This is a genomic window from Mesorhizobium sp. M0664 (assembly GCF_040320565.1).
Classification (GTDB): Bacteria; Pseudomonadota; Alphaproteobacteria; order Rhizobiales; family Rhizobiaceae; genus Mesorhizobium.
Genome location: NZ_JAMYPW010000010.1, coordinates 1 through 53494, shown reverse-complemented (window position 1 = coordinate 53494; position 53494 = coordinate 1). Strand labels below are relative to the sequence as shown.

At 60.4% G+C, this 53494-nt stretch carries 64 protein-coding genes and 7 pseudogenes; 40 read left to right on the top strand and 31 right to left on the bottom strand.

Features of this window, described 5'->3' with window-relative positions:
* Positions 1–288: 288 nt before the first annotated feature.
* The 4 genes from NKI39_RS13125 to NKI39_RS13110 all read left to right on the top strand — a co-directional run bounded on the left by NKI39_RS13125 (position 289) and on the right by NKI39_RS13110 (position 3923).
* Positions 289–720, top strand: a complete 432-nt coding sequence (locus NKI39_RS13125; protein ID WP_352473158.1) for a potassium channel family protein — start codon at positions 289–291, stop codon at positions 718–720.
* 162 nt (positions 721–882) lie between these two features.
* Positions 883–1851: a GAF domain-containing protein gene (locus tag NKI39_RS13120; protein WP_352832204.1), complete on the top strand. Its 969-nt coding sequence runs from the start codon at positions 883–885 to the stop codon at positions 1849–1851.
* Positions 1852–1989: 138 nt separating this feature from the next.
* Positions 1990–3507 (top strand): aldehyde dehydrogenase, encoded by a 1518-nt coding sequence (gene adh / locus NKI39_RS13115; protein ID WP_352832201.1) that lies wholly within the window; start codon positions 1990–1992, stop codon positions 3505–3507.
* Between the two features lie 71 nt (positions 3508–3578).
* Positions 3579–3923 carry a DUF779 domain-containing protein gene (locus NKI39_RS13110; RefSeq protein WP_352473153.1) on the top strand — a complete coding sequence of 115 codons (345 nt, stop codon included), beginning with the start codon at positions 3579–3581 and terminating at the stop codon, positions 3921–3923.
* A 26-nt stretch (positions 3924–3949) separates the two neighbouring features.
* Here the strand turns inward: NKI39_RS13110 and hemN are convergent, their stop codons facing one another.
* The gene (gene hemN / locus NKI39_RS13105; protein ID WP_352832199.1) at positions 3950–5299 is read right to left on the bottom strand and encodes an oxygen-independent coproporphyrinogen III oxidase; all 1350 of its coding nucleotides are present in this window, start codon (positions 5297–5299) and stop codon (positions 3950–3952) included.
* A 161-nt stretch (positions 5300–5460) separates the two neighbouring features.
* Here hemN and NKI39_RS13100 point away from each other — a divergent pair, with 161 nt between their 5' ends.
* Positions 5461–6189, top strand: a complete 729-nt coding sequence (locus tag NKI39_RS13100) for a Crp/Fnr family transcriptional regulator (RefSeq protein ID WP_352473150.1) — start codon at positions 5461–5463, stop codon at positions 6187–6189.
* A 2-nt stretch (positions 6190–6191) separates the two neighbouring features.
* On the opposite strand, the gene NKI39_RS13095 is transcribed toward NKI39_RS13100, so the two are convergent.
* Complete coding sequence (locus tag NKI39_RS13095; protein WP_352473148.1) at positions 6192–6602, bottom strand: hemerythrin domain-containing protein; 411 nt, start codon at positions 6600–6602, stop codon at positions 6192–6194.
* A 251-nt stretch (positions 6603–6853) separates the two neighbouring features.
* Between NKI39_RS13095 and ccoN the strand changes: the two genes are divergently transcribed.
* From ccoN to NKI39_RS13040, 11 genes are all read left to right on the top strand, one after another.
* Positions 6854–8464 (top strand): cytochrome-c oxidase, cbb3-type subunit I, encoded by a 1611-nt coding sequence (gene ccoN / locus NKI39_RS13090; RefSeq protein WP_352473147.1) that lies wholly within the window; start codon positions 6854–6856, stop codon positions 8462–8464.
* An 11-nt stretch (positions 8465–8475) separates the two neighbouring features.
* On the top strand, positions 8476–9207 hold the full coding sequence (gene ccoO, locus NKI39_RS13085; protein WP_352473146.1) for a cytochrome-c oxidase, cbb3-type subunit II: 732 nt from the start codon (positions 8476–8478) through the stop codon (positions 9205–9207).
* A gap of 14 nt (positions 9208–9221) precedes the next feature.
* Complete coding sequence (locus tag NKI39_RS13080) at positions 9222–9371, top strand: CcoQ/FixQ family Cbb3-type cytochrome c oxidase assembly chaperone (RefSeq protein WP_023759205.1); 150 nt, start codon at positions 9222–9224, stop codon at positions 9369–9371.
* Positions 9372–9373: 2 nt separating this feature from the next.
* Entirely contained in the window at positions 9374–10237 is an 864-nt protein-coding gene (gene ccoP, locus NKI39_RS13075) for a cytochrome-c oxidase, cbb3-type subunit III (RefSeq protein ID WP_352473144.1), read from the top strand.
* A 217-nt stretch (positions 10238–10454) separates the two neighbouring features.
* The gene (ccoG, locus tag NKI39_RS13070) at positions 10455–12014 is read left to right on the top strand and encodes a cytochrome c oxidase accessory protein CcoG (protein ID WP_352832196.1); all 1560 of its coding nucleotides are present in this window, start codon (positions 10455–10457) and stop codon (positions 12012–12014) included.
* Positions 12011–12508: a FixH family protein gene (locus NKI39_RS13065; RefSeq protein ID WP_352473142.1), complete on the top strand. Its 498-nt coding sequence runs from the start codon at positions 12011–12013 to the stop codon at positions 12506–12508. Before ccoG ends, NKI39_RS13065 begins: the two co-directional genes overlap by 4 nt.
* Positions 12505–14793, top strand: a complete 2289-nt coding sequence (locus tag NKI39_RS13060) for a cation-translocating P-type ATPase (RefSeq protein ID WP_352473141.1) — start codon at positions 12505–12507, stop codon at positions 14791–14793. Before NKI39_RS13065 ends, NKI39_RS13060 begins: the two co-directional genes overlap by 4 nt.
* Positions 14790–14945: a cbb3-type cytochrome oxidase assembly protein CcoS gene (ccoS, locus tag NKI39_RS13055; protein WP_352473140.1), complete on the top strand. Its 156-nt coding sequence runs from the start codon at positions 14790–14792 to the stop codon at positions 14943–14945. The genes NKI39_RS13060 and ccoS overlap by 4 nt, the downstream gene beginning before the upstream one ends.
* Before the next feature lie 206 nt (positions 14946–15151).
* Positions 15152–16258, top strand: a complete 1107-nt coding sequence (gene nirK, locus NKI39_RS13050) for a copper-containing nitrite reductase (RefSeq protein WP_352832193.1) — start codon at positions 15152–15154, stop codon at positions 16256–16258.
* A gap of 51 nt (positions 16259–16309) precedes the next feature.
* Positions 16310–16816: a hypothetical protein gene (locus NKI39_RS13045; protein ID WP_352832191.1), complete on the top strand. Its 507-nt coding sequence runs from the start codon at positions 16310–16312 to the stop codon at positions 16814–16816.
* Positions 16714–17301 carry an SUMF1/EgtB/PvdO family nonheme iron enzyme gene (locus NKI39_RS13040; protein WP_352832300.1) on the top strand — a complete coding sequence of 196 codons (588 nt, stop codon included), beginning with the start codon at positions 16714–16716 and terminating at the stop codon, positions 17299–17301. Before NKI39_RS13045 ends, NKI39_RS13040 begins: the two co-directional genes overlap by 103 nt.
* On the opposite strand, the gene NKI39_RS13035 is transcribed toward NKI39_RS13040, so the two are convergent.
* The 3 genes from NKI39_RS13035 to NKI39_RS13025 form a co-directional block, all read right to left on the bottom strand.
* The gene (locus tag NKI39_RS13035) at positions 17244–17807 is read right to left on the bottom strand and encodes a cytochrome b (protein ID WP_352473137.1); all 564 of its coding nucleotides are present in this window, start codon (positions 17805–17807) and stop codon (positions 17244–17246) included. The genes NKI39_RS13040 and NKI39_RS13035 overlap by 58 nt on opposite strands.
* A gap of 117 nt (positions 17808–17924) precedes the next feature.
* On the bottom strand, positions 17925–19106 hold the full coding sequence (locus NKI39_RS13030; RefSeq protein ID WP_352473135.1) for an NnrS family protein: 1182 nt from the start codon (positions 19104–19106) through the stop codon (positions 17925–17927).
* Positions 19107–19202: 96 nt separating this feature from the next.
* A complete protein-coding gene (locus NKI39_RS13025) occupies positions 19203–19640 on the bottom strand; it encodes a pseudoazurin (RefSeq protein WP_352473134.1) in 438 nt (145 codons plus the stop codon).
* 152 nt (positions 19641–19792) lie between these two features.
* Here NKI39_RS13025 and NKI39_RS13020 point away from each other — a divergent pair, with 152 nt between their 5' ends.
* On the top strand, positions 19793–20494 hold the full coding sequence (locus NKI39_RS13020) for a Crp/Fnr family transcriptional regulator (RefSeq protein ID WP_352503667.1): 702 nt from the start codon (positions 19793–19795) through the stop codon (positions 20492–20494).
* Positions 20495–20497: 3 nt separating this feature from the next.
* Here NKI39_RS13020 and NKI39_RS13015 read toward each other — a convergent pair whose 3' ends face one another.
* From NKI39_RS13015 to NKI39_RS12995, 5 genes are all read right to left on the bottom strand, one after another.
* Positions 20498–21031, bottom strand: coding sequence for a DUF1858 domain-containing protein (locus NKI39_RS13015; RefSeq protein WP_352473132.1), 534 nt, complete (start codon positions 21029–21031; stop codon positions 20498–20500).
* Between the two features lie 183 nt (positions 21032–21214).
* A complete protein-coding gene (locus NKI39_RS13010) occupies positions 21215–21484 on the bottom strand; it encodes a DUF6455 family protein (protein WP_352473131.1) in 270 nt (89 codons plus the stop codon).
* Between the two features lie 73 nt (positions 21485–21557).
* Positions 21558–22067: a group III truncated hemoglobin gene (locus tag NKI39_RS13005; protein WP_352503665.1), complete on the bottom strand. Its 510-nt coding sequence runs from the start codon at positions 22065–22067 to the stop codon at positions 21558–21560.
* A gap of 46 nt (positions 22068–22113) precedes the next feature.
* Positions 22114–22374, bottom strand: a complete 261-nt coding sequence (locus tag NKI39_RS13000) for a hypothetical protein (RefSeq protein ID WP_352473199.1) — start codon at positions 22372–22374, stop codon at positions 22114–22116.
* A gap of 101 nt (positions 22375–22475) precedes the next feature.
* Positions 22476–23279: a putative universal stress family protein gene (locus NKI39_RS12995; protein WP_352832188.1), complete on the bottom strand. Its 804-nt coding sequence runs from the start codon at positions 23277–23279 to the stop codon at positions 22476–22478.
* Positions 23280–23455: 176 nt separating this feature from the next.
* On the opposite strand from NKI39_RS12995, the gene NKI39_RS12990 reads away from it, so the two are divergent.
* Both NKI39_RS12990 and fixJ read left to right on the top strand, forming a co-directional pair.
* Complete coding sequence (locus NKI39_RS12990) at positions 23456–25012, top strand: PAS domain S-box protein (protein ID WP_352473126.1); 1557 nt, start codon at positions 23456–23458, stop codon at positions 25010–25012.
* Positions 24999–25613, top strand: coding sequence for a response regulator FixJ (fixJ, locus tag NKI39_RS12985; protein WP_352832185.1), 615 nt, complete (start codon positions 24999–25001; stop codon positions 25611–25613). Before NKI39_RS12990 ends, fixJ begins: the two co-directional genes overlap by 14 nt.
* A gap of 1 nt (position 25614) precedes the next feature.
* Here the strand turns inward: fixJ and NKI39_RS12980 are convergent, their stop codons facing one another.
* A complete protein-coding gene (locus NKI39_RS12980) occupies positions 25615–25929 on the bottom strand; it encodes a hypothetical protein (protein WP_352832182.1) in 315 nt (104 codons plus the stop codon).
* Positions 25930–26016: 87 nt separating this feature from the next.
* Here NKI39_RS12980 and NKI39_RS12975 point away from each other — a divergent pair, with 87 nt between their 5' ends.
* Together NKI39_RS12975 and NKI39_RS12970 are read left to right on the top strand one after the other, a co-directional pair.
* Complete coding sequence (locus tag NKI39_RS12975) at positions 26017–26463, top strand: pyridoxamine 5'-phosphate oxidase family protein (protein WP_352473121.1); 447 nt, start codon at positions 26017–26019, stop codon at positions 26461–26463.
* A gap of 144 nt (positions 26464–26607) precedes the next feature.
* On the top strand, positions 26608–27255 hold the full coding sequence (locus NKI39_RS12970) for a helix-turn-helix domain-containing protein (protein WP_352473120.1): 648 nt from the start codon (positions 26608–26610) through the stop codon (positions 27253–27255).
* Positions 27256–27589: 334 nt separating this feature from the next.
* On the opposite strand, the pseudogene NKI39_RS12965 reads toward NKI39_RS12970, so the two are convergent.
* Positions 27590–27736: pseudogene (locus NKI39_RS12965) on the bottom strand (IS110 family transposase); the annotation flags it as partial.
* Positions 27737–27854: 118 nt separating this feature from the next.
* Between NKI39_RS12965 and NKI39_RS12960 the strand changes: the two are divergent.
* Both NKI39_RS12960 and NKI39_RS12955 read left to right on the top strand, forming a co-directional pair.
* Positions 27855–28460 carry a hypothetical protein gene (locus tag NKI39_RS12960; protein WP_352503664.1) on the top strand — a complete coding sequence of 202 codons (606 nt, stop codon included), beginning with the start codon at positions 27855–27857 and terminating at the stop codon, positions 28458–28460.
* A 103-nt stretch (positions 28461–28563) separates the two neighbouring features.
* A complete protein-coding gene (locus NKI39_RS12955) occupies positions 28564–29520 on the top strand; it encodes an SMP-30/gluconolactonase/LRE family protein (RefSeq protein WP_352473117.1) in 957 nt (318 codons plus the stop codon).
* Between the two features lie 84 nt (positions 29521–29604).
* On the opposite strand, the pseudogene NKI39_RS12950 reads toward NKI39_RS12955, so the two are convergent.
* The 6 genes and pseudogenes from NKI39_RS12950 to NKI39_RS12925 all read right to left on the bottom strand — a co-directional run.
* Positions 29605–29859, bottom strand: a pseudogene (locus NKI39_RS12950) (diguanylate cyclase); the annotation flags it as partial.
* A gap of 198 nt (positions 29860–30057) precedes the next feature.
* Positions 30058–30237 (bottom strand): hypothetical protein, encoded by a 180-nt coding sequence (locus tag NKI39_RS12945; RefSeq protein WP_352473116.1) that lies wholly within the window; start codon positions 30235–30237, stop codon positions 30058–30060.
* A 423-nt stretch (positions 30238–30660) separates the two neighbouring features.
* Positions 30661–30897: a DUF982 domain-containing protein gene (locus NKI39_RS12940; protein WP_352503662.1), complete on the bottom strand. Its 237-nt coding sequence runs from the start codon at positions 30895–30897 to the stop codon at positions 30661–30663.
* A gap of 227 nt (positions 30898–31124) precedes the next feature.
* The gene (locus NKI39_RS12935; RefSeq protein ID WP_352832179.1) at positions 31125–31373 is read right to left on the bottom strand and encodes a DUF982 domain-containing protein; all 249 of its coding nucleotides are present in this window, start codon (positions 31371–31373) and stop codon (positions 31125–31127) included.
* 181 nt (positions 31374–31554) lie between these two features.
* The gene (locus NKI39_RS12930) at positions 31555–31773 is read right to left on the bottom strand and encodes a hypothetical protein (protein ID WP_352473112.1); all 219 of its coding nucleotides are present in this window, start codon (positions 31771–31773) and stop codon (positions 31555–31557) included.
* 120 nt (positions 31774–31893) lie between these two features.
* Positions 31894–32175, bottom strand: coding sequence for an ATP-dependent DNA ligase (locus tag NKI39_RS12925; RefSeq protein ID WP_352473111.1), 282 nt, complete (start codon positions 32173–32175; stop codon positions 31894–31896).
* Between the two features lie 193 nt (positions 32176–32368).
* On the opposite strand from NKI39_RS12925, the gene NKI39_RS12920 reads away from it, so the two are divergent.
* The 3 genes and pseudogenes from NKI39_RS12920 (at position 32369) to NKI39_RS12910 (ending at position 34096) form a co-directional block, all read left to right on the top strand.
* Positions 32369–32680: a hypothetical protein gene (locus NKI39_RS12920; protein ID WP_352473110.1), complete on the top strand. Its 312-nt coding sequence runs from the start codon at positions 32369–32371 to the stop codon at positions 32678–32680.
* 642 nt (positions 32681–33322) lie between these two features.
* A pseudogene (locus tag NKI39_RS12915) lies at positions 33323–33585 on the top strand (hypothetical protein).
* A gap of 256 nt (positions 33586–33841) precedes the next feature.
* The gene (locus NKI39_RS12910; protein ID WP_352473196.1) at positions 33842–34096 is read left to right on the top strand and encodes a DUF982 domain-containing protein; all 255 of its coding nucleotides are present in this window, start codon (positions 33842–33844) and stop codon (positions 34094–34096) included.
* A 349-nt stretch (positions 34097–34445) separates the two neighbouring features.
* On the opposite strand, the gene NKI39_RS12905 is transcribed toward NKI39_RS12910, so the two are convergent.
* The 3 genes and pseudogenes from NKI39_RS12905 to NKI39_RS12895 form a co-directional block, all read right to left on the bottom strand.
* Positions 34446–34901 (bottom strand): Ros/MucR family transcriptional regulator, encoded by a 456-nt coding sequence (locus tag NKI39_RS12905; RefSeq protein ID WP_352832176.1) that lies wholly within the window; start codon positions 34899–34901, stop codon positions 34446–34448.
* A 168-nt stretch (positions 34902–35069) separates the two neighbouring features.
* Positions 35070–35278: pseudogene (locus NKI39_RS12900) on the bottom strand (hypothetical protein); the annotation flags it as partial.
* A 27-nt stretch (positions 35279–35305) separates the two neighbouring features.
* On the bottom strand, positions 35306–35446 hold the full coding sequence (locus NKI39_RS12895; protein WP_352503916.1) for a DUF982 domain-containing protein: 141 nt from the start codon (positions 35444–35446) through the stop codon (positions 35306–35308).
* 292 nt (positions 35447–35738) lie between these two features.
* On the opposite strand from NKI39_RS12895, the gene NKI39_RS12890 reads away from it, so the two are divergent.
* Positions 35739–35975 carry a hypothetical protein gene (locus NKI39_RS12890; protein WP_352832173.1) on the top strand — a complete coding sequence of 79 codons (237 nt, stop codon included), beginning with the start codon at positions 35739–35741 and terminating at the stop codon, positions 35973–35975.
* Between the two features lie 525 nt (positions 35976–36500).
* Here the strand turns inward: NKI39_RS12890 and NKI39_RS12885 are convergent.
* From NKI39_RS12885 to NKI39_RS12860, 6 genes are all read right to left on the bottom strand, one after another.
* Positions 36501–36662: a DUF982 domain-containing protein gene (locus tag NKI39_RS12885; RefSeq protein ID WP_352503707.1), complete on the bottom strand. Its 162-nt coding sequence runs from the start codon at positions 36660–36662 to the stop codon at positions 36501–36503.
* A 7-nt stretch (positions 36663–36669) separates the two neighbouring features.
* A complete protein-coding gene (locus NKI39_RS12880; RefSeq protein ID WP_352772472.1) occupies positions 36670–36993 on the bottom strand; it encodes a hypothetical protein in 324 nt (107 codons plus the stop codon).
* Positions 36968–37225, bottom strand: a complete 258-nt coding sequence (locus tag NKI39_RS12875) for a hypothetical protein (RefSeq protein ID WP_352472933.1) — start codon at positions 37223–37225, stop codon at positions 36968–36970. Before NKI39_RS12875 ends, NKI39_RS12880 begins: the two co-directional genes overlap by 26 nt.
* A 490-nt stretch (positions 37226–37715) precedes the next feature.
* Complete coding sequence (locus NKI39_RS12870; RefSeq protein ID WP_352503706.1) at positions 37716–37958, bottom strand: DUF982 domain-containing protein; 243 nt, start codon at positions 37956–37958, stop codon at positions 37716–37718.
* A 51-nt stretch (positions 37959–38009) separates the two neighbouring features.
* On the bottom strand, positions 38010–38243 hold the full coding sequence (locus NKI39_RS12865; RefSeq protein ID WP_352472935.1) for a hypothetical protein: 234 nt from the start codon (positions 38241–38243) through the stop codon (positions 38010–38012).
* A 69-nt stretch (positions 38244–38312) separates the two neighbouring features.
* A complete protein-coding gene (locus NKI39_RS12860; RefSeq protein ID WP_352472936.1) occupies positions 38313–38573 on the bottom strand; it encodes a hypothetical protein in 261 nt (86 codons plus the stop codon).
* A 202-nt stretch (positions 38574–38775) separates the two neighbouring features.
* Between NKI39_RS12860 and NKI39_RS12855 the strand changes: the two genes are divergently transcribed.
* From NKI39_RS12855 to NKI39_RS12820, 8 genes are all read left to right on the top strand, one after another.
* The gene (locus tag NKI39_RS12855) at positions 38776–38928 is read left to right on the top strand and encodes a DUF6894 family protein (protein ID WP_352472937.1); all 153 of its coding nucleotides are present in this window, start codon (positions 38776–38778) and stop codon (positions 38926–38928) included.
* A gap of 136 nt (positions 38929–39064) precedes the next feature.
* Positions 39065–40279 (top strand): ROK family transcriptional regulator, encoded by a 1215-nt coding sequence (locus tag NKI39_RS12850; RefSeq protein ID WP_352503703.1) that lies wholly within the window; start codon positions 39065–39067, stop codon positions 40277–40279.
* The gene (locus NKI39_RS12845; protein ID WP_352472939.1) at positions 40276–41535 is read left to right on the top strand and encodes a M20 family metallopeptidase; all 1260 of its coding nucleotides are present in this window, start codon (positions 40276–40278) and stop codon (positions 41533–41535) included. The genes NKI39_RS12850 and NKI39_RS12845 overlap by 4 nt, the downstream gene beginning before the upstream one ends.
* A 33-nt stretch (positions 41536–41568) precedes the next feature.
* On the top strand, positions 41569–42630 hold the full coding sequence (locus tag NKI39_RS12840) for a substrate-binding domain-containing protein (protein WP_352472940.1): 1062 nt from the start codon (positions 41569–41571) through the stop codon (positions 42628–42630).
* A 60-nt stretch (positions 42631–42690) separates the two neighbouring features.
* Positions 42691–43752 (top strand): substrate-binding domain-containing protein, encoded by a 1062-nt coding sequence (locus tag NKI39_RS12835; RefSeq protein WP_352832170.1) that lies wholly within the window; start codon positions 42691–42693, stop codon positions 43750–43752.
* Between the two features lie 35 nt (positions 43753–43787).
* On the top strand, positions 43788–44762 hold the full coding sequence (locus NKI39_RS12830) for an ABC transporter permease (protein WP_352832168.1): 975 nt from the start codon (positions 43788–43790) through the stop codon (positions 44760–44762).
* 12 nt (positions 44763–44774) lie between these two features.
* Entirely contained in the window at positions 44775–45974 is a 1200-nt protein-coding gene (locus NKI39_RS12825) for an alanine racemase (protein ID WP_352832165.1), read from the top strand.
* Between the two features lie 9 nt (positions 45975–45983).
* On the top strand, positions 45984–46736 hold the full coding sequence (locus NKI39_RS12820) for an ATP-binding cassette domain-containing protein (protein WP_352832162.1): 753 nt from the start codon (positions 45984–45986) through the stop codon (positions 46734–46736).
* Between the two features lie 104 nt (positions 46737–46840).
* On the opposite strand, the gene NKI39_RS12815 is transcribed toward NKI39_RS12820, so the two are convergent.
* Positions 46841–49231, bottom strand: coding sequence for a thiamine pyrophosphate-binding protein (locus tag NKI39_RS12815; RefSeq protein ID WP_352832160.1), 2391 nt, complete (start codon positions 49229–49231; stop codon positions 46841–46843).
* Between the two features lie 128 nt (positions 49232–49359).
* Here NKI39_RS12815 and NKI39_RS12810 point away from each other — a divergent pair, with 128 nt between their 5' ends.
* Positions 49360–49833 (top strand): Lrp/AsnC family transcriptional regulator, encoded by a 474-nt coding sequence (locus tag NKI39_RS12810; protein WP_352832157.1) that lies wholly within the window; start codon positions 49360–49362, stop codon positions 49831–49833.
* Here NKI39_RS12810 and NKI39_RS12805 read toward each other — a convergent pair.
* Positions 49799–50236: a hypothetical protein gene (locus NKI39_RS12805; RefSeq protein ID WP_352832154.1), complete on the bottom strand. Its 438-nt coding sequence runs from the start codon at positions 50234–50236 to the stop codon at positions 49799–49801. The two genes, NKI39_RS12810 and NKI39_RS12805, sit on opposite strands and share 35 nt — an antisense overlap.
* Before the next feature lie 663 nt (positions 50237–50899).
* Positions 50900–51308 (bottom strand): annotated as a pseudogene (locus NKI39_RS12800) (ATP-binding protein); the annotation flags it as partial.
* Between the two features lie 69 nt (positions 51309–51377).
* Between NKI39_RS12800 and NKI39_RS12795 the strand changes: the two are divergent.
* The 3 genes from NKI39_RS12795 to NKI39_RS12785 are packed head-to-tail and all read left to right on the top strand — an operon-like array spanning position 51378 to position 52448.
* On the top strand, positions 51378–51674 hold the full coding sequence (locus NKI39_RS12795) for a hypothetical protein (protein ID WP_352503696.1): 297 nt from the start codon (positions 51378–51380) through the stop codon (positions 51672–51674).
* Positions 51664–52254 (top strand): type II toxin-antitoxin system VapC family toxin, encoded by a 591-nt coding sequence (locus NKI39_RS12790; RefSeq protein ID WP_352832151.1) that lies wholly within the window; start codon positions 51664–51666, stop codon positions 52252–52254. The genes NKI39_RS12795 and NKI39_RS12790 overlap by 11 nt, the downstream gene beginning before the upstream one ends.
* Entirely contained in the window at positions 52251–52448 is a 198-nt protein-coding gene (locus NKI39_RS12785) for a hypothetical protein (protein WP_352832148.1), read from the top strand. Before NKI39_RS12790 ends, NKI39_RS12785 begins: the two co-directional genes overlap by 4 nt.
* Before the next feature lie 174 nt (positions 52449–52622).
* On the opposite strand, the pseudogene NKI39_RS12780 reads toward NKI39_RS12785, so the two are convergent.
* A pseudogene (locus NKI39_RS12780) lies at positions 52623–52796 on the bottom strand (type II toxin-antitoxin system RelB/DinJ family antitoxin); the annotation flags it as partial.
* 180 nt (positions 52797–52976) lie between these two features.
* Here NKI39_RS12780 and NKI39_RS12770 point away from each other — a divergent pair.
* Positions 52977–53268: pseudogene (locus tag NKI39_RS12770) on the top strand (type II toxin-antitoxin system RelE/ParE family toxin).
* Positions 53269–53494: the final 226 nt, after the last annotated feature.

Sequence of the window (53494 nt, the reverse complement as noted above, 5' to 3'; positions counted from 1 at the left end):
GCGTTCCCAGAAGACCTGATGACCATGTGGAAGATTGGCCGCGACGTCGGCAACAAAATCAGGCTCTTTCCCGTATTGCACCGCATGATCTCGTAGGGGTTTGCCGCGAGCTCGCGATACCCGAGATACCCATGGCGTAGCGATCTGCCTCCACGCCACGCCCGCGAACCCGGCCTGCATGTCGAGCATGGGGATGCGAAACCCGGCCGAAAGGCCAGAGCAACAACCGCGAACTGCAGATTTGATCTGGCGCAAACAGTGTCGTGATTCCGACCGGTAGGGTCACCCATGATTCTAAATCTGCTCATCGGCACGATCGTCATAAGCCTGACGGTGCTGGTTCACACCTTTGGCCTTATCGCCGTCACACATGCGATGGGATATCTTGTCTCCCGCTTTCGCATGCACGGGCGCCGCAGCCGCATCGTGGCGATGATCAGCGTGGTGATGGGCCTCTTTGCCGTCATGACCGCGGAGGTGTGGCTCTGGGCCGGGCTATACCGGTTGCTCGATATCTTCGCCGATTTCGAAACGGCGTTGTACTTTTCCACCATCACCTTCTCGACGGTCGGCTATGGCGACATCGTGCCAGCTCACGCGTGGCGTGTCCTGGCGGCGCTGGAGGGCGTGAACGGGTTCTTGCTCATCGGCTGGTCGACCGCCTACCTGATCGCAGCCGGCACCCGTATCGGACCGTTCAAGGCCGGTGAGCATTTCTGACCAACCGATGCGCAGACTTGCTCCCGATCAATGATTGCGTGGCATTACTGTTGGTAGGCTTTCTCGATGGGTGCTTAGGCAAGAGCGACTTGCCTTCTGCTTCTTTCGGCGAATTGACTACGTGCTAATCGGAGGAAAGAAATCAGTTTCGGGAGGATGAGTATGGGCGAAAATCTATACGGTCATCATGCTGACCGCATTCAAGCGGCGATTGCTTCGGACGCTGCGGCGACGTCGGCGTTGGTTGCGTCCTGGCGTCGGTCTTCCAATTTGCATCGGCTCGATCCAGCTGACCGCAGCCCTCCACATTATCTGACCGAGGCCGAACTGGGGCAGGCCCGGCAACGCATCGAACCTCTCGTCAACGCCGCGCAATCAAGTCTCGATCGTCTCTATCTTGCGGTAGGCGGCGTCGGATGCTGCGTCCTACTCGCCGATCGTGACGGCGTGCCGATCGAACGGCGCGGCGCGCCTGTAGACGACAAGACGTTTCATTCCTGGGGTTTGTGGACTGGCTCGGTCTGGAATGAGGAAAGCCAGGGCACCAACGGAATTGGCACCTGTCTTGTCGAAGGGCGCGCGCTGACAATTCACCGTGACCAACATTTCCATACGCGCAACACGGTACTCAGTTGCACCACCGCCCCGATCCACGATCACGAGGGGAATCTTGTGGCTGCTCTTGACGTGTCTTCCTGCCGGGCTGACCTGATCGAGGCCTTCGCCAATCTCATTTCGATCGCCGTGATCGACGCGGCGCGCCGGATCGAGGCGGAGAACTTCAGGATGGCATTCCCGAAGGCGCGAATTCTGCTGGCGCCGGTGAGCGACAAAGGCTCCGGCGCGCTCATCGCCGTCGATGCCGACGAGCTCGTGGTCGGCGCGACCCGTTCGGCCCGCCTGGCACTTGGCATTACGCAGCAGCGCCTCGACAAACCAATGCCCGCCGCCGATCTGCTCGGCTGGGCCGAGAGTGACTCCAAAATTCTCGCTGAGGCAGAGCGCGCAGCTCTGCAGCGAGCGCTGGCACGGGCAGACGGAAATGTCTCCGCTGCGGCTCAGGCACTTGGGATTAGCCGCGCGACGCTTCACCGCAAACTCAACCGCCTTGATGTTCACCGGACGCACTGACCTTTCGATCTGACTGTCGCAATTCTGCGACACATCGTCTCCGACCACTGTGACCGGTACGGTGACAACCACAGGCGGAAATCGCAAGTCTCTTCCGAAGCGTCGCATCCCGCGACGTCAGCTTTGGGAGGAATACGCATGAACAAGGTTGAATTCTCACGCTCGGTCAAGGCGCCCTTCGACAAGCGCTACGGCAATTTCATCGGCGGCAAATGGGCCGAGCCCCGCGCCGCCCGCTACTTCGAGAACTTCTCGCCGGTGAACGGTCAGCTACTTTGCGAGGTGGCGCGCTCGGATGCCCAGGACATCGAGGTGGCCCTGGACGCGGCACATGCCGCCAAGGACGCCTGGGGGCGCACCAGCGTTGCTGAGCGGTCACTCATCCTCAACCGCATCGCCGACCGCATGGAGGAGAACCTCGATCTCCTCGCATGCGCTGAAACATGGGACAACGGCAAGCCGATCCGTGAAACAACCGCCGCCGACCTGCCCTTGGCCATCGACCATTTCCGCTATTTCGCGGGCGCCGTGCGCGGCCAGGAAGGGAGCCTTTCCCAGATCGACGACGACACCGTCGCCTATCATTTCCATGAGCCGCTCGGGGTGGTCGGCCAGATCATCCCCTGGAACTTTCCGCTGCTGATGGCATGCTGGAAGCTTGCTCCCGCGCTTGCCGCGGGAAACTGCGTCGTGCTGAAGCCTGCCGAGCAGACCCCGGCTGCCATCCTGCTGTGGGCCGACCTTGTTGGCGATCTGCTGCCGCCGGGCGTGCTCAACATCGTCAACGGCTTTGGTCTCGAGGCGGGCAAGCCACTCGCGTCGTCGCCGCGCATTGCCAAGATCGCCTTTACCGGCGAGACCACGACGGGCCGGCTGATTATGCAATATGCCAGCCAGAACCTTATCCCCGTAACACTGGAATTGGGCGGCAAATCGCCAAACATCTTCTTCAAGGATGTTGTCGCCGAGGACGATGATTTCTTCGACAAGGCGATCGAAGGCTTCGTCATGTTTGCGCTAAACCAGGGCGAGGTCTGTACCTGCCCGAGCCGCGCGCTTATCCATGAATCGATCTACGATACGTTCATGGAACGCGCGCTGAAGCGCGTCGAGGCGATCGTGCAGGGCGATCCGCTCGATCCGGCGACGATGATTGGTGCCCAGGCCTCGTCCGAGCAGTTGGAGAAGATCCTGTCGTATATCGACATCGGCCGCCAGGAAGGCGCGGAGGTGCTGACCGGTGGCGAGCGCAACGTCCTGCCCGGCGATCTCGCCGGCGGCTACTACGTGAAGCCGACGGTGTTCAAGGGCCACAACAAGATGCGCATCTTCCAGGAGGAGATCTTCGGGCCGGTGGTTTCTGTCACGACCTTCAAGGATGATGACGAAGCGCTCAGCATTGCCAACGACACGCTTTACGGCCTCGGGGCCGGGGTCTGGACCCGCGATGGCAACCGTGCCTACCGTTTCGGCCGTGCGATCCAGGCCGGCCGAGTCTGGACCAACTGCTATCACGCCTATCCCGCGCATGCGGCCTTCGGCGGCTACAAGCAGTCTGGCATCGGCCGCGAGACACACAAGATGATGCTCGACCACTATCAGCAGACCAAGAACATGCTGGTCAGCTATAGCCCGAAGAAGCTCGGCTTCTTCTGATCACCTCTTTGTCCCACAGGCGCGGCCCCGCGCGGGGCCGCGCCCATAATGGCTGGAAACCGGATTAGACTATGCATGCAAAAGTCACGGCGACGCCGGAAGCCCTTGAACTGATCGCGGAGATTGTTGCCGAGCACGGACCAGTGCTGTTTCATCAATCGGGCGGCTGCTGCGACGGGTCTTCGCCGATGTGCTATCCGCGTGCTGACTTCATCGTCGGCGATCAGGATGTGTTGCTCGGCCACATCGGCGACGCACCCTTCTATATCGGGGCTTCGCAATTCGAGGTGTGGAAGCATACCGATCTCATCATCGACGTAGTGCCTGGCCGCGGCGGCATGTTCTCCCTCGATAACGGACGGGAGAAGCGATTCCTGACACGGTCGAAGATCTGCGCTGTTCAGATCGGGAGGTAGCCTTCCCAACCGACTGCAGCCGATGCTCAGACCGCTACCGAATGCCTGGCCTTGCCGGTTTCGAAATATTTGTCGAGCTTTGCCGCGATGCTCCTGACAAATGGCCGGCTTTCCGCAGGCACGACGAAGCGGTCACCATCAAGTTCAAGCAACCGCGCAGGACCATCAAGAGCCGTGGAACTCGCCTCGAGGAGAAGTCTTTGGCCGGCTTCGCCAAAGCGCTCCACCAGCTCAATCGCCGAGAAGGCGAAGTCACACATCAATCGCTCGATGATCCAGCCGCGAACACGGTCGTCGTCGGAAAGCGCGATACCCCGAACAGCGGCCAGCCCGCCATCAGCAACCATACGTCCATACTCGGCGGTCGAAGGCATATTCTGTGCATAGCCCTGGCGAAACTGGCTGATGGACGACGGACCAAGGCCGATCAAGGTCTCGCAGCGATCCTCGGTATAGCCCTGAAAGTTCCGGTGCAGTGTTCCGGCGCGGGCGGCAAGCGCGAGGGCATCGCCCGGTTTGGCGAAATGGTCGAGGCCGATTGCTTCGTATCCCTGGTCCACGATCGCCCGCGCCGCCAATTGCGATTGAGCAAATCGCTCCTCTGGCCCTGGCAGCCACGCCTCGTCGATCATCGTCTGATGTCTCTTGAACCACGGCACATGGGCGTAGCCAAAAAGCGCGATCCGGTCCGGTTCCAGGGTCAGTGCCTGTGCAACCGTGGAGGCGACGCTCTCCCTGGTCTGATGCGGCAGGCCGTAGAGCAGATCGAGATTGACGGATTCGACGCCGCGCGAACGAACGCCATCAACAACCGTCTTGGTCTGCAAAAAGCTCTGCTCGCGGTTGATCGCTTTCTGCACCTTCGGGTCGAAATCCTGGACGCCGAGGCTCGCACGGGTCATGCCGATTTCGGCGAGTGCATCGAGGCGGGCATCGTCCATATCGTTGGGTTCGATCTCAACGCTGATCTTTGCACCGGGCAGAAACGTGAAGCTGTTGCGCAGGACGGTTCCCAGCGCCACCAGATCCTCCGGTTTGAGCATCGTTGGCGAACCGCCGCCGAAATGGACGGCACGCACGCGGCCCTTGCCTGCGACAAGACTGGAGACGGTGGCGATCTCGGCATCCAGTGAGCGCAGATATGTGGTCACTGGTTCGTAGTGGCGTGTCTGCTTGGTATGGCAAGCGCAGAACCAGCAAAGCTTGTCGCAATACGGGATGTGCAGATAGAGCGAGATCTCATCGCCATCGTTGAGCGCCTGCAGCCAGCCACGACAAATTGCAGCATCAACGCCTGCATGAAAATGCGGCGCTGTTGGGTAGCTTGTATAGCGCGGCACGTTCTCACCAAGTCTGGCAACTAATTCTGACCGCATGTCTCTATCCGCTCCACTTTGCATGGCGCGACATTGCTCACATTGGACGCCGGCGGCCTTGATTTCGGTCAATGCCATCTTGCCGCGGACAAACTGCCGCAAGGCTTTTTCGGGCGGATGCTATATCCTGCTGGCACCTTCGGATTTCTCGGACCATCGTGGTGTCAGTGCGTCAGGATGTACACAGCGCCGGCGTTCCCGTGCTTTGCCAATCATGCGAAGCGCGCCACCATGGTGTATGCGGTGCGCTCGATCCCGATCAACTGGTGGGCCTGGCCAAAACCTCGTCGAAGCATACCGTTGAACCGGGCGCAGAACTGATTGGCGACACCGAGACCGTCGACAGTTATTCGAACGTGCTTTCCGGCGTGGTGAAGCTGACAAAGAGCCTGTCGGACGGACGCCAGCAGATTGTCGGCCTCCAGTTCGCCCCCGATTTTCTGGGGCGGCCCTTCAAGGTGGAAAGCGCAATCAACGCCGAAGCCGCAACGTCCGTTTCCCTGTGTTCGTTTCCAAGGGCGTCCGTCGAAAGGATGATGAGAGAGTCGCCAGAACTCGAGCACCGCCTGCTCAAGCAGACGCTGAACGAACTCGACGAGGCACGCGACTGGATGGTCACGCTGGGCCGCAAGACCGCTGCGGAAAAAGTGGCGAGCTTTCTGCTGATGATTGCCAGAAACATCGATCCCACGCTCGATCCGGCCGCTCAGTCGACAAGTTTCGATCTGCCGTTGACGCGCGCCGATATCGCCGATTTCCTTGGCCTGACGATCGAGACAGTGAGCCGGCAGCTAACCCGACTGCGATCAGATGGAGTGATCCGGATCGAGAACAATCGGGAAGTCACCGTCGACAAGCTGACCCGGCTACAACGACGCTCTGGCGACTAGGATCAATCGACGATCCCGATCATCGGCAGGACGTGCTCGCGTTCAAACGCGATGTGCCGGCGCAAGCTCTCGAACAGGCCGCGCAACATGAAACCGATGGCTTCGGGGTTCTCGACCGTCTCGCCGTGACCGATGGCCAGCAGAGTTTCGGTCACCTCGCCGGCAAAGCATTCATCCTCGACATGTTCGGCCCGCAAGCGCCTGGTTGAGGCAAGGTTCGCATTGCTGCCTCCCGTGGCCTCCTCATAGGCGGGGAAGATGACCGTCTCTTCGTATCGATGAATGTCGCGCAGCAGCGGAATGATCGCGTTGGCCGTGCCGAGGCACTTCAGACGGTCGACCCTGGGCAAGGCATCTGCAATTGTCTCCAAAGCATCGCAGAGCTGCAGCTTTTCCCTGTGCGCGCGCCTCATGACGGCAGCCGGGACCGCTTCTCTGCTGGATCGACCAGCTGGTATGGGATTTTCATCGCCTTCGTCGAACAGCGGCGATCCCTGCCATTTCTTCCGGTTCAACGTCGGCCTCCGGTCGTTTGCAAGGGCCACGCTGCCCAATCCGAAAGGGCTGAGCTTTGACATGGATCAAGGCGGCGACACCGCGACTGCGGAATTGGTGTCAAGCGGATTGGTATCCGCGCATCCCAATCCGAGGTCGGGGACATCTCATGAAGTTCGGCACGCAAATCTTCGCCTTGGGCCTGTTCACATTTGCGGCCCTTGTGGCAGCCGGGTTCGGTGTGGACGAGCCATTCCGGCAGCATATGTGGGTCCTGTTTTTTGTGCTGCTCGGCTTTGTCGCCATCCTCATTCGCAACACGAGTTTCGAAGTAGCTGCTCCGATCGACCCGTCCGCCTACATGGATGGGCCAATCCGCTATGGCGCCATCGCCACCATGTTCTGGGGTGTCGTCGGCATGCTGGTCGGCGTCGTCATTGCGCTGCAACTTGCCTACCCCGATCTCAACATTCAGCCCTGGTTTAACTTCGGCCGTTTACGGCCATTGCATACGTCGGGCGTCGTCTTCGCCTTCGGCGGCAATGCGCTGCTCTGCACGTCATTGTATGTCGTGCAACGAACCTGCCGCGCTCGGCTGTTCGGCGGCGATCTCGGCTGGTTCGTGTTCTGGGGCTACCAGCTCTTCATCGTTATGGCGGCGACCGGCTACCTGCTCGGCATCACCGAGAGCCGCGAATACGCCGAGCCCGAATGGTATGTAGACGTCTGGCTGACCATCGTCTGGGTCGCCTATCTCATCCTGTTCCTCGGCACGATCCTGAAGCGCAAGGAGCCGCACATCTACGTCGCCAACTGGTTTTATCTCTCCTTCATCGTCACCATCGCGATGCTGCATGTGGTCAACAACCTGTCGATGCCGGCCTCATTCCTGGGTTCCAAGAGCTACTCCGCCTTTTCCGGTGTCCAGGACGCCCTGACGCAATGGTGGTACGGCCACAACGCGGTCGGCTTTTTCCTCACCGCCGGCTTCCTCGGCATGATGTATTACTTCGTGCCCAAGCAGGCGAACCGGCCGGTCTATTCTTACCGCCTGTCGATCATCCACTTCTGGGCGATCATCTTCCTCTACATCTGGGCCGGTCCGCATCACCTGCACTACACCGCCCTGCCCGACTGGGCGCAGACGCTCGGCATGGTGTTTTCGATCATGCTGTGGATGCCGTCATGGGGCGGCATGATCAACGGCCTGATGACGCTGTCGGGCGCCTGGGACAAGCTACGCACCGATCCCATTATCCGCATGATGGTGATGGCCATCGCCTTCTACGGCATGTCGACCTTCGAGGGCCCGATGATGTCGATCAAGACGGTCAATTCGCTGTCGCACTATACCGACTGGACCATAGGTCACGTGCACTCCGGTGCGCTCGGCTGGGTCGGGATGATCTCGTTCGGCGCGATCTATTACATGGTGCCGAAGCTTTGGAATCGCCAACGGCTCTATTCGCTGCGGCTGGTCACCTGGCACTTCTGGCTGGCGACGCTCGGCATCGTCGTCTACGCGGCCGTCATGTGGGTGTCTGGCATCATGCAGGGCCTGATGTGGCGCGAATACGACGAGCAGGGCTTCCTGGTCTACTCCTTTGCCGAAACCGTGGCCGCCATGCACCCCTACTATGTCATGCGCGCCATCGGCGGGGCCATGTACCTCTCCGGCGCCCTGATCATGGCCTGGAACATCGCCATGACCATCCTCGGCTACCAGCGCGAGGAGGAGCCGATGCCCGGCGCTGTTCCCGCCCTTCAGCCTGCCGAATAAGGAGCCAGACAATGGGCTTGATGGACAAACACGCGATCATCGAGAAGAACGCTACGCTTCTTCTCGTTGGCTCTCTTCTTGTGGTGACGGTCGGCGGCATCGTCGAGATCGCACCGCTCTTCTATCTCGACAACACGATCGAGAAGGTGGAAGGCATGCGCCCTTACTCGCCACTCGAACTGGTGGGGCGCAACATCTATGTGCGTGAGGGCTGCTACCTCTGCCATAGCCAGATGATCAGGCCATTCCGCGACGAGGTCGAGCGCTATGGTCACTACAGTCTGGCGGCCGAGTCGATGTACGATCATCCTTTCCAATGGGGATCGAAGCGCACCGGACCGGACCTCGCCAGGGTTGGCGACCGCTACTCTAATCTATGGCATGTCGAGCACCTTACGGATCCGCGTTCGGTGGTGCCTGAATCAATCATGCCGAGCTATGCGTTCCTGAAAGACACGCCGATCGATGTGAAGGACTTCTCTACGCATCTGGTCGCCAACAGGCGGGTCGGCGTCCCCTACTCCGACGACATGATCGCGCACGCCAACGCCGATCTGATGACGCAAGCCGATCCCAACGCCGACACATCCGGCCTCGATGCCCGCTACCCCAAAGCCAAGATCGGCGACTTCGACGGCAACCCGCAACAGGTCACCGAAATGGATGCCCTCGTCGCCTATCTCCAGATGCTCGGCACGCTGGTCGATTTCAAGAACTACGACGAAGCCGCCGGCTACCGCTGAGAGGAGTTTTACCCATGGATTACAATTTGATGCGGGAGTTCGCCGACAGCTGGGGTCTGGTCGCCATGGCTCTGTTCTTTGTCGGCGCGATCGCCTTTGCCCTGCGCCCCGGCAGCCGCAAGCTTGCCGACGAAGCTGCCCGGATTCCTCTTGAGGACGAGTGATCATGAGCGACGAGCATATCGATGAGATCTCTGGCGTTTCGACCACTGGTCATGAATGGGATGGTATTCGCGAGCTGAACAACCCGCTCCCGCGCTGGTGGGTCATTACCTTCTACATCACCATTGTCTGGGCGATCGGATACACCATCGCCTATCCGGCATGGCCTCTGCTGCATTCGGCAAGCAAGGGCGTGCTTGGCTATTCGAGCCGCAACGAGGTCGGTCACGAGTTGATGGCGGCCGAGGTGGCCAAGGGCAAATACGTCACGGCAATAGAATCGAAAAACGTCTCTGAGATTGCCGCCGACGATACACTGCGCGAATTCGCGGTCGCTGCCGGCGGCGCCGCGTTCAAGCTCAATTGCGTGCAGTGCCATGGTTCCGGCGCCCAGGGCTCCAAGGGCTTCCCCAACCTCAATGACGACGACTGGCTGTGGGGCGGCAAGGCGGACCAGATCCAGCAGACGATTACGCATGGCATCCGCTTCGCCTCCGATCCGGATACGCGCCTGTCGGAAATGCCAGCCTTCGGCGACATCATCACCGCAGACCAGATCAAACAGGTCAGCGCCTATGTTGCTAGCCTGTCCCAAACCGTCGGCGATCAATCGTTGGTGGTGCCCGGCGCTAAGGTTTTTGCCGAAAACTGCGTGGCCTGTCACGGCGACAATGCAATCGGCAACAAGGAGCTCGGCGCTCCTGATCTGACCGATGCCATCTGGCTCTACGGATCGGGCGAAGCGGCCATCGCCGCCCAGGTCGCCGCGCCGAAACAGGGCGTGATGCCGGCCTGGGGCGCGCGGCTGGGCGAAACCAGGATCAAGGAGCTGGCGGTCTACGTGCATTCGCTAGGCGGTGGAGAATAGGAACGGGGGGCTATTCTCCGGCCCTCACCGTCCAAGCGACGAGGCCCGGCTCTGCCGGGCCTCGATTTGTTTGCGTGTACCCGGCGATTGACCTGCATCAACGCGGCGCAATCCAGTCGACGGCAAAATCCGCTCGACGCTGTATTTCGCGCACCTGTCTGCACCCAGCCAGGTCACGTGCCCGGCGAAATCACAAGCTCCGTGACGGGAGAGACCAGTGCTGGACAATACGCAGGTAGAACGGCTCGAAGCCGAGGCGATCAACTCCGCCAAAGTGCGACAGCCGATGTATGCCGCGCGCAAGAAGATCTTCCCGAAACGGGCCTCCGGGAATTTTCGTCAGTTCAAATGGCTGGTGATGGCGGTCACCCTTGGCATCTATTATCTGACGCCGTGGCTGCGGTGGGACCGTGGCCCGTTTGCCCCTGATCAGGCCGTGCTGCTCGATGTCGCAAATCGGCGTTTCTACTTCTTCTTCATCGAGATATGGCCGCAGGAATTCTACTACGTCGCCGGCCTTCTGGTTATGGCCGGCGTCGGTCTCTTCCTGATCACGTCGACCGTCGGTCGTGCCTGGTGCGGCTATACGTGCCCGCAGACGGTATGGGTCGACCTGTTCCTGGTCGTCGAGCGGGCCATCGAGGGCGACCGCAACGCGCGCATGAAGCTTGACGCCGGGCCGTGGACTGCCCGCAAGCTCGTGCTGCGGGTGTCGAAACACGCCATCTGGCTAGTCATAGGTGCGGCGACCGGCGGCGCCTGGATCTTCTATTTCGCCGATGCGCCGATCCTGCTCCGCGAACTCTTCACCGGCACGGCAGCGCCTGTCGCCTATATCACCGTCGCCGTGCTGACAGCGACGACCTATACGTTCGGCGGGCTGATGCGCGAGCAGGTCTGCACGTATATGTGCCCATGGCCGCGCATCCAGGCAGCCATGCTCGACGAAAACTCGCTCACCGTCACGTACAACGACTGGCGCGGCGAACCGCGCTCACGTCACGCCAAGAAGGCGCAAGCCGCGGGGAAGGCTATCGGCGATTGCGTCGACTGCAATGCCTGCGTCGCCGTCTGTCCGATGGGGATCGACATTCGCGACGGCCAACAGCTTGAATGCATCACCTGCGCGCTCTGCATCGACGCCTGCGACGGCGTCATGGACAAGCTTGGCAAGGAGCGCGGGTTGATCTCCTACGCGACACTCTCCGACTACAACGCCAACATGATGCTAGCGACCGCGGGCGGTTCCATTGCAGTCAATCCGTCGCTGGTCAGAACCGCTGACGGCCTGTTTTTAGACAGTGTGGCTCATTTCCACATCCGCAAGATCTTTCGTCCCCGCACCTACGTGTACATAGCTATGTGGGGGCTGATCGGCCTGGGCCTGCTCTATTCGCTGATGACGCGCGACCGGCTCGAGATCAATGTCTTGCATGACCGCAATCCGCAATTCGTGACGCTGTCCGACGGCTCTATCCGCAATGGCTACACCGTCAAGCTGCTGAACATGATCCCCGAACCAAGAACGATCATCGTCACCATAGGGGGCTTGCCAGGCGCAGAGATGAGCATCGTCGGTGTCGATCTTCCCGCCGATCGTTCTTTCGCGATCCAGGTCGAACCCGACCGGCTTAAGATGTTGAAGGTTTTCGTGCGCCTGCCTGCTGATGAGATCCTTGGCGAAGCGCAGATCTTCACACTCCGGGTCGAGGACAAAGCGAGTTTCGAGTCGAACGAATACATCGCCACCTTCAACGCGCCGGAGATCGCCAGATGAACGCCACCACGCGAAAATCCCGCGAATTCACCGGCAGGCACATGTTGGCCATCATCCTCGCCTTTTTCGGCGTGGTCATTGCGGTCAATCTGACGATGGCGACGCTTGCCAACACAAGCTGGACCGGTCTTGTCGTCGAAAACACCTATGTGGCGAGCCAGCAATTCAACAAGAAGGCTGAGGAAGGGCGCGCGCAGGCAGCGCTTGGCTGGACCGGCAAGCTGACCATCTCATGGGGCGAAGTCCGCTATAGCCTCACCGACGCTGCCGGCAAGTCGGTTCCCTTGCATGGCGTGAAGGTGCTGTTTCGCCATCCCGCTTACGAGAAAGAGGATGAGGCCGTCACGCTCGCCCTCGCCTCGGGTCAGGAGTTTGCAGTGCAGCACATGCCAAGGGATGGTGTCTGGATTGTCGAAATCGACGCCGATGCCGGTCTGGCAAGACCGTATCGCGACGTCCGCAGGATCATGATTTCCCAGAGAGCGCTGCAATGAGCTGTTGTGCACCAGGTGCTGAAGTGGCGCTGGACCTGGTCAGTGCCGCGTCTGTCCTGCCCTCCAGCCAGGAGATCAGGCTGGCGAGCCGATCGCTTGGCGATGATCTTCGCCAGACCGACCTTTCCGTACCGACGGTTCACTGCGGAGCCTGCATCCAGGCGATCGAGACGACGTTGGCAAAACTCGAGCACGTCGAGGCCGCTCGCGTGAACCTGTCGACGAAGCGTGTCTCGGTCCGGTGGCGTGGGGCGGAGGTTCCACCGTTCGTCGCCGTGCTGGAGGGGCTGGGCTACCAGGCCCATCTGTTCGAAGCCGAGATCGACGCAAAGGACAAGACGCTCTCGGAGCTCATCCGCGCCGTCGCTGTTGCCGGCTTTGCGGCGGGCAACATCATGCTGCTGTCGGTTTCGGTCTGGTCCGGTGCCGAGGGCGCGACCCGCGACCTGTTCCACTGGGTCTCGGCACTGATCGCCATCCCCGCACTGGCCTTCGCCGGCGGCATCTTCTTCAAGTCGGCCTGGAATGCCTTGCGCCACGGCCGCATGAACATGGACGTGCCGATCGCGGTCGGCGTGTCGTTGGCCTACGCGATGAGCCTCTATGAGACGACCACCCATGGTGACCACGCCTATTTCGACGCGTCGGTGTCTCTGCTGTTTTTCCTGTTGATCGGCCGCACGCTGGATCACGTGATGCGCGAACGCGCCCGCACCGCGGTGAAAGGCCTGTCACAACTGGCCGCGCGTGGCGCCATGGTGCTGCGCGACGATGGCGCACGCGACTATCTGCCGGTTGGCGAGATCGAACCGGGCATGCTGTTGCTGATCGCGGCCGGCGAAAGGATCCCCGTCGACGGCAAGATCACGCGTGGGACATCGGACGTCGACTGCTCGCTGGTTTCGGGCGAGAGCACGCCCAGAAGCGTGGCGCCAAACGACGCCATCCAGGCCGGCGTGCTCAACCTTACCGGCCCGCTGACCATCGAGGCGACAGCTGCCGCGAAGGATTCGTTCCTGGCGGAAATGGTTCGGCTGATGGAGGCCGCCGAGGGCGGTCGCGCACAGTACCGCCGCATCGCCGACCGCGTTTCAGCGCTCTATGCTCCAGTTGTTCATCTCACCGCCTTCGTGACATTCCTTGGCTGGATGGCGGCAACTGGCGACTGGCACCGGGCCATAACCATCGCCATCGCCGTTTTGATCATCACATGCCCCTGCGCGCTCGGCCTCGCCGTGCCGATCGTCCAGGTGGTCGCCGCGCGGCGCCTGTTCGAAAACGGCATCATGGTCAAGGATGGTTCGGCCATGGAGCGCCTGGCAACAATTGATACAGCGGTGTTCGACAAGACCGGAACGCTCACGCTCGGTCAGCCTCGGCTCGTCAATGCGGCCTCGATCGATCCGGCCATGCTGACGATTGCGGCCGACATGGCCGGGCATTCGCGTCATCCCTTTTCAAAGGCCATAGCCGGTCTTGCCGCTGGCGGCGGGCAGCACAAATTCGATGCCGTCACCGAGCATCCGGGGTTCGGTATCGAAGCAACTGACGTCGGAAGTATCTGGCGGCTGGGCAGACGCGGATGGGCTGGATGGAAGGCCCGCACCGGCGGCGAAGGCAAACATGGCTATGGCGGGACGGTCCTGACGAAAGACGGGATCGTTGTCGCGACCTTCAATTTCGACGATGCGTTGCGTGCCGACGCCAGGGCGGCGATCGAGCAGCTGAACGATGCAGGGATTTCGGTGGAAATGCTGTCAGGCGACACCGCGAGCGCCTGCGGCGAAGTCTCGAAAATGTTGGGCATCGACCACTTCCTTCCGTGCCTGCTGCCATCCGGCAAGGTCGAACGCATCGAGGGCCTGGCGAAAGACGGGCACAAGGTCCTGATGGTTGGCGACGGCCTGAACGACACGCCTGCGCTGAGCGCGGCGCATGTTTCGATCGCGCCGGCCACGGCCGCTGACATTGGCCGCAATGCGGCGGACTTCGTCTTCCTGCGCGAAAGCTTTGTGGCGATTCCCCTCGCGATTGACGTCTCGCGCAAGGCAGGAAGCCTGATTCGTCAGAACATTGCGATCGCAATCGTCTACAATGCCGTCGCCGTGCCGATCGCGATCCTGGGGCACGTCACGCCACTGATCGCCGCGATCGCCATGTCTGCCTCGTCGCTGCTTGTCATCGGAAATGCGCTGCGCCTGCAAGGTTCGATGTCGCACATCCGGGCCAAGGATGTTCAGCGTGACAGGGTGTCCGACATCAGCAAACTGGCGCAATCCTCATGACCACCCTTGCCTACCTCATCCCCGTCGCCCTCTTTCTCGGTGCGCTTGGACTGGGGGGCTTCCTATGGGCGTTGAGAAGTGGTCAGTACGAGGATCTCGACGGAGCTGCCGAGCGGATCCTTATCGATCGGGAAGATAGACTGGACCGCTGATCCAGGGCCGAGGGGCTGACAAGCAGTGCCGGTGCGGCCAACCGCTCCCACGGCCCTTCCCCATCGCGACTATGCCGCGCGCGATTGCTGTTTCCGGGGGTTGTTGCCCCTAGACTGAATTGCACCAATTTGCGCCAGCGCAAGGAACCGCTGCGTCAGGTCAGTTACCTTCTGCTCATCCGCAACGGTTGAGACAGGAGATTGATATGATCACGCGACGCGAAGCCCTCTTTGGAGCAGCGATTGGCGCTGCTGCCGTGGCGGCACTGCCGGCGTCTTCGGCAACGGTGACAAAGGCGGACATTCGAGGGCTTCTGCGCGAAAAGATCAGGCTCGTGGCACCGCCTTTTGTCCATCCGCACGACCAGGTCGCCAAGGGCGAACCGAAGATCGTCGAATACTCCATGACGATCGAGGAGAAGCCGATGGTCATCGACGCGGACGGGACGCAGCTCAATGCAATGACCTACAACGGCTCGATTCCTGGTCCGCTGATGGTCGTGCACCAGGACGACTATGTCGAACTGACGCTCATCAATCCCGACACCAACTCGCTTGCCCACAACATCGACTTTCATGCAGCCACAGGTGCACTGGGTGGCGGCGGCCTCACGTTGATCAATCCAGGCGAACAGGTAACGCTGCGCTTCAAGGCAACGCGGACGGGAACGTTCGTCTATCACTGCGCACCTGGCGGCGCGATGATCCCATGGCATGTCGTCTCCGGCATGAGCGGCGCAATCATGATCCTGCCGCGCGACGGACTCAGGAACGACAAGGCCAAGCCGGTCAAATACGACAAGATCTTCTACATCGGCGAGAGCGACTTCTACATTCCGCGCGACGAGAAGGGCAACTACAAGACCTACGAGTCGCCAGGCGACGGTTACGACGATATCGTCAAGGTCATGCGCGGGCTGATCCCGACGCATGTGCTGTTCAACGGCAAGGTCGGTTCGTTGACCGGCGACAACGCTATGAAGGCGAAGGTCGGCGAAACCGTGCTGATCGTCCATTCGCAGGCCAACCGCGATACGCGGCCGCATCTGATCGGTGGCCACGGCGACTATGTCTGGGAACAGGGCAAATTCGCCAACCCGCCGGCCAAGGATCTGGAAACCTGGTTCATCCGTGGCGGCTCTGCCGGCTCGGCGCTCTATAGGTTCCTGCAGCCCGGCGTCTACGCTTATGTCAATCACAACCTGATCGAGGCCGTGGAACTCGGGGCGACCGCTCACTTTATGGTCGAGGGCGAGTGGAATGACGACCTGATGACGCAGGTCGAGGCGCCCAAACCCATCGCCACCAACTGATGGAACTCCATTTGCCCGGACAGTGTCGCTGTCCGGGCAAGGACAACAGCCATGTCCCCTTACATCCTGAAATTTGTCGCGGTCGCCATGGCGGCCACTTCTGTGCCGGCGGCTCTGTCGATAAAGGCAGCCAGTTGGGACCGGCCGCCTCACGCCGTAGCTGTCACGACGACTTTGCTGTCCGGCTCCATCACCTATCCCATACCCGGCGAGTTCCTGAAGGACGGCCACCCGCAGGCCAATCCCCGCCTCAAACGCCAGCTCGACCAACCGCTCGAAATCATGACCTATCAGGTCAGCGCGGAAGACTATGCAGATTGCGTCGCTGAAGGCAGCTGCCAGCCGGCACAGGAGACGCGCACGATCCCCGCCACCGCTCCCGTGACCGGCGTCAGCTATCTCGTGCCAACGCATACGCCCGATGGTATTCGCAAGCGACCGGCGACCAATGGCGGCTGCCATCCGACGAGGAATGGGCATTTGCCGCGGCGGAGCGGTTCGCCGGCGAATTCGAGGGTGTCGAAAGCGACGCCAACAACCCGTCCAAACGCTGGCTGACCAGCTACAAGGCCGAGGTGGACCTCAATCGCAAGCCGGACCCGCTGCCCAAGAGCCGTGGCTCTTTTGGTGTGAATTCCTTGGGACTCGCCGACTTTTCCGGCAATGTCTGGGAGTGGACGTCGACGTGCTACGTCCGCACCACGCTGCATGCAGATGGCGGCAATGTCGAGAGTTCGTCGACAATTGCGGCGTGCACGTCCTTGAAGGCCTTCACCGGGCCTACATGTCCAACTTCGTCAGCGACGGAAAAAGCGGCGGCTGTGCCGTCGGCAGGCCGCCCGACAATCTGGGGTTTAGGCTCGTCCGAGCCTCGCCAGGTTGGGCGAACAAAGTTCTCGCCCAGCTGGGTGCGATCTGACGGAAAGTCCCGTCAGAGTCTGGCAACGATCTGTCTGCCGGGGACGCCAGAATTCACAGGCCAGACCTATCGGCCGGGCGACAGCATCCGCTTGAGCGTGCCGTCACGAAGCCAGTACTGGTGAAACAGTGTCGCCAAGGCATGGACGGAAATCAGGACCATAAACACTGGCTTGTTGAGCGAATGGATGTCGCCCCATGGGTCGCCAACGTAGAAGGCAAGAAGCCCCACAAAGGGCGTTGCGAGCAAGAGCAGATAGAAAAGGCCGTGCGAGATCTGCGCGGCGATCTGCATCCAGCCAGTGCCGCCTTCCGCAGGCTTGGGAGTACCCGATACCAGGCGCATGACCAGCCGAGCGATCACGAGGACCAGGATCGAAATCCCGACCCAGTAATGGGCGGAGCCCAATGCCTGGTCGGCTGGGGAGACCGCGGTTCCCTCTTCAGCCGCGTCAACCACGGTTGTCATGCTCTCGCCGAAGAACAGCTGGAATAACACCAACGATGCTATGACCCAATGAAGCGCGATTTGATAAGTTGAATAGCCAAGTCTGGTTTCTGACATTTTGATTCCCCTGATTAAAACAGCCGCGCAGTCGCGATGCTGATTAACATGGGAACCTTGGCTCAAGTGGGCTCGAATCCTCCCGCAATTGTGGCCAAAAGCTTACAGAACAGATATGTAATACGCTGCGCGGCCATACGCGATTGCCCGCGTCCCTGCCATCCCAATGCATGGGAGTGACCGTCAGGCGGCGTGGGCCCTTGGCGTCGTCAACGCCACACCGTAGGTCAAAAGAAAGCCGCCGAATGCCAGCGCCCAGGCAGCACCCGCCAGATGAATGATGGCGTCGTTCGGGACGAAAACGCCAAGGATGCGTGACAAGGCTGCGACCAGAATAGCTGTAAAGATAAAAGTTGCTGGTCGTCCAGCCCGCAATTGCCGGCCGGTATGTCCGAGCGTCGCTCGGGCCATTACGGCGAGCGTCATTGACCCGATCGCGCCGGCGCCCAACGTATGGAGCCCAGCTTCAGCCGGCACGATGCCAGGAAAAAAGATCGACGCTGACAACAGGGCAAGACCGAGCGGCACGAAGGCATAAGCCAGGTGAAGGATGAGCACCAGCGGATCGCGCGAGGTGCGCTCGCCAGCCCACCGCGACAGGCGCCAGGTCTGGCTGATTGCGGCTGTCGCAAGCAACAGTCCGGAGACGCTGTTGCTGGGAGCGAACGTCCATGCCGCCAGCGCGCTGACCGAGATGCCTATCGAGGCCATGTCCAACCGGCCGAAAGGCGCGGGGAGCCTGCCGGGATTTTCGCGCACGAGCCAATTGCGGGTGAAGCTGGGAATAATCCTCCCGCCGATGATCGAGATGAGCATTATAGCCGCAGCCATGCCGAGCCTTCGACTGACATCGGAGGCGCCTTGAATATGCGCCTCGATATGGAAGGCGCCATTTGCGCATGCCAGGACGGCAAGCGGCAGCAGAACCTTGAGATTGCGCCAGTTGCGCCCCGCGATGATTTCACGGGCCGCCACCGCGGCAACCGCAAGCAGAAAAGATCCATCGGTTACGGCTGCTGCCTGCCAGCCTATATCTGCCGAGAAGAAGACCGCGACGCGGCCGAGAAGCCATAAGACAACCAGCCACAGCAGCGGCAGCCCTTGTACGGGCAACCGGCCGGTCCAGTTGGGAATGGCGGTCAGCAGGAACCCGGTCACGATCGCCGGCAGATAACCGAACAGCATCTCGTGAATGTGCCAATCGACAGGAACAAATGCACTATGGGTATCGAGTTCCCCTGCATACATTGGGAGCCAGAGCACAATGGAGAGGCAGGCATAGAGCGGCCCGAGAAGGAAGAACGGCCTGAACCCATAGGAAAGAACGGCAGGCCCGGCATAGGCGCGCAGGCGTGGGATGCCCATGCTTCATATCTCCAAAAAAGAGGTCGGATAGACCGCGACCTCGTTTCCGGGCCAATGGCTGCTATGGGTCGAGCAGGTTTTCATGCGTGGGTTTGGTCAGTTCGCCGGCATCTGCGTGAACAGGTCGGCGAAAACCTTTGCAGCCTTGCCGGCATGCTTGACCGTCTTGGCGGCATCGAGATTGACCGGCTTGCCGACAACGATCAGCGCGACCATGCCCATACCGTAGTGCGGCGCGCACTTGACGCCGTAGACGCCTTCCTGGGTTAGGGTGAGGGTGATTTCCTCGCTGGGTTTTCCCTTGAAGGGTTCAGCGCCGTCCGGAATCATGCCTTTGATCGACTCGGCATCATGGGTCTTGTCGGTCGGCACGAACTTGACTGTGTCGCCGGGTGCAGCCTTGACGAAAGCCGGCTGGAAAACCATGGCACCTTTTTCGCCCTTGTTGAGCATTTGCACCACATGCTCTTCAGCACTTGCTGCCCCGCAGAGCGCGAGGATGGAGATTGCGGCAGCGAGGATGGAAATTCTCATCGATTTGTCCTTTGTTTCGAGGTCGCGGCCTTCGCCGTTCGATGCCACTTAGCCTGATGTGCCCCGGGGAGAATTTGCGCTGGCGCAAACTCGGGATAAGAAAGGATCTCCCGCACGGTTGATGCGGAACACTCGGTCGTGGGGAAATCCGCTTGGCTGCGCTGGACCGATCGCTGATATCGCAGCTGCCCCTCTTCCAGGGCTTGACGCCCGACGAGCAGAGCGAGATTCTGCAAGGCGCCCGGTCGTCCCGCTATGCCAAGGAGACGGCGATCTTCGAGCAGGAAGCCGAGGCCCACTCGTTCTTCGTTCTACTGGCCGGGCACATACGCGTCGTCCGCACGACGCCGGACGGACAGCAGGTGATCGCCAGGTACATCAGTGCAGGCGAGATTTTTGGAGTTGCCGCGGCACTTGGCCGAACGACCTACCCCGCCACCGCCGTAGCAGCGGTCGACTGCGTGGTGCTGGCGTGGCCGAACGCTCTTTGGCCTGACCTTGCGCGACGGTTTCCGGTTTTTGGCGCCGCCACCTACAGGACGGTCGGAAACAGGCTGCAGGAGACGCAGACGCGGGTGGTGGAGATGTCCACGGAACAGGTGGAACAGCGGGTCGCGCACGCGCTGTTGCGGCTGGCAAACCAGACCGGCCGAAAGACCGACAGCGGCATCGAGATCGCCTTCCCGATTTCACGACAGGACATTGCCGAAATGACGGGAACGACGCTGCACACGGTCAGCCGTCTGCTCAGCAAGTGGGAAGAGAACGGAATAATTGTCAGCGGGCGCCAAAGAGTCACGGTCAAGGATGCGCATCGCCTGGTAGTTCTAGCCGAGAACCGGCAAAAGGACTGACCGTCACCCTCCACCCCGAACAGCCAATTCCAAATCGACGAGGAAACGAGTCTCGTTGACCCGATGCTCGCGGCATGCGTCGGTCACGGTATGAAAAGGCCCAATGGGGCAGCCCGTGCATAGCATCTTGCGGCCAAGAACCACAGCCACCGTTGCCGGCCATTGTCTCATGATCTCGTCAATGGTCATGTCGGGTCTGATCGAACCGGATGTCTTCACGGTCGCGCCTCCACGGTTGCGAAGCGTCTTCATAGATCTCACTGGGTCCGCGATCGTTGCGCTTTCGCAACCTGAGGAAAGGTCTGCAAAATCAGAGATCTGCAGGACGGATTCTCTCAACGTTGACGTTGCCGGTCCACGTCCTCGCGAATGGACGGCCGGTTGAAGAGGTGATGACCGAAAACGTGCGCGCGCCACGTCGCGGTCCGGAAATCTGGTCGCGATAGACTTCAAGGCAGTGATCGCCTGCGGGCGCAGCCCCCCATACAGCAGCAAAAGAACCGCCATGCTGGTGCCCAGCGTGAGGATTGCAGCCATGGCCCCAGAACATTGTGGTTGTTCCAATAAGGGTGGAGCCCTACTCGATCGCACCACGGGCGCACTCTGACGCTCAACCGGCTGATAGGTCACGTTGGATCGACAATGAGCAACGTCAAACTGCGGTCAGGGCGCCGACAGAATGCCTGAAATTGACCCGCTGCGTTCCGAGTGTTGGAGCCGTTACCCTTCGCCAGATACGTGTTGCAATTGTGCAATCAGGTCGCGGTTGCGGCAATAGTCCGGAGGCTCGTTGGCATTTTCGTGTTGATCGAGCCACGTCATGCATTCGCCCTGGTGGCCGCAGGCGCGGCAGCGATTCACCGCTCGATTGATCACGGCTCCATGATCCGCCACGACTTTCAATCGTCTGTCGACGCCTAGCTTTTGCATCATGCGACCCATCAAGGCCGTCCTGGCGTCGACCGAAATCAGGTACTCGAGAAAACTCATGGCATTTGCTCCTAGCGTGGCGATCATTGCGCGGCCAGCAGCCCGTGACATTGATCTCGATCAACGGGCGGCTTCAGAGGCTGTCTTCGAGGATCGGTTCGACCTGGATTGTGTCTTCGCCCCTGTTGAATGCGACAGCAAGGCAAAAGCTGTGAGCGATGCGCAACGACCGTGCGATGAAAATTGCTGCAACTTCGGGCGGGCAAACGCGCTCTACGACGGCGCGAAAGAGGGAAAGCCAACGCCGGAAGTGCATCTCGCCAAGGCCGGGAACAGCCAGATGCGGCGGCAATGGCCGACCAGCGTAGCGGGAAGTCCGCAGGAGCGTGGCAGACCAGAAATCGCACATCTTCGCCAAATGCGACGGCCACGCATCCGCGGCTATGGCGTTATTGAATACGGGCCCCAGCAGGACGTCGTGGCGGATTTCCTCATAGAAGCCGTGGACGACCCTCTGGATCATCTCCTCGTCAAGAACCGTTGACAGCGGGACGCCGTCGATGACGGTTGTGGTCTTACTTTGTTGCTTCCCGCTCATGCATACCTGTTGCGACCTAGATCGACGCTTGGCATCGGCAGCCATGTCAATTTCCACAGTGTCATAGGGGTGAACTGCAGACTTGCCTTTTCTACACGAAAGCCATCACGGCGATCCCGCCTATGACAATCAGAGCGAGCCCGGCGATCAGCATGGGCAGCAAGGAATTGCCTTCTTTTGCGCCACTTGCTGCTTCCGTGCTGAACACAAGGCTTGGCCACTCTTCGATCACGTCTTGCCTCTGAGACTCTCGTTTCATGTCGATGTCATTTCCCCTTGCAAGCACGACCTCCCCGCCGCGCCGATCGCTGCACTGCAGCGGGCAGCGCCGAAAAGGCTCGACCGTTGCCAAGAAACTATCGATGCTGAGACATAAGTTCTTTGCGTTAGCGCAAATTGGCGGCTGCGATGCTTACAGCGCGCCCCACTTTTCGCTACCGAGGCGCCAGATGGTCAATTCGACATGAAACGATTGATTCCGCTTTCTTCGATCAGCGTGCGCGTGACGCCGCCGAACGCCCATTCCCGCAATCGGCTATGGCCATAGGCGCCAGACACGATCAGGTCTGCACCGGTGGAGCGCGTGAATGACAGCAAATTGTCGCCGTCAGCCTCGCCGGCGATCAGTTCGGTTCGCGGCATGATACCGTGATGTTCCAGAAAGACCGCGACATCAGCGAGACTGTTACGAACGTCACGATCAGTATCGATCGTGGCAACGATAACCTCATTGGCCTTGGCCAAAAGAGGCAATGCATCGGTCAGAGCTCGCCGAGCCTCACGGGTGTCTTTCCAAGCGACCAAGATAGTTTTTGCAAGGTTGCGGTCGACGTTGTTTGCAACAGCAAGGACAGGTCGCCCCGCGCCGAGCACCAGGCTGCCAATATCCACGGCACGAAACACATTGTCTCCTGCCTCGCGGGTAACGATGAGGTCGGCCGCTCGGGCGGAAACGCTGAGGAAGCGGGTCGGACTGCAGACCGCCTGTCCCCATTCGCTTGTAATCGAAGCCGGAACCAATTTCTCAAATTCGGCTCGCAATGCTGCAAGCCGCTTTTCAATCTCAGTGCGCTGGATCTGCATGATCTCACCTTCGTAAACCATACCATCGCCTGTTGCGACCAGTGGAGGAACATCAGCTGCTGCCAGGCCGACAAGATGGGCTCCAAACCGTTCTGCAAGCTCGGCTGCCGCCTCCACTATGGGTGCAGGGGATGCATCAACGGCCAGGTTCACGATAATTGACTTGTACGACATCAGAGGCGCCTTTCGCTGAAGCGATGGAATGGACGATCAATCGCATTCGCGAGCGTCCGATGCCTTGATGCGCATCAAAGGGCTCCGCACCCGAAAAACTTCGGCCTCGCTCCATTTTGCGTGTGGGGCTCAATGATAGTAGCCTTGTTCGTGGCGTGTCGAACCCGAGAATCTCAGTGAGCCAAGACGAAGCGCTTATTTTGTCGGCCGGGGGGACGATTCTGAAGTCGGTCCTGTCACAAATGTTCGAGCAGGCTCCGGGCTTCATGGCTCTCATGCGTGAACCGGATCATGTCTTTGAACTGACGAATGCCGCCTATCAACGGCTGATCGGCGACAGGCGAGTGATTGGGAAATCGGTGCGTGAAGCCCTTCCCGAACTCGAGGGCCAAGCGTTCTTGGAACAGCTGGACCATGTGCACAGGACCGGCGAGCCGTATAGGGGCCAAGGCATGAAGGTCGGCCTTCGGAACAACCACGACGGGCCAATTGAAGAACGCATCCTCGATTTCGTCTATCAGCCCATCAAGGCCGACGATGGACGCATCACCGCCATTTTTGTCGAAGGCACTGATGTCAGCGAGCTTTCCTTTGCAAATGCAGCCCTTCTGTTGCGCGAGGACCATTTGCGTTCGATCCTGGCGACAGTGCCCGATGCTATGGTTGTCATCGACGAACGAGGCAGCATCCAATCGTTCAGCACCGCTGCTGAAACGCTGTTCGGCTACCAGGCAAGTGAAGTCATCGGGCGAAACGTCAATGTGCTGATGCCCTCACCCTATCGCGACGAGCATGACGCCTATCTGCTTCGCTATCTGACGACCGGGGAGCGCCGGATCATCGGGCTCGGCCGCACCGTCACTGGGATGCGCGAGGACGGCTCGACCTTTCCGATGGAGCTTTCCGTCGGCGAGATGCATGCCGGAACCGGGCGCTTTTTTACCGGCTTTTGCCGAGACCTGACCGAGCGCCACCGGGCGCAAGCGAGAATACAGGAACAGCAACTGGAGCTGCTCCACATGGCGCGGTTTACCGCGCTGGGTGAAATGGCTTCGACCCTTGCCCACGAGATAAACCAGCCACTCACGGCGATCACAAACTACCTCAAAGGCAGCCGCCGGCTTCTTGAGACGAGTACGGAAGAGAGCGCACCGATGCTGAGGGAGGCTGTCGAGAAAGCAGCTGAGCAAGCTTTGCGGGCCGGAGAGGTCATTCGCCATCTTCGCGACTTCGTCGCCAGGGGCGAGAGCGAGCGTCAGGTCGAACGCTTGCCGGCGCTCATCGAGGAAGCCTCCTCTCTGGCTTTGGTCGGCGCACGGGAAATAGACGTGCGCGTCAGCTACAAGGTTGATCCGGCAGCCGAACTGGTTTTGACCGACCGCATCCAGATTCAGCAGGTGCTGCTGAATCTGATGCGCAACGCTGTAGAAGCCATGCAAGGCGCGCCGCGCCGCGAGTTGAAAGTCACAACTGTCGCCCGGGATGATGGGATGGCGGAGGTGAGCGTGATCGATACCGGCCCCGGCCTCGCGCCGGAGGTTTCGGCACAACTTTTCCAGCCATTTGTCACCACCAAGAAGCAGGGCATGGGTGTCGGCCTCTCGATTTGCCGTACCATCGTCGAGTCGCATGGCGGTCATATCTGGACCGAGCCGATGCCGGCTGGAGGAACCGCTTTCCGGTTCACGTTACGCATGGTGGAGAAAGAAGAGGTCACAAATGGCCGGCAGTGATCTGGTGCATGTGGTCGACGACGACGTCGACGTTCGCAAGTCTCTCGGTTTTCTTCTGGGGACGGCAGATTTTGCCGTGCGGCTGCACGAGTCGGCGACAGCTTTTCTGGCTGCCGCGACTGGCGATCTCGACGGGTGCATCGTCACCGACGTGCGCATGCCCGGCATTGACGGCATCGAATTCCTGCGGCAGCTCCGAACGCGCGGACATACGCTTCCGGTCATTGTCATGACGGGCCATGCCGATGTGGCGCTCGCCGTTCAGGCGATGAAGGAGGGGGCGACCGATTTCATCGAAAAACCTTCCGACGACGATATCCTGATAAGTGCGATCCGCTCCGCATTGGATAATCGTAATCACGCAAATACAGCACACCCACAATCCGCGGAAATCCTTGGTCGTCTGTCAACTTTGTCAGAGCGAGAGCGGCAGGTGCTGGATGGGCTTGTATCAGGTCTGCCGAACAAGACCATCGCCTATGATCTCGGGATCAGTCCACGTACGGTCGAAATCCACCGTGCCAATGTCATGAGCAAGATGAGCGCGAGCAGCCTGTCGCACCTCGTACGCATGGCATTGATCGTTGAATCCAAGCCGTAGGCTAGGGATGGTCGCCAAAGGGATTGCCGTCGAGTGCCGGCATATTGTGAGACTCCCAGTCGCGCCAGTGGGTCGGGCGGATGTCGACCCATGTGCCAGTTAAGGCGTTCGTCCAACCTTCCCGCTCCTTCATGCAGGGAAACACGAGCGCATGCTCGCCATCCTCGTCGAAGACGGCGAGTTTGAGGTTGCGCCCAAACGGAGCGGTGAGGATTGGTTTCCACATCTCCTCATGATCCCAGAAGCGCCTGACTGCGCCTTGATCTGAATCATTTTCCGCAATTGCCAAATGCGCGAATGTGCGCTTTGCCGACATGAGCTCGAAAGCACCAGGATGGTCATGATTCAAAGCGGCAAGGCAACCAACCCTTGGGATGGCCGCGAGAAATAGGAGACTGCATCGATGCTGATCCGCACACTTTCTCCCTTGGAATGTACGAGATTGCTGACGGCCAACCGTGTCGGCCGGCTCGCATGCGCAAAGAATGGGCAGCCCTACGTCGTGCCCCTGTACTACGCGCATGCGGACAATCACCTCTATGCATTTTCCATGCCGGGCAAGAAGATCGAATGGATGCAAGCCAATCCGCTTGTATCCGTCCAGGTCGACGAGCGCGGCCAAGGGCGAGGATGGCGAAGTGTTGTTGTCGATGGCCGCTATGAGGAACTGCCGGACCGGGACGGCCACAAGCTCGAGCGTGACCATGCATGGTCAGTGCTGAGCAAGCACTCCGACTGGTGGGAGCCTGGAGCGCTCAAGCCGGTTATGCCCCCTGTGTCGGACAGCACGCCGCATGTGTTTTTTCGCATCCTCGTCGAGCAGGTGTCGGGCCGCGAGGCAAGTGAATAGCAGAACGACCGCCTCGATCACCGAAAGGGACGGCTGGGCCGGCCCAAGCAGTGGTATAGGTACTTCCCCGTAGGGACATAACCGAATTTCGTGACACAAGGATTCGCGCGATTGCTGTGACACGGATCAACCGGGAAAACAGCCATGCACGCTTACACAACCTCCCAAATCGCAGCGCGGTCGCGGTCGCCCCAGCCGAGCCCGCGGGAGGCACTCCAACCCGCGCTGCTGCAGCCGCTCAGCTTCTTTCCCGCCGGTGCGGAAGTCTATGCCCAGGGCGAAAAGGCCGGGGCCTTCTATCAGGTCGAGTTTGGCGCTGTGCGCATCTACCGCCTGCTTGCTGACGGGCGCCGGCAGATAAGTGCCTTTCATCTGGCTGGAGAGACATTCGGCTTCGAAGGCGGCACAACGCATCATTTCTTCGCAGAAGCGATCAATGCCACCGGCATCCGCGTCTTCCGTTTTGCCGCCGGAGCTGACGTGTCGCAGCTGCTGCTGCCATTGGCGCTCAAAGGCCTGACACGGGCGCAGGGGCACCTGCTGGTCCTAGGTCGCCAGAACGCCATTGAACGCGTCGCCGCGTTCCTGGTTGATATGGCCGAACGGCAAGGGGGATTGCCGCAGGTCGAATTGCCGATGTCGCGCATGGATATCGGCGACTACCTCGGCCTTACCATCGAGACGGTCTCGCGGGTTTTCACCAGGCTGAAGGAGAAAGGCGTCATCCGCTTGGCTAGCCTGCGCTGCGTGGAAATCGTCAAGCACGACTCGCTTCAGAATATGAGTGAGTGAATGGCAACATGCTCCGGCCAAGCCGGAATGCAGCCTCCCCCCTCGGCATCAGAGGTAGTCGGCCGAGGCGGTCCAATTTGCTGAAGCCGCAAGCATGACTTCGTGAGCCTCACTCGTCGGTCCAGTCCAACGTATTCACACCGATGGCCTGTGATCGACAGCCGGCTGCTGGCGGATATGGCTGCGATCCTCCTCGTGGGACCGGCGGCTGGCATTGGCAATGGGCGCACTGAGAGACCGAACGGCGGCCCAATGTTATTCTCTTTGTCCCTTCCATCAGCAAAAGCCGCGTTCAGTAGCAGCTTTCCGAATTGATGCAGGCTTGGCGGAATCAGCCGGTGCGCACGATGTGGACGATGCCTTGAGCATCCGCCTTGTCGGTCTTGTTGCGCTGTGCCGACATCGCGGCGCGCACACGCACATTCTCCAGGCGGACAGCTGGCAGGCCGAGTTTCTTGGGCTCCGGGTGCAGCCATGCTGACCGAGTTGGCAAAGCGGGACAGGGCAGCGTAGCGAGGAGAGCTGCCGCGACACCTTGCCTCGCTGTTCATCTGCCCTCGTATGCGAGGTGGCTATTTTGAAGGCCAGAAGTTTTGCAGATGGACGAGACTACGCCGACGGTGGTTGAGCTCGATGATGAAGAGGAAGAGGGCGACAGTCCCTTCAACGCCTATCGGTTCGCCGCATCGGAGTACTCCAAGGGTATCATCCAAGAAGACATCGGGCTGCTCCTAAACAGCGAGACCCATTTCGGGCTCAGGACGAACAAGCGCCGCGATCGGGATCAGCAAACGTTCGACCTGTCCGTTGACGCCGTGCTGTCGGACGTCATGCACCATCATCTCGCCGAGCATCTTGGCGACATCTATGTAACGCGCTCCAACCGTGTTCTCGGCACAAAGAGCCGCTATCGGCCACGCGCGTACAGCAAGATTTTTGAAGCCAAAGATGGCTCAGCAGATCGATGCGCCGGTGGAAGGGGCTGCAAGGGCGACGGTCATCCGGCCCGGTCCCCGGCTTGTGATCGAATGGCTGAGCATGGGGTCGGAATCGAGTACCTCGACGAACACCCGCACGGCGAGACCATTGTCCTGAAGCGCGTCAAGGATCGCGAGGACTGCTGGGACGAGGGCGGATCAGAGGAGTATGACGATACGCCAGACACGGAGCGGCACCGGGCTGAGCCAGTGTTGCCGAAGGCTTGAGTAAGCGCGATAATGATTTTTACGCCGAACAACCGGTGGACGTCGTCAATTATCATTGGCGCCACTGGGTTGGAACGCCGGTTTATTGGGAGGAAATCACAAAATGGCAAAACTGCTGGCCGGCAAGGCCGCTGATGACTTTCGGTTTTTGACCAACATCCAGCTCATGAAAGCACTCGGCCGCACTTTTGTACTTGTCATCATTATGTTCCTTGCAAGCAAGTCCACCATTGCAGCGGAGTCGCCCATCGTGGCGCCTGGCGCAAAGCTAGAAAAGTTGGCCGAAGGTTATGGATTCACCGAAGGCCCGGCGGCGGATGTTGATGGCAACGTGTTCTTCACCGACGACCCGAACGATCGGATCGTTAAGTGGAGCGCGGTAGACGGGAAATTCTCCGACTGGCTCAAGCCAGCGGGACGCGCGAATGGAACTTACTTCGACAAGGTCGGCAATCTCATCGCCGTCGCCCCCGATAAGGGCGAACTGTGGTCCATTGCGCCCGACAAGAAGGTTACGGTGCTGGTGACGAACTTCGACGGCAAGCTCTTCAACGGCCCGAATGACCTGTGGATTCGTCCGGACGGCGGTATCTATTTTACCGACCCTGATTTCTATTCATCTCGAGACTCCAGCACGCGGGTAGACGGCCAACACGTCTACTTCGTGACGCCCGACCGCAAGACCGTCAGGCGTGTCACGACCGACCTGAAGAAACCCAACGGCATCATTGGCACGCCCGACGGCAAGTTGCTTTACGTGGCGGACTACGGCGCGAGTAGGACTTACGCCTACGATATCCAGCCCGATGGCGAGCTCACGAACAAACGCCTCTTCTGCAAGCTAGGTTCTGACGGCATGACGATCGATTCGAAAGGCAACGTCTATCTCACCCAGATTGGCGTGGCTGTATTCGATCAAACGGGAAACAAGATCGAACAAATCGACGTACCAGAGACGACGACAAACGTGACCTTTGGTGGCAAAGATAACGATCTGCTCTTTATCACTGCGACCGGAAGTGTTTACGGCCTCAAGATGCGGGTTAAGGGCGCGCATTAGGAGCTCGTCCAGATAATCTTAGCGGGGATTTGGCTGCGAGGCGCAACATTGTTTTGGGTGCGTGGCCACAATGGCGCAATGGCGACCCATCTTGCCCCGCCGCGACTGTATAGAAATCAGCCAGGCATCGAAATCGCCTGCGCGAATGACCGTTCCTCTGCCAGTCTCAAATTGCGGCGCATAAGATCGGACCAAAGCGGCGTCTCCTGGGCGTCGAGGAAGAAAGCTGGACGAAAAGGCTTGATTTGCGTAGCGCAGACGATCGAAGCCGTCGTACGCCGCAGCCAATACCGGCGTGCTGTCGTAGAGATGCAGAAGCTTCTCAAAAATCTCGTCCATGCCGTTTCTGACCGGACCAGGCTTAAGAGTAAATTACACCGAAGTGTCGGCACTGCCCGTACTCAGCAGCCGCTCAGCGCAGTGACCCTCACGCAGAGAAGCCCGCCACTTTGCGAGTGACGGGCCGGCCGCGAGGCGAGGAGAGTGTGGTCAAAGCCTCACGGCCGATTCGACGCTCCCGTTAACGCCGCACTCTCCTCAGCGGCGCGCTATCAGCATGCAAAGCTGACGCAGATCACTGTCATACGTCCCTTCGCTGCTGAGCACGTCGGCGCAGCGCTTCTTCATGCGAATCAGCTGGCTGCTGGACAGCTGAGCAACAACGCTCGGCGGGGTGCCCGGCACCCACGCCGACACCGACGCCCACGCCGACGCCACCCGTGCCTCCCACATTGACGCCTGCGTCCGCTGTAACGCCGACCGCGCCACCTACATTTGCGCCGGCGCCGGCGGTGACACCACTCCTGCCGCCGATATTAGCGCCGGCACCGGCGCTAATGCCCCTGCTGCCGCCTATGTTAGCACCAGCGCCGGCATTCACTCCGCTTTCCTCGGCGGCACCCTCGACATGGCTAACCCCGTACCGGATGCCAGGTCTGTCGGTCCTGACGTAGACGGAGGGTTGAACCAATGGAGAGCCATACGGAAATTTAGAGCGGCACAGGCCTGCCGACCAACGCAGGTTATAGGGAACGATGTAGGCCCTCGCGGGTTTAGAACTTGCAGCGGTCGGTTCTTCTCTTGGATGTGCAGCCGCTGTTGGGCGTCCGTCGTTTTTCTCATGGGCGACGGGCCTCCTGGTTAGAACAGTCCGCTGGTTGCCATTGGGGGGAGTAACGTCCCCTCCTCTTTTGCAGCAGCCAGGAACGCCTTAGCAGCCATTTGAGGTGACACGTTATCGGCCAGTGCGGCCGTGCAGATTCGTACCGCAAGGTCCCACCGAGGACCCCGGTTAGTCCACTTCATGAGTTCCTCGGCCGCACCTTCGACGTGGCTGATCCCGACGCGGACACTTGGGTGGTCGGACCTGACGTACACAGGAGGGGAGAACGAATGGCGAGACCTAGAGGAAACTTAAAGCGGAACCAGCCTGCCGATCAACCCAGGTTGTAGGGGAACGATGTAGGCCCCTCGCGGGTTTAGAGGTGGCAGCGGATTCTTCGTGATGTGCAGCCGCTGTAGGGGGGTCCGTCGCCTCTCCCTCAGCGGCGGCGGGCTCCTTTCGCCAAGGCGGTGCTGGCCAGAGAACCTTTACCGCATCCAAGTTAGCTAGTTGGGGGGAGTAATATCCCCTCCTCTTTTGCAGCAGCCAGGAATGCCTTACGAGCCTCCTCAGGTTCCATCTCGTCGAATATCACGGCCATGCAAACGCGCACCGCCAGGTCCCAGCAAGGGCCACGCCTGGTCCACTTCATCAGCTCCTCGCCGGCTGCCTCGGCGTTGTTGACGTTGCGGATGATCCCGGGACGCTCGGTCTTGACGGGGACCGGAGGGTTGAACCAGTGGAGGGCCATGCGGTCACTCCTTGTCGACCTTATCAAGTTCCTCCAGCAAATACCTTTGCTCAGCCAGTTCCCGTTCTACAGGCAGATTTAGCAGCTTGCGAAGGTAATTGCGGATTACCTCTAACTGTTGAAAATGGCGCAGGACGGCGCGCTTTGTTGCGATGCCACAGTCCCTGGAGGTGGCTGACAGCTACTCGCGACCGTCGAAAGCCACGTAGAGGCCCATGGCCGTTGCTGCCTCGACTATCGCCTCGGTTAATTCTTCGTCGGAGGCCACCAAATAAGGCGCAGCCTCCCGAGCTTCGCGCAGCGCCACTTTGATCGAGACCGTGTCGCCAAGGTCCGCCCTGTTGAGGAGTACGTTGATTGCTTGCTCTAGAAGTGGACCTACCCTTTGCGCGACGCTCATCCAGCCCTCCCCAGGCACACGCCGAAGTGGACTCTACTCCCTGCCTGAGCGACATCAAGGCCATGTACGAGTCGTACAAATTGGCACGGTGCTAGGCCGCAACAGTCAGGAACGTTTGGTTCAGAAATTCGTCCGGGTGATCGGATAATTGGGTCGCGCGAAGAACTCCGGACGCCCCGTGGTGCCAAACACTGTTGCTTCGCCGTCGATGATTGCCCGCTTTGCGTTCAATTCAGCCGCAGCCCGGACGATTGGGCTGTATCTGTCAGTCCAGTCGAAGCCGTTTCGTGTGCAGGTCTGCACCTTACCCCGTTGGATGATCAACTGCGTGCGATACCCATCATATTTGATGTCGTGAAACCACCCTTGGCCCTTGGGCGGCTTCTCGACCAGGGTGGGCATTTGGAACTCAATACATGACAGCCGGCCAACGCCAAGGCTCGGTGAGCATGCGCCCGCACTCCACACAGTATGATTTTAATCAATATCGCTGGTTCGAATCGGTTCCGAAACAAGGTGCACGCTGGCGGCGTTGGCATTTTCCACATATTAGCAATCCCTTGACTGCCGTCAAAGCCGCTCCAGAATCATGGGCATGGCTTGGGAAGTTGCGGACATCAATATCGGCGATGAGGTGGCGATCACCGTGACGGTGCTGAAGCTGCTGGACGACGGAAGAGCTAGTGTCAGCATCCCGTCCTATGGTTTTCCGCATTCAGTCCCTGCTCCTAAAAGATCCAAACCAGGTGACGAGCTACAGCTGACCGGCGAGGTCACGCGCGTCGACGAGGAAAATCGAAAGGTGACGGTGAAAGCTGGCGGGCTAATCACCGTGGATGCCGACACGATCACCGACTGGACGCCTGTTCGCCGCAAAAAGATGTCACGTAGAGATGGGGCGGATTAGCGAACGCAGATCAAAGCATGGATGCCGATGATAATCCGCAAGGCCTTGCCGCCCTGCTCTGGTGCGCATGGCATCGAGGACACCTGCCCGGCCGGCGTGCTGCCAATCGAGGAAGCTGCCTTGCCCAGCTGGCGCACTGTACGAAAATTACCAACTTCGTTAGCCGGGAACAAGCACTCTACATCAAACGTTTTTGCGAGACTGAACTCTCCTCCTCCGGCCTAGCTGTAGCGGCCCGCTGCTCTGTACGGGCAGCGGGCCTGAGGGGTCGCACATGCCGCAGCGCCTGCGTACCAATCGCACCTGCCTTAGTCCTCATGATTTAGCTATTTGCCAGCGCGTTTTCGATCGAATTTGCGCAGACGAACACCTCGACCCTTTAAGCCAACAGGGCGAAATCCTGGCGGAAACGGTAGTGGCGACTTTTCGAAATGCTCACACTGACGAGAGCGAACTGCTGAAGGCAGTCAGGTCTCGTCGCCGAAATTGAGCAGCAAATTTCACCCGGCAACCCGCTCCACAGTGTAGATAGTGTTCCGCGACCTGACGAGTGCCACGCGCACAGGCTCCTTAAAACGGTGCCCTTGCACGCACACCGCCCGAGTCTCGAACGCGACTCAATCCTCGTGATAGGTTCCCGCCATGTCTGATCATATTCTGCCCGGTCAAAAGAAGCCCAAGCTAATCTCGTCGTGGCGTTCGATCGAGGCGAGGACGGCGAACTGTTTCCCGCCTTTGGTCCGGCCGATCAGCAAAGCGAGGAACGCGCCATTCGCACCGGTCAGGCGCTCGCAGGGAAGCACGTTGGCGTAATAGCATGGAGCCGCGACGCCGACCCGGCCGTTGGCGACTACGGTCCGCCGACCGTGCTATTCACCAGCGGCGACGTGCCGGACATGGAGTAAATTCAGCCCGAGATTCCATTTCGCGGTGTTCGGCGAACTCCCCTTCACTGGGTATTTGTGGATCATTTATTGGGTAACGCCGCTCTTGGCGATGCGCTCCTCGAAAGTCGGGGCCAAGCCCGACATGCTGAAGCACTGGGCAGCGTCCATCGCGGCGGCAGCTTCTGGCCAAGCGCATGCCTTCTGCCACTTGCCGACGTTTGATGTGGCGCAAAGGATCTGCAGAAGCTAACATAGCTTGTTCTTGGAGGCTGTCGTGCGTACGAGACGTTTCAGAAAGCCCGTCGTCGTTCAACCCGGCCGGATCGATCGCGACAGAGTTGTTGCGTCCGTATCCGACGCGGCCGAAGTTCTGCTGAGGGATTGGCCGAGGCCGGCGGGCAAGTCGCGGCTCGCCGCAATCGAAGCATGCCTTGCCGTAATCCGTGGAGAAAAACCACCAAGGATAGCGCGCCAGGCGTTCATCGCTGCTGCCAAGGAGGCCAGGATATTGCTCGCGGAAGAAATTTAGGCTTACCCAGCACCCGTATGGGCATGCCCTTGAAGCACGGAGCGCTGCTGGATTCAGCGGCTTTGTTGCTTGTGGCATCGGCAGAGCGCGACCTATCGATGTAGTGCGATTTTATCGATACGATTCGATTCTGTGTCGATGGCGACGATGTATCGGCTCGACTTGTCGATCGCACATTGATCGACCTCTCCTGCCCCGTCAGGATACAAGGACGTGAAGCGCAAGCCGTGCTGAAGCTTGTCTTGTCGCGTGAGCGGCGCTTACTGAACCGCGAAGCCAGGCAGCTCATTCCCAGCCAGGCCACCTAGACCATCTAGACCTGATGGCATGGCCCGAACGTCGTGCACTGTCAGGCTTTGGCCTTGCGCTTTGCTGGTGCTTTTTTTGGCGGCGTTTTTTCAACCGCCTTGCGGCCGAGACCGGCAGCTTTGGCAAGCGCAGACCGCTGAGCCGCATAGCTGGGGGCGACCATAGGATAGTCCCACGCCAAACCCCACTTGGCTCTGTACTCATCAGGTGTCATGCCAAGCAAGCCCAGGTGGCGCTTCATCGACTTGAACTTGCGCCCGTTCTCAAGGCTTATAATGTATTCGGGAAAGATCGACTTCTTAGGATTTACCGCGGGCATAAGTATTGGCGATGGTGCAGCGACCGGCTCAGCCAGGCCAGACAACGCAGAATTGACAATGGCGATCAAATTCGGCAGATCCGCCACGGGCGTTGCGTTGCTCTGGACATAGGCTGCGACGATATCTGCTGTCATCCCTAGCAGATCAGCCCTTCGCTGCCCAATTGCTTCATCCATCAAATTCGTTCCCGTGTTGATCTCCGGCGTTCCTATTTGGAAAATTCGGCCTGCGCAATTGCAAACAACGATTATTTGACCCTAGATTACTCCAAGGCCGACTTTGCTGGTCATCCCCTGCGACATGGGTGTGTGCGGCCAATTTCCCTTCAGGTGTAGCACCCTCATTCACCCGAATGCGATCAGCAGATCGTTGGCATTATCTGGTCGCCGGCCTTGATCTGGACTTCGGCGATGGTCCTGTCGCGCTCGGCATGCAGCGCCGTTCCATCTCAAGCTTCGATCGAAAACAGCAGATCGCCGGCCTTCGCCGCTTGGACGGCAGCGACCGAGAGCGCCGAGACGACGCCAGGCATCGGCGCGCCGACACGCGAACACAGCCCAGGATCAGAACGTGTGTGATGTCAGGCGTTCAAGATTTTCGCTTCCTTGGTGGCGCTGAGAAATGCCACGCGGGCAATCTCCGGGGCCTTATCGCCGCCGAGCACCTTCATGCAGGCCATGGCTGCTGGGTGCGGCGCCCAGTTTCTCCAATGGGCAATCATAACGCATCAGGTCAGGCCGGCGTTTAGCCGCTTAACCAATCCATGGGTATAGAGGCTAAGATTATTCAGGGGCAATCGCTGAAAATTCAGAGATACTGGCCGGCAACGCAAAGTGGGTAACTGTTGCATTTTTGGGCGGGGGCAGTTGCCCCGCTTGCCGGCCTACCTTTGTATGCAATTGCTAGCCTTTTTCCCACGGCTAGAGCGACCCGGCCCCCTATCTTTCGCCTGAGTTAAAGCTGAGGCAGCAACGCTTTTTTCTGCTTTCGTTGATTTGGGATTGCTAAGAATCTTGGACGCCGCGCTTGCGACGCCCGTGGTCGTGGTTTCGTTTTTTGCCATTTTTCTCCCCACCTGGTTGATGCGTGAGGACAATGATCCCGCATTTGCTCTGAGTCGATTCGGCGCTTCTTTCGCCTGCGGAGAAACTTTCATGCCCTCTGCTAGGCTTCACCAATCCGAAAGCCAGCTTCCTTCTTCAGCAGAAGGCCCCAAGCTAATTGTTGTTACCACCTTCGACCCGCGATGAGAACGGCGACTTCCACGCAGCCTATGGGCCAGCCGAGCAGCAGACCTAAGACCGAGCGATAAAGGACCGCCAAAGCTCTGGGGACGAAACATACCGTGACATTGCGGGGTCGCGTTGCGCTAACCCGGCGCTGGGCGAATACGGCGAGCCAACGACACTCTTTGGTTCGGGGCGACGTGCCCGACATGGAGTGACGATTAGGCCGGTATCCCAACGCTCCCCTGAAATTCTCCTCAGGGTGTAGTCGAGGGGCACAGGGACACAGGAGACCTAACCAGAGGAGCGTAACACCCCTCCTCCTTGGCAGCAGCCTCGAAAGCCTGACGGACCTCTTCCACACGGTCCTGAAGGGCTTCTACGCTTGCACAGCCTTCCTCCACTTAGGTCCCGTCTTGGTCCACTTCATAAGTTCCTCGGCGGCACCCTCGACATTGTCGCACCCGTAGGTGGCCCAACGTCGGTGTTGACGTACACCGGAGGGGAGAACCAATGGGTTGCCACGGGCGGAAATTAGAGGGGACTTCCTCAGTAACCAGCTTCCGGTCGCGAGTTTTGATAAACTTTCCAATCACCAGCTCTAATCAGAGGCGACCGTAACGTCCCCTCCACCTCGGCAGCAGCCAGGAATGCCTTACGAGCCTCCTCAGGTTCCCTCTCGTCGAATATCGCGGCCATACAAACGCGCACCGCGAGGTCACCAAGGGCCACGCTTCGTCCACTTCGTCAGCTCCTCGCCGGCCGTCTCGGCGTTGTTGACGTGGTGGATGATCCCGGGACGCTCGGTCTTGAGGACCGGAGGGGAGAACCAATGGGTTGTAGGGCGAGGAATTTCGTCGGCCGATTCTTGCTTCCGCAGCTCAAACTCTTCTGAAAGCTCCCGCGCCAGTGCGGCAAGCGTCGGTGTCAGAGTTGGTTCGCCCACAAACCTTAGGAGCCTGCGCAGCTTCCGGCAGTAGCCTTCCGAACTGATCATCCCCCGGAAGGCACGTCCCCTACGCAGCATGGCCATAAGGGTCACTGAAGGTTCCTTCTGGTTCGTCGAAGGCCATAGAAGCCCGCGCTGCCAAAGTGGTGGCGCTCCAATCAGCCTCGACCTGCTCTCGCCGCTCAAGCTCCTGCAACAATGCAGCAAGGGACGCCGGCAGTTTCTCGTCGACTTCGAGACCAAGCCTGTTGCGGAGCAGCTGACGATTATCTTCTGAGCTGATCAGCCGTTGAAAGGCTGTCGCTGCTGTTGGTCGTGCCGGCATAACGTCGTTCCCACATTCGGTCTGAAACACTTTCGTTGCGAAAGGGTTCCGAAGGGGATGCGAATAATTTGGTGGGTGCGCGCGCGAAGTTCCCCGCGCCCCTCTCGATCCCATAGACGGTTGAACCAATGGGTTGCCATGCGGCTATTCGCGAAGATCGAACCCGACAAACAGGCCAAAGGCTGGGGCAACATTGACAATAAGCTCCACCAGCTCGCAGTCAGTTTCCGCCAGATGTGGCCCATCTCGGCGCACTGCTGCGATAGTGTCTTTTATGGAGATGATTTGGCCGCGAGGGACTTGTAGGGTTAGCTCGTGAACAAGGTGTTTGGCCGTCACCTTGTCGGGTCGACAGTCCGTGCAAACGTTCATACGAGGCCTCCCACCTCAGCGAGAACCCAAGCGGCCACTTAGGTCACCTCTCGAACAAATCAATGTTCGAATCGTACGAAATAAAGGACTGAATCTTTGGGAGAAATTTCTCCTCCTCCTACGGGGAGAGATACATCTTGGCTTCCTTGGCGGCAGCCTCGAAGGCCTTTCGTACCACCTGAGGGTCAATCGGATCGCCCTCTAGATCTGACAGGCAGAGGGTCACCGCCTTATGCCAGCGAGGTCCTCTGCGGGTCCACCTCTTGAGCTGCTCAAGGGCTGCCCTCGCATTGTCGCAGCCATGCCTGTCGCCGGTTTCAGTCTTCACGAACACCGGAGGGACGAACCAATGGGTTGCCATGAGGGGTAAGTAGGGCGGCACGAACCCGCCGACCATCCGAATCATGGTAGGTCATGCTCGGTCCCTGCTCGGCAGAGAGCGGGCAACAAACCGAAGGTGTTCATAGAGAACGGCCTCGTCGAACTCGCCGTCCGAGAAGAGTGCCATTGCGCTCACGCTCAGGCGCTCCGCCTGCTCGCTTCCTACTGGAATGCCTTGCTCGGCGCATACACGATCAAAGACCTGCTTCAACAGAATCAGGTCGCCAGGATAGGCAGTACCACTAGTTGAGCTGCTGCTGGTCATAGGCTGTCACCATTGGGGCGGACGCGCGGTGGGCTCTCCTGCCAGAGCCGAATGCCCAAACCCTAACCTTCAAGTCGCGCGACTCAGAGCAGTTGAAACTACAGCCGCTTCCGTTCCCGGCAGTTCGAACAGCATGGGCAGGTGGCGACACTCGGCTTCGTCCACGATCAGCTCCTCGATAGTCGCGATGGAAAGATGGCTTTTGAGGCGCAGCCGGACAACCGCCGCCAGTTTGTGAACGGGCACTGGCACCGCCCCCGTGTGATCGTCTAGCAAACTATTGATCTCAGCAACTACCTTTGGATCGACGGCGTGGGGCAATGGCAGCATGAGAGCGTTCCTTTCGGAAGTAACTCTAGGCGGATCAGGGCGATGAGTCTGGCCGCGTACGTTTTTAACCAAATGTCGCGGACATCATCGGAGGTCAGTCCACGGTCGTTAGCGGCTGCGTGCATTAGAGCGGCGGGGCGCCGGCTGCATAGCCAATCGTGAAGCAAGATGAACCTTTCCTGCGTTTATTGTGTTTGTAGGGATGCCTCGCTTTTTCTTCGACTTCACCGATACCGGGCAAGTCTTCCCCGACGTCAAAGGCACCGATCTGCCAGACCTCGAAGCTGCAAAACAAGAGGCGGTAAGAGCCTTGGTCGAAATCACCAAAGATAAGCTGCCGCAATTGGTGCGGTGACTATCTACCTCCTGCATGGCCCCGTGGCCTCGCATATGCGTCGGCGGCCCGCCGATGAAGAGCCTGAGCGGCCAGTTGACGGCCGTCGAAAATGACTATTAAGTTCGGTCATAGAACGAATTAATCGGAGCTGCTGTTGAACGACCTGCCGCGCATTTCTCGTCAGTTCTCCCAGCGCTCCGTCATGGAGGCGATCGTGCAAGGAGGGCCGATCTCGCGCGCTTCGATCGCAAAGCAGACCGGCTTGTCCAAGCAGACAATCTCCGAGATCGTCAGGACACTCGAGCAGGAAGGCTGGGTGCAGGAGACAGGGCGCACGAGCGGACATGTCGGACGCACGGCTGTCACTTACGAACTCGTATTTGACGCGGCCTACATCGCGGCCGTCGACCTCGGCGGCGCCAAAGTCCGGGTCGCGCTCACCGATCTTGCCTGCCAGATATTCGCGGAGGAAACGGCGCCGACCGATCCTCGGGGCGGACAGTTCATCGTCGACCAGATCGTGGATCTAGCGCTTCAGGCGGCCGAGAGGCACCGAATCTCGCGCACAAAGATAAGGCTGGCGGTGATTGGTGTTCCCGGTGCACCCGACAAGAAGACGGGCCGCGTTCTGCTTGCCCCGAATATTGCCGGCTTTGGCACGATGAATGTCGTTCGCGCTTTCGAGCAGGCATTCGGGTTTCATGTGATGATCGAGAACGATGTCAATCTGGCGGTGCTCGGCGAGAACTGGCAGGGGTGCGGCCGCGGTATCGACAATCTCGCCTTCATAGCGCTGGGTACCGGTATCGGCAGCGGCCTCATGGTTGGAGGCAATCTGGTGCGGGGCGCCAGCAATGCAGCCGGCGAGATGGGCTTTTTGCCGATTGGCGCCGATCCTTTCGCGCCGACATCGTTGCGCGCCGGCGCTTTCGAGCGCGTGGTCGCAACCAACGCCATGGTTGAACGCTACGCAGCGCTGACGGGCAACATCGTCAACGTGCCGACGATTTTCCACAGTGCATTGGCCGGAGACAGGCATGCCGCGACGGTGCTCGACGAAACCGCGCGCTACCTGGCGCAAGGCATTGTGGCCATAGCGGCAATTGCCAATCCGCAAAAGGTCGTCCTGGGCGGCTCGATCGGGCTGCGGCCGGAAATCCTGTTGCGCGTTAGGGACCTGCTGCCGCGCTGCTTCCCCTACCCTATCGCCGTTGAGGCCAGCGAACTCGGGTCGCGGGCAGCGCTCATCGGCGCTGCCGCGATCGGGCTCGGCCAGTTGCACAACACACTGTTCGGCGTCGACGCGCCCGACGGACGCATTTCGCTTCCCCCAGCCAGTTCGGCCGTGCTGCGCGAGGCCACGCTATGACTGTCTCAAAGGACATCACCACTCGCTTGCGCGCGGCCCTCGATTGCGACGCAGCGGTTGAGCTTCTGCGGGGGGCAATCGGCCGCGAAAGCATAACCGGTCACGAAGAAAACTTTGTCGCCTTCCTTGAAGACCGGATGCGCGTGCTTGGCTTGAGCGAAATTCGGCGCGCGGAATTCGCGCCCGGCCGGCCCAACATCTGGGGTGAGCGCAAAGGTGCCGGCGCCGGCAAGCGGCTGCTCTTCATCGGCCACACCGATACGGTCCATGTCGAGGGCTGGCGCGAGCACTGGGCTGGCACCGCCAAGCAGGATCCGTTTGCCGCGCCAATGATCGACGGGCAGATCTGGGGCCGCGGCGCCGGCGACCTCAAGGCCGGCATCTGCTCCGCGCTGTCGGCACTCTCTCTGCTAGACACAGCCGACATCCAACTGGCCGGCGACGTTGCCTTTGCCTTCGTCGGCGACGAGGAGAGCGGCCAGCCTGGAACCGGCGTCTCCGCCGGCATCAAGGACTTCGTCGGCCGCATCGAGAGAGGCGAAATCGTGGCGCCCGATTTCGTCGTCTATGTGGAGCCTACCCGCCTTTCGGTTTATCCGGCCCAAATTGGCTTCTTCATTACCGACATCACCATCACCGGACGATCAGCCTATTTCGGCGTACCCGAACTCGGCAAGGATGCCTTGCGTGCAAGCCACGCCGTCATGAGCGCGCTGTGGAAGCATTCGGAAGATGTTGCAACAAGGGCCGAGCACCCGCTGATTGGGCGTGGCTTCCTGCTGATCACCGGCCTTGCGGGCGGCGGCTACATCGCGGTGCCCGAACGCTGCACGTTGTCGCTGATCCGCAAGCTGTTGCCCGGCGAGTCGCTGGACGAGGCCGCCGCCGAAATCGAGGCAGTGGTGCGCGGCGCCATCACCGATCCCGAAATCATGTTGGCGTTCGCCTATCCGGCCGGTCGCGATCATCCGCTCGGGGGTAACGCCGCCGAGATTGCACCTGACAGGCCGGAGGTCGGCGCTCTTGCTGCCGCCATGGCCCGATCGATGGCTGGTCGCGGCGCCATCGAAGGCGCGCCATTCTGGTCAGAGTCATCATTTTTCACCAACCGGCTCGGCATCCCCGCCGTGTACTGCGCGCCAGGCGATATTCGCAACTGCCACACCTTCAACGAACACGTCGATGTCGAGGAATATCTGGCCGGCGTCATCGGCTTCGCCCGGTTCATGGTGGAGTATTGCGGCGTTACGGAATGAAGGACAACTGAGAGCGAAAATGGGAGAACTATCATGCTGATAGACAGACTTGTTGCTACAGCACTTGCAGGTAGCCTGATGCTCATGGCCGGTGGAGCCGGCGCACAGACAGTGGGACCGAGCGGCGAGACGGCGACACCCAGCGCCGAGGTTAGATTGTCGGATGCAGACCTGGCCGCAGTAAAGGAGAAGGGCTACAAGGCCGCGCTGCTGTGGCACACCTCCTCCGACTTCACCAATGCGGTCACGTCCGGTGCCAAGGATGAATTTGCCCGTGCCGGCATTCAAATCGTCGCCACCACCGACGCGGGCTTTGACGCCGCGCGCCAGCGCAGCGACATCGAAACCGCGCTCGCGGCGAAGCCAAACGTCATCCTGTCACTGCCCCTCGATCCGGTCACTTCGGCCGAGGCGTTCCGTCAGGCGCTCACCGACGGCACCAAGCTGGTATTCCTTTCCAATCTGCCGAAAGGCTACAAGCACGGAACCGACTATGCAGCCATCGTCACTGACGACCTGTTCCAGATGGGCAAGCAGGCGGCCGATGCACTGGCCAAGGCGCTCGATGGAAAGGGCAAGGTCGGCTACATCTTCCACGACGCCAGTTACTATGTGACGAACCAGCGCGACCAGGCTTTCAAGACAACGATCGAGAAGGATTATCCCGGCATCAAGATCGTCGCCGAGCAGGGGATCTCCGATCCGGCGCGGGCAGAAGAGCTGGCCAGCGCGATGCTCGTGCAGCATCCCGATCTTGACGGCATCTACGTCACCTGGGCCGAACCGGCCGACGGCGTGCTGTCGGCCTTGCGGGCAAGCGGAAACACCAAGACCAAGATTGTCACGCTCGACCTCGCCGAACCGGTGGCGCTCGATATGGTCAAGGGCGGCAATGTGACCGCACTGGTGGCCGACAAGGCCTATGAGCTCGGCCGCGCCATGGCCGCTGTCGGCGTCAAGGCGCTGCTCGGCCAGGAGACCCCGGCCTTCGTCGTTGCCCCGGCGCTTACCGTGACCAAGCAGAACGTTGCGCAGGGCTGGAAGGATTCGTTGAACCGCGACGCGCCGCAATCGGTGCTCGACGCGGCCAAATGACAGGGCAATGCCCGGCGGCCAATCAGGGCCGCCGACATCATAAAAACAAGGGGAACCGACATGCGCATAGCAATTGGAATGTTGTCGGCACTGGTAGCACTCGTCGCTGCCAACGCCTTCGCAGCCGAGGGCACCACCACGGGACCGAACGGGGAAAAGCCGACGCCGGCAAAGAGCGTCGTGCTCACACCAGCTGAGGAGCAGCAGATCAAGGACGGCAAATACACCGCCGCGCTGGTCTGGCATGAGATGAGCGAATACACCAACGCGGTGAACAGCGGCGCCCAGGACGAGTTGAAGCGGCTCGGCATCACGGTCGTCGCTCAGACCGACGCCGGCTTTGATGCGGCCCGTCAGAAATCCGACGTCGAGACAGTACTCGCCAAAAGGCCCTCTATTATACTGTCCCTACCGGTCGATCCCGCAAGTGCGGCCACCGTCTATGATCCTGCGCGCCAGGCCGGCGTGAAATTGGGATTCGTCGACAATTCGCCGGCAGGCTACGTTCACGGCAAGGATTATGTGACCATCGTTTCGGACGACCTTTTCCAGATGGGCAACAAGGCCGGGATCGCAATGGCCGACGCGCTCGGCAAGCAGGGCAAGGTCGGCTACATCTTTCACGATGCCGATTTCTACGTCACCAACCAGCGTGACGGAGCATTCAAGCACACGATCGAGCAGGACTATCCCGACATGAAGATCGTGGCCGAGGCCGGAATGGCCGACCCCGCGCGCAGCGAGGAAATCGCGCAGGCGATGATCACACAGCACCCGGACCTCGACGGTATCTATGTCACCTGGGCTGAGCCGGCGCTTAGCGTGCTGTCCACATTGCGGGCGGCCGGCAACAGCCACACCAAGATCGTCACGCTCGACCTGAACGAACCGGCGGCACTGGACATGGTGAAAGGCGGCAACGTTGCCGCACTCATCGCAGACGAAGCCTACGACATCGGCGTAACGCTGGCGCGCGCCACGGCCGCCTCGTTGATCGGCAAGAAGGCCGCGCCGTTCATCGTGGTCGATTCCCTCGCCGTCACCAAGGACACTGTCAAGGACGGGTGGAAGCGGTCCCTCAACAAGGACGTGCCCGCGACCATCGCGGCCGCCATGAAATAGCGGCGGACAATGGCGCCCCGCCGGAGGAAGTGAGAATGTCGAGTGTCAACACCAGCCCCGGCCGGGCAGCGAGCTTGGTCAGCCGCTTCAACCTGCAGCAATATGTCGTCTATCTCGGATTTCTGGCGATCTTTCTGTTCTTCGCGATCGTACTGAAGGACAGCGGTTTTCTGACGGTCCGCAACCTGTCCAACATCGTGCTGCAGACGGCACCCGTGACGATCATGGCGATCGGCCTTGTCTTTGTCATGTCGGCGGGCGAAATTGATCTTTCGATAGGTTCGATCGTTGCCGTGGCAGCCCTTGCCGCCGCGGTGGCGATAAACGTCTACGGCTTGTTGGCTGGGGTGCTGGCCGGCCTCGGCGCCGGCCTGCTGATCGGCCTGCTCAACGGCGCCCTCGTGGCTTACGTCAAGTTGCCTTCATTCCTGGTAACGCTGGCGACGCTCGGGCTGTTTGCCGGCGTATCTCGCTCGATGACCGATTTGCGGTCGATCCCGGTCACCAACGACGCTTTCACCGGTTTCTTCGGCTCGGGTTCTTTGCTGGGTGTTCCGTCTTTGATCTGGTGGACGGTAATTGCCGTTGCGATCGCGCATCTCATCTTTCGCGAGACGCGCTTCGGCGCCCATGTGCTGGCCACCGGCGACAACAGCCGTGCCGCCAGTGTTTCCGGCATCAGCGTGGCGCAGATAAGGCTTGCCGTTCTGACCACAAGCGGCGGGCTCGCCGGCCTTGCCGGGCTGCTCTATGCCGGCCGGCTGCAGGCTGCGAAATACACGCTCGGAGAAACCGACCTTATGACGGTGATAGCGGCCGTCATTGTCGGCGGAACCCTGCTTAACGGCGGCAAGGGATCGATTGTCGGTGCGCTGGTGGGCTCGCTGATGATGGGCATGCTGAACAACGGCCTCATCCTGATGGGCCTGTCCGTCTCCGACCAGATGATCGTGCGCGGCTTGATCATTCTTGCGGCCGTCGCCGTATCGCTGCGCGAAAAGTCCCGTTGAAGGAGTTTTGTCATGTTCCTCGATGTTCTGCGGCGCCGCAATCCGAGCTTTATAGAAAGCGCCATGCGCCTGCACCAGGAAGGAAAGCTGCCGGCTAATTCCTATGTGCTCGACCTCGATGCCGTCGAAAGCAATGCCCGGGTCCTGAAGCGCGAGGCCGACCGGTTCGGCCTGAAGATTTTCGCCATGACCAAGCAGGTCGGCCGCGCCAGTTCGTTCTGCCATGCGCTCAAGCGTGGCGGCATCGATCAGGCCGTCGCCGTCGACATGGCCTGCGCGCGGGCAACGCACAGAGCAGGCCTGAGGCTCGGTCATCTTGGCCACCTGCAGCAGATCGCAAGGCACGAGGCCAATGCGGCGGCCAAAACGTTCAGGCCGGACTATTGGACCGTCTTCAACGACACCAAGGCTGAAGAAACCGCTGCCGGCGCAAGGCTCGCCGGGTACACGCAAAACCTGCTTGCCCGCATCCGCGCCGATGGTGACGTTTTCTACCGCGGCCACGAAGGTGGTTTTGAGGCGGCCGATATCGCCGCTGTCGCCGAAAAACTGGATGGTCTCGACGGTGCCCGGTTCGCTGGCATCACCACCTTCCCGGCGCTGTTGTTCGACCAGACCACGCGAACGGTCCTGCCGACACACAATCTGGCGACACTGGGCAGAGCTGCCGAAGCGCTCGCCAAGTCCGGCCGCAGCGACATAGAGGTGAACGCGCCCGGCACAACGTCGAGTGTCCTGCTTGGCGCGCTGGCGGAAGCCGGCGCCACGCAATGTGAACCGGGCAATGGATTGGCCGGCACCACCGCGCTGCACGTCATGGAGGATCTGCCGGAGCTCCCTGCCGTTCTGTACTTGACCGAGGTCTCGCATTTGTCTGGCGGCAAAGCCTACTGCCTGGGTGGCGGCTTCTATATCGATCCGATCTTTCCGGACTATGAGGTGAAGGCAATCGTGTCCGCAGAACCCACCACGGCCGCCGCCGCGCTCAGAAGCGTCGAGGTGCCGCCGCCTGCCGCAATCGACTATTACGCAATGATTGACGCTAGCGGCGCCAATGCACCACGCCCCGGCGACACGGCGGTGTTCGGCTTTCGCGGCCAGGCGTTCGTGACCCGCGCCTACGTGGTCGGCATCTCCGGTGTCTCAAAGGGGGCGCCCCAAGTCGAAACGATCGAAAACGGTTTTGGCGAAACCGCTGCCTGGCCTGTCTAGGAGCAAGTGATGAACGCAACCACGACCGGCACGGCCCCTGTTTTGCAGCTGCGCGACATCCGCAAGAATTTCGGCGGCCTCACCGCCATCGAAAATTTCTCGCTCGAGCTCTATCCCGGCGAGATAGTGGCGTTGGTCGGCGATAACGGTGCCGGCAAGTCGACGCTGGTCAAGATCGTGACGGGGGTGCATGCTCCGACATCCGGGACGATCATCATCGAGGGGCGGGCGGTGGCAATGTCGAGCGCCACCATGGCGCGCGCCCACGGCATTGAGGTGGTCTATCAGGACCTGGCGCTCGCCGATCAGCAGACCGTCTACATGAACATGTTTCTTGGCCGCGAGCCGGTGAACCGCTTCGGCCTGCTCGACCGACGCCGGATGATCGACGACACCGAAAAGCTGGTGAAGGATCTCGACGTTCGTATCCCATCGGCTCACGCCACCATCCGCGATCTCTCGGGCGGCCAGCGCCAGGGCGTGGCGATTGCGCGCGCCACGCACTGGGCAAGCAAGCTGATCCTGCTCGACGAGCCAACCGCCGCGCTCGGCGTTGCCGAGACCGCCAAGGTCGAGACGATTGTTCTGTCGCTGAAGCAGCGCAACATTGGCGTGCTGATCATCAGCCACAGCCTCGACCAGGTGTTCAGGCTCTCAGATCGGATCTGTGTTCTGCGACGTGGCAAACAGATCGGCGTGCGCAAGACCAGCGAGACCGACAAGAACGAGATCGTCGCCATGATCACCGGGCTTCAGCACTAGCCCGGTCCGACAGAGGCGCGCCGTTCAGACATTGCGTTACCCGAGCAGCGAGTGGCATGATTTCAGATCCACGATCAGGCCTCGGCCACAGAATGTCGTCAGCATCAATCCAGCGCGCGCAGATGGCGGATGGGGCGCCCACCAGCAATCCGGTCGGCGGCTGTGGCTATGGAATTGGCGTCGATGCCGAAGTGGCGGTAAAGGTCGCCGATAGTCCCTGACTGGCCAAAATGCTCGACGCCGAGACTGCGCGTGCGATGGCCGTACACCGAACCCAGCCAGCCGAGTACCGCCGGATGACCGTCGGTGACGGAGACGATGGTGCAATGCGCAGGGAGATCGGCAAACAGCCTTTCGATATGACTCCTGGCGTGAACGAGGCCGCGTTCGCGCGCGCGACTTGCCGCTGTCCAGCCTGCGTTCAAGCGATCGGCCGAAGTCACGGCCAAAAGACCGACGTCGCGACGGTCCTCGGCCATCATGCCGATAGCTTCGATGGCCTCCGGCGCAACCGCGCCGGTATAGGCAACAATCACTTCGGCATTGGGACCCGGAGCCCGCAGCCAGTAGCCCCCGTCGATGATGTCCTGCTCGAGCTGTGGCATCATGGGACGAATGATCTGCTCGACCGGGCGCGTCGAGAGCCGCAGATAGACCGAGCCGCCGGTCTCGTCGCGCAGCCAGGTGCGCTCCGACTGCACGGCGTCGCCGTCGCGCTGCATATAATCCAGCGCAAAGCGCATGATGACGGCGAGCTCGTCGACGAAGGCCGGCTCGTAGGCCGCAAGCCCGTCCTGTGCCATCCCGATCAACGGTGTGGCGATCGACTGATGCGCCCCACCTTCCGGAGCCAATGTGACCCCGGATGGCGTGGCGACCAGCAGGAAGCGCGCATCCTGATAGCAGGCATAGTTGAGCGCATCGAGACCGCGCTGGATGAACGGATCGTAGAGCGTGCCGATCGGCAGCAGCCGTTTGCCGAAAATCGAATGCGACAGCCCAAGTGCCGACAGCAGGATGAACAGATTGTTCTCGGCGATGCCGAGTTCGATGTGCTGGCCGGAGGGGCCGAATTCCCATTTCTGCGCCGAGGCGATGCGTTCGCTGCGGAAAGTGTCGGCGAGTGACTGACGCGCGAACAGGCCGCGCCGGTTGACCCAGGGGCCGAGATTGGTCGAAACCGTGACGTCGGGCGATGCCGTCACGATCGCGTCGGCGAGCGGCCCGCCAGCCCGCGCAATCTCGTCCAGAATTCTGCCGAAGCCGACCTGCGTGGAGACGCTGCCTTTGGCTTCCGCGACGAGACGACCAGGGACCACGATGCGCTGGGCGTGCCGGCGCCGCTGGCCCTTTGCCGCGAACGGAACGGCGTCGAGGAATCGTTGCAGCTCCAGATCTCCAACAGCCAATCCCTCGAAGGCGTCCCACTCCCGCCCGTCGCCGACCGACATCGAGGCACGAAGGACCGCCATCTGATCCCTGGTCATCAGGCCGGCGTGGTTGTCCTTGTGGCCGGCGAGCGGCAGGCCGAAGCCCTTGATCGTATATGCAATGAAGCATGTCGGTCGATCGTTGCCGCGTGCCGTCCCGAAGGCCTCGATCAGGCATGGCAGGTCGTGGCCGCCGAGATTGGTCATCAGCGCGGCGAGCTCGGCATCGGAGCGCCGGTCGAGAAGCGATGCCAGGCCCGGCTTGTCTCCGATGTCGGCGACTAGGCGCTTGCGCCAGGCGGAGCCGCCTTGAAACGTCAGCGCCGAATAGAGCTGGTTCGGGCAGGCCTCGATCCATGCCTTTAGCGCCTCGCCCCCCGGTTCGGTGAAGGAGGCTTCGAGCAGCGAGCCGTATTTCAGGATCACGACGTCCCAGCCGAAATTCCGGAAAATGTTTTCGAAGCGTTCCCAAAGGCCTTCGCGAACCACGGCATCGAGGCTCTGTCGGTTGTAGTCGACGATCCACCAGCAGTTGCGCAGGCCGTGTTTCCACCCTTCGAGCAGCGCCTCGAAGATGTTGCCTTCGTCCATCTCGGCATCGCCGATCAGCGCCACCATGCGGCCCTCGGGCATGCTTTCGTCGCGGGCGCCGAGATAATCCTGCACAAGGGAGGCAAACAGTGTCTGCGCGACGCCGAGGCCTACGGAGCCGGTGGAGAAATCGACGTCGTCGACATCCTTGGTCCGCGACGGATAGCTTTGCGCGCCACCGAAGGCGCGAAATCCTTCGAGCTTCTCCCTCGTCTGATTGCCCAAAAGATACTGGATGGCGTGAAACACTGGCGAGGCATGCGGCTTTACCGCGACGCGGTCGTGTGGCCTCAGCACTGAGAAATAGAGCGCGGTCATGATCGTCACCAGCGACGCCGAGGATGCCTGGTGTCCGCCAATCTTCAAGCCGTCCGTATTTTCCCGCAGGTGATTGGCGTTATGGATCATCCATGTCGACAGCCAGAGCACCTTTTTCTCCAGTGCCGAAAGCGCCTCCAGTTTTTGTTTGTCCATGCTGCAAGACTCCCGGTTGCGATGTCTCAATCCTAGGGCTGAGCAAAAACCAATTGTCGCTAAACTTGCATGAGATTGGCAGCTGCGTTAGCTGGTTGTGCCAATATCAGCCAATGGAGTGACGTTCGATGCCAAAAAGTCGACTGGACAATATCGACCGAAAGATCATTGCCGCGCTGCAGGTCGATGGCAGGATGACGGCGCAGCAGCTTGCCGAGCGGGTCGGCCTTTCGGCCTCGCCCTGCGCCCGCCGGGTCCGCCTGATGGAGGATATGGGGGTGATCACTGGCTATGCCGCCCTGATCGACCAGGACATGGTCGATCTGCCGATCTCGGTGTTTGCCTCGATCAAGCTTGAGCGCCAGCGCGAGAGCGAGCTGAACCGGTTCAACGCGGCAATCGCGCGCTGGCCCGAGGTGGTCGATTGCTATCTGATGACTGGCCAGCGCGATTATCTGCTGCGTGTGGTGGTGCGCGACCTGCACGCCTATGAGCGCTTCCTGAAGGAAAAACTGACGCGGCTCGATGGCGTCTCCTCGATCGAGTCCAGCTTCGCGCTTGCCCAGATCAAGCGATCGAACCGGTTGCCGGTAGAGGCATGATTTTTTCGGACGGACCCGCGTGTCGCAGGTCTTGCAGCAAGTGGGCAATATGGGTTCGGCACGCCTCAACACTGGCTGTGATTTCTGGTGTTTCCGCCGGCTGCAATTGGATCTTATGCTCATGGTTGCGGCGAGAATCGACTGCCTTCCGGCGCATCAGCCGCCGCCGCGCGGATTGCTCAAGAACCTGGCTGACCGCCAAAGCCAACCAGGCCGCAATGGCGCGGGACGTCCACCATTTGGCGGTCTCTTCCGGGAAAATCAGAAAAGTGCCGGTGCTGCTCGACATAGCGCGGCATGGCACTGGAGCGGTCTGCAGATTTTGCGCAACGAAGAATGCCGTCTTTCCGGTGCGACGTCTGACGCTTGGCAGGAATGGTCGGCGGCACTGCGTCATTAGCATTGGATTTCTCCTCGCGAAACGGCGGGAGTCTGGGCGCTGTGCTTTTGCTTTGTCATCCTGGTGTACCGACCTGAACGGGTGGCATTAGCATTAGAAGCGATACCGAGCGAACTATAAGTGACGGGTTTTGGCTGCCGCTATAAAGTTGTGTGAAATTTTGTCAGCTTTGCGCGACCGGAATAGCTGGACGACATCCGACGCCGCAGCTCGGACCATGCAAGGCGAACTAACGAATTCGTTCCGGGAAAATCCCGGCTGCCGGCTGGGTCAGGCCTGCGTGACGGTACCCAACTCTGAGAAAACTGCCCGTATCGCAGCTGCTGGGTTGGCCAGTTCCCAGAGCGTCAAATCGCCGTCGCCGTCGGCGTTGTCGCAATGGCCGGAATGAAGGTGGGCATGCCAAGACCTCCCGCGGGTTGGACCGGCGAGAGCAGCGGCGTGCGCTGCTAGGCCGAACGTTGGGAACCCACGTGGAGTGAGCCAGCCGCCCAGGCTTCGCACGGGCTGCCCAGCTTGGAGCTTTCGGCTTGCCGGCGGAGGATGGGAATGCGTTCCCCGACACCGTGGCACTCGCCGTCCTTTCGCGGTGTGTTTCTGACGGCCCGGCCGTTTACTTTCAGTTTGCAGCCTCAACTCATCCCACGCCGCAGCAGCCAACTTCGTGAGCTCGTGAATTGTAACGCCGGGAACAACAGCCTTGGCGATCTCGCACAGGTGCTGGTGATGCGTCAGATAAATCACCTGGCCAGCGCTTGCCATCTGACCAAACAACCTGAAAAACCTCCTCGGACCGGAAATGGTCGAAGGTCTCCACGATGTCGTCGGCAATGAATGGCGCAGAGGGTCGAACCTGGGCGAACTCGTAATATCCGGCAAGCCGCAGGGCCAGGTAGAGCTGAAAACGCGCACCCGTTGAGAGCGCGTCGGCGACCTTGGACTGCCCGTCGCTGCAATGCGAGGAGGACTTCTCCGCCCTTCACGGGTTGGGTCGCAAGCCCCGAATACTGGCCCGCGTGATGAGTGCGAAAGCGTCAGACGCCCGCTTCATCATCCCGGAGCGATGGTCCCGACGGCCAGCGGCTACGAAGCCTCGCCTATGCGTTCAACGCAATCTATATTCTGTTCAACACAGGAGGTTCTCATGGCTGCGCAGACACGGACGGCTGCAGAAAGCGAAGCAACGGTCGCATCGACCCGCAATAAACTTGTACTGGAGCAAGCGAAAGCCGCCGGCCTCCTCGGCGCCGCGAAGAATACCCGTCTTTCGGCGCGGGTGCCCGCGGAGTTGATCGAGGCGGCCAAGAAGCGCGCCCACGTCACCTCGGACACGGAGCTGTTGGAATTGGCGCTGTCGCGCCTGGCCCTCGAAGATGACTTTGGCGCCCGCCTGGTCGGACGTAAGGGCAGTATCCCGGCGGACATGGATCTTGGGGTTTGATCTTTCCGAAACCCTCCGATCGCTAAAGCCCCAAAAGCACAACGGAACGCTGAAGCGCAGGGCCGACGACGATCTCCCATGGGTTGCTGACGAACCTGCGATCGGGGGACCGCTGTTTCTGGATACGAGCGTCTATCTGGATGTCCTGCAGGGACGATCGCCGGTTGAAGTCGATACGCTGCTTACCTATCGCCGATGCCACCATTCCGCTGTCTGCCTGTCTGAGCTGACCCAAGCCTTTGGTCAGCTGGACCCTAAGCATGCCTCCACAAAAGCTGTCCTCGAGACGATTGAAGCCACGGTAGAGGACATTCCGGACCACCGACTTCATGCACCGGACGATGCGATCTGGGGACAGGCCGGGGTCTTGGCTGGCTTGCTCTTCCGGCTGAGCAATCTGCCCAACAGGGAGGGGCACGAGCGCCGCTTCCTAAATGACGCCCTCGTGTTCCCGCAGGGGTGTCAGTTGGGTGCGAGCGTGCTGACCGGCAACGTCCGCGATTTTGATCTCCTCACCCAGGTTCTGCCGACGGGACGGATCATCCTCTATCGAGCTCCGCCGGAACGGCGGTCATCATGAACGTCACGGTTGGTCCTCCTGTCGATATTCTTCACGAACTGGAACAGCTGGATCGGGGGCCGGCGACTGAGGTCAATCATCTGCAGAATACGCCGGCCTTTCGAGGCGACTGCACCTCTGCCCGCTTTATCTGGCATCACACCTTCAGCCTCCTTCATGCGCTTCCGCTCGATGGCTCCATGTGGGCCGGGTAGACAGACCTTCTTCCGGGATCAACCTATGCGCCGACGCTGTACCCCTTGGGCGACCGTATCGAGGAATGGGCCGCCGAAGTTCTAAAGTTGGTGAAAGGTGACCGCCTGATTGTCGTCGGCTGTTCGGTTGGAGGGTCCTGCGCGCTCGAGCTGGGCTGTTGCCGCGCCCATGCCGACGAGTTCGAGCGGCAAGGCGCCCTCGTTCGCCGTCCGGGTCAAGAGGATACGGACGGCATCCGAAACCGTGAGTCCCATGCTTTCCAAAACCACCGTGGCGCGTTCCTTCACTTCCGCGTTAATTCGGGTCTGGACCAGTGCGTTCGATGCCGTGGCCGGGTCTCCTTTCACTGACGAAGAACGTAATACATCTGCATGACACGTCGGGCCGGGTGTCCTCGAGCGCCTGCAGAACCTTGGCGCGGAACCAGGCATCATGGGCGTCGCTGTTGTCGTTGAGGACGCGGACGCCGAGGCCCATTTTGCTGAACGGCGGGCGGCAGCGCTTCGCAGGGCCGTGGCGGGCGAGCGGTGAGGCTCGTCTGGGCGCGGTTTGCGCTCTCCGATCGCGATGACATCTTCACACATATCGAAGCGGAAATCCGAGCGCGGCAGTTGACGTCGACAGCAGATCGTGTTTGCGGCGCGCCGTCTCATCGACTTTCCCGAAAGCGGGCGACCCGGCCGGATCGCGGGCACGTGAGAGCTCGTCATCCCGCGCACGCCTTATATCGCCGCCTATGTTGTGACGACCGACACGGTTCGCATCCTTCGCGTCCTGCATGGCGCCCAGATGTGGCCGGATGAGATCGCCACGGAGTAGTCTTCTTTCTTTCCGAATGTGGAAATCCAGCACCGCTTTCCGGCGGGCCAACGGCCTGAGTTCCGTACCATCGAGCACTCCAGGTTGACAGTGCCGGCCCATCGATTTAAGTTCGCGTTAGTGGCCACTAACGCGAAACACTGGACAGCGCTCGGAGACTCGACGAGGCGCACGATATTCGAATTGTTGGTCGAACAGCCTTGTTCGGTCAGCGGACTTGCTCGTG

Bases quoted from the DNA above. Each gene is read 5' to 3' on its own strand.
- NKI39_RS13125 (WP_352473158.1), top strand. From the start codon at position 289: ATGATTCTAAATCTGCTCATCGGCACGATCGTCATAAGCCTGACGGTG.
- NKI39_RS13120 (WP_352832204.1), top strand. From the start codon at position 883: ATGGGCGAAAATCTATACGGTCATCATGCTGACCGCATTCAAGCGGCG.
- adh (WP_352832201.1), top strand. From the start codon at position 1,990: ATGAACAAGGTTGAATTCTCACGCTCGGTCAAGGCGCCCTTCGACAAG.
- NKI39_RS13110 (WP_352473153.1), top strand. From the start codon at position 3,579: ATGCATGCAAAAGTCACGGCGACGCCGGAAGCCCTTGAACTGATCGCG.
- hemN (WP_352832199.1), bottom strand. From the start codon at position 5,299: ATGCGGTCAGAATTAGTTGCCAGACTTGGTGAGAACGTGCCGCGCTAT.
- NKI39_RS13095 (WP_352473148.1), bottom strand. From the start codon at position 6,602: ATGAGGCGCGCGCACAGGGAAAAGCTGCAGCTCTGCGATGCTTTGGAG.
- ccoN (WP_352473147.1), top strand. From the start codon at position 6,854: ATGAAGTTCGGCACGCAAATCTTCGCCTTGGGCCTGTTCACATTTGCG.
- ccoO (WP_352473146.1), top strand. From the start codon at position 8,476: ATGGGCTTGATGGACAAACACGCGATCATCGAGAAGAACGCTACGCTT.
- NKI39_RS13080 (WP_023759205.1), top strand. From the start codon at position 9,222: ATGGATTACAATTTGATGCGGGAGTTCGCCGACAGCTGGGGTCTGGTC.
- ccoP (WP_352473144.1), top strand. From the start codon at position 9,374: ATGAGCGACGAGCATATCGATGAGATCTCTGGCGTTTCGACCACTGGT.
- NKI39_RS13065 (WP_352473142.1), top strand. From the start codon at position 12,011: ATGAACGCCACCACGCGAAAATCCCGCGAATTCACCGGCAGGCACATG.
- NKI39_RS13060 (WP_352473141.1), top strand. From the start codon at position 12,505: ATGAGCTGTTGTGCACCAGGTGCTGAAGTGGCGCTGGACCTGGTCAGT.
- ccoS (WP_352473140.1), top strand. From the start codon at position 14,790: ATGACCACCCTTGCCTACCTCATCCCCGTCGCCCTCTTTCTCGGTGCG.
- nirK (WP_352832193.1), top strand. From the start codon at position 15,152: ATGATCACGCGACGCGAAGCCCTCTTTGGAGCAGCGATTGGCGCTGCT.
- NKI39_RS13045 (WP_352832191.1), top strand. From the start codon at position 16,310: ATGTCCCCTTACATCCTGAAATTTGTCGCGGTCGCCATGGCGGCCACT.
- NKI39_RS13030 (WP_352473135.1), bottom strand. From the start codon at position 19,106: ATGGGCATCCCACGCCTGCGCGCCTATGCCGGGCCTGCCGTTCTTTCC.
- NKI39_RS13025 (WP_352473134.1), bottom strand. From the start codon at position 19,640: ATGAGAATTTCCATCCTCGCTGCCGCAATCTCCATCCTCGCGCTCTGC.
- NKI39_RS13015 (WP_352473132.1), bottom strand. From the start codon at position 21,031: ATGGCTGCAATCCTCACGCTGGGCACCAGCATGGCGGTTCTTTTGCTG.
- NKI39_RS13010 (WP_352473131.1), bottom strand. From the start codon at position 21,484: ATGAGTTTTCTCGAGTACCTGATTTCGGTCGACGCCAGGACGGCCTTG.
- NKI39_RS13005 (WP_352503665.1), bottom strand. From the start codon at position 22,067: ATGGCTGCCGATGCCAAGCGTCGATCTAGGTCGCAACAGGTATGCATG.
- NKI39_RS12995 (WP_352832188.1), bottom strand. From the start codon at position 23,279: ATGTCGTACAAGTCAATTATCGTGAACCTGGCCGTTGATGCATCCCCT.
- fixJ (WP_352832185.1), top strand. From the start codon at position 24,999: ATGGCCGGCAGTGATCTGGTGCATGTGGTCGACGACGACGTCGACGTT.
- NKI39_RS12980 (WP_352832182.1), bottom strand. From the start codon at position 25,929: ATGTCGGCAAAGCGCACATTCGCGCATTTGGCAATTGCGGAAAATGAT.
- NKI39_RS12975 (WP_352473121.1), top strand. From the start codon at position 26,017: ATGCTGATCCGCACACTTTCTCCCTTGGAATGTACGAGATTGCTGACG.
- NKI39_RS12970 (WP_352473120.1), top strand. From the start codon at position 26,608: ATGCACGCTTACACAACCTCCCAAATCGCAGCGCGGTCGCGGTCGCCC.
- NKI39_RS12960 (WP_352503664.1), top strand. From the start codon at position 27,855: ATGGACGAGACTACGCCGACGGTGGTTGAGCTCGATGATGAAGAGGAA.
- NKI39_RS12955 (WP_352473117.1), top strand. From the start codon at position 28,564: ATGGCAAAACTGCTGGCCGGCAAGGCCGCTGATGACTTTCGGTTTTTG.
- NKI39_RS12935 (WP_352832179.1), bottom strand. From the start codon at position 31,373: ATGGCCCTCCACTGGTTCAACCCTCCGGTCCCCGTCAAGACCGAGCGT.
- NKI39_RS12930 (WP_352473112.1), bottom strand. From the start codon at position 31,773: ATGAGCGTCGCGCAAAGGGTAGGTCCACTTCTAGAGCAAGCAATCAAC.
- NKI39_RS12925 (WP_352473111.1), bottom strand. From the start codon at position 32,175: ATGCCCACCCTGGTCGAGAAGCCGCCCAAGGGCCAAGGGTGGTTTCAC.
- NKI39_RS12920 (WP_352473110.1), top strand. From the start codon at position 32,369: ATGGCTTGGGAAGTTGCGGACATCAATATCGGCGATGAGGTGGCGATC.
- NKI39_RS12905 (WP_352832176.1), bottom strand. From the start codon at position 34,901: ATGGATGAAGCAATTGGGCAGCGAAGGGCTGATCTGCTAGGGATGACA.
- NKI39_RS12895 (WP_352503916.1), bottom strand. From the start codon at position 35,446: ATGATTGCCCATTGGAGAAACTGGGCGCCGCACCCAGCAGCCATGGCC.
- NKI39_RS12875 (WP_352472933.1), bottom strand. From the start codon at position 37,225: ATGCCGGCACGACCAACAGCAGCGACAGCCTTTCAACGGCTGATCAGC.
- NKI39_RS12870 (WP_352503706.1), bottom strand. From the start codon at position 37,958: ATGGCAACCCATTGGTTCGTCCCTCCGGTGTTCGTGAAGACTGAAACC.
- NKI39_RS12865 (WP_352472935.1), bottom strand. From the start codon at position 38,243: ATGACCAGCAGCAGCTCAACTAGTGGTACTGCCTATCCTGGCGACCTG.
- NKI39_RS12860 (WP_352472936.1), bottom strand. From the start codon at position 38,573: ATGCTGCCATTGCCCCACGCCGTCGATCCAAAGGTAGTTGCTGAGATC.
- NKI39_RS12855 (WP_352472937.1), top strand. From the start codon at position 38,776: ATGCCTCGCTTTTTCTTCGACTTCACCGATACCGGGCAAGTCTTCCCC.
- NKI39_RS12845 (WP_352472939.1), top strand. From the start codon at position 40,276: ATGACTGTCTCAAAGGACATCACCACTCGCTTGCGCGCGGCCCTCGAT.
- NKI39_RS12840 (WP_352472940.1), top strand. From the start codon at position 41,569: ATGCTGATAGACAGACTTGTTGCTACAGCACTTGCAGGTAGCCTGATG.
- NKI39_RS12835 (WP_352832170.1), top strand. From the start codon at position 42,691: ATGCGCATAGCAATTGGAATGTTGTCGGCACTGGTAGCACTCGTCGCT.
- NKI39_RS12830 (WP_352832168.1), top strand. From the start codon at position 43,788: ATGTCGAGTGTCAACACCAGCCCCGGCCGGGCAGCGAGCTTGGTCAGC.
- NKI39_RS12825 (WP_352832165.1), top strand. From the start codon at position 44,775: ATGTTCCTCGATGTTCTGCGGCGCCGCAATCCGAGCTTTATAGAAAGC.
- NKI39_RS12820 (WP_352832162.1), top strand. From the start codon at position 45,984: ATGAACGCAACCACGACCGGCACGGCCCCTGTTTTGCAGCTGCGCGAC.
- NKI39_RS12815 (WP_352832160.1), bottom strand. From the start codon at position 49,231: ATGGACAAACAAAAACTGGAGGCGCTTTCGGCACTGGAGAAAAAGGTG.
- NKI39_RS12810 (WP_352832157.1), top strand. From the start codon at position 49,360: ATGCCAAAAAGTCGACTGGACAATATCGACCGAAAGATCATTGCCGCG.
- NKI39_RS12805 (WP_352832154.1), bottom strand. From the start codon at position 50,236: ATGCTAATGACGCAGTGCCGCCGACCATTCCTGCCAAGCGTCAGACGT.
- NKI39_RS12795 (WP_352503696.1), top strand. From the start codon at position 51,378: ATGGCTGCGCAGACACGGACGGCTGCAGAAAGCGAAGCAACGGTCGCA.
- NKI39_RS12785 (WP_352832148.1), top strand. From the start codon at position 52,251: ATGAACGTCACGGTTGGTCCTCCTGTCGATATTCTTCACGAACTGGAA.